The sequence below is a fragment of the Citrobacter sp. MGH100 genome (genome assembly GCF_001034465.1).
Taxonomy (GTDB): Bacteria; Pseudomonadota; Gammaproteobacteria; order Enterobacterales; family Enterobacteriaceae; genus Citrobacter; species Citrobacter youngae.
The window spans coordinates 57672-113784 of sequence record NZ_KQ089805.1 but is presented as its reverse complement, the minus strand read 5'-3'; the positions used below and the strand labels follow the sequence as shown (position 1 = coordinate 113784).

Genomic DNA, 56113 nt, shown 5'->3' with positions numbered 1-56113 from the left:
AAAAGCCACTTCTATACCGGTATCGGAAGGTAAGTGGCGAATATCAGGCGCACTCATCACAAAGTGCGTCTGTTGATAATTCAAGTTAGTCAAAGCAGTCCTCTCCATCAATCAGGGCTTTGCAGCGATTATACCTGAACCCCAGCAAAAGGCTGGTTTTTCGACGAGTGGGCTGTGTGAGTAAAAACCCCGCGCTTTGTGAGACATTGCCGACAGTTTCTATACGAGATGGCAGAGTAAAAAATGACAGAACTAAAATAAATCATAGAGTTACATTTGGGCGCTATTCTTAAAATCAGAAATTGTTACCCAGGTTACTTGTACGTTTAAACCAAAACGGTAAAGTAGCGTCCATAGCGAGGAAGCTGACAGGATAGACGACTCAGGATGAGGGTCAGGAGCGCCAGGAGGCGAAGACACAGGATTGTCAGGAAGACAAACGTCCGGAGACGTTAGTAAAAGGAAATGGAAACAACACGGAATGTTAGAGGCTAAGGGAAAAACAGGGTGTGTTGATAGCCAACAGGGATTGTAGAGCCCGTAAGGGTTGAGAGTCAGGAAAAAAGGCGACAGATTACTCTGTCGCCTTTTTTCTTTATTTCTGCTAGATTCCGGCGCAATTATATACTGAATAAAACAGCCAAAGACGAATCATGATGAAACCAACTTCTACACCACGCGGTAAAGGTCCTGCAAAAGCGCGTCGTAAAACACGCGAAGAAATTAACCAGGAAGCTCGCGACCGTAAGCGCCAGAAAAAACACCGTGGTCATGCGGCGGGTAGCCGTGCGTCCGGTAGCGAAGGCGGTTCTGGTGGCGGAAACCAAAACAAGCAAAAAGATCCTCGTATTGGCAGCAAAAACCCCATTCCATTGGGCGTGACCGAAAAAGTCACCAAACAGCACAAACCGAAGAGTGAGAAACCTATGCTTTCACCACAGGCTGAGTTGGATTTACTGGAAACGGATGAGCGCCTGGATGCGCTGCTGGAGCGTCTTGAAGCAGGAGAAACCCTGAGCGCGGAAGATCAGGCCTGGGTTGATGCCAAGCTGGACCGCATCGATGAGCTGATGCAAAAGCTGGGTCTTTCTTACGATGACGAGGAAGAAGAGGAAGAGGAAGAAAAGCAGGAAGACATGATGCGCCTGCTGAAAGGCGGCAACTAACGGTTTTACACCGTGGGTCTTCCCGTCCTGCTTATAACCCTTCCGGTTATATGTTATCTGGTGTGGTTATTCGTTAAACTACAGCGGTTGTCGCGGCGACAGAAGTGGCTGCGCAACCGGCTCATCACCCGCGCTGGGGTTAAGCCGGTACGCCGTACCCGCCAGAGACGCCATCGGAAGGAGTGAGCATGTCAGAGCAGCTAATAGACTGGGACCTGGCCCTGATCCAGAAATATAACTATTCCGGGCCACGATATACCTCGTACCCGACCGCGCTGGAGTTTTCTGAAGACTACGGCACAGAAGCATTTCTAAAGGCCGTGGCGCGTTATCCTGAGCGTCCGCTCTCGCTATACGTTCACATCCCGTTCTGCCACAAACTGTGCTACTTCTGTGGCTGCAACAAGATTGTGACTCGCCAGCAGCATAAAGCCGATCAATACCTCGATGCCCTGGAACAAGAAATCATTCACCGCGCTCCGCTGTTCGTCGGACGCCATGTCAGCCAACTGCATTGGGGCGGCGGTACGCCAACTTACTTAAATAAAGCGCAAATCAGCCGTTTGATGTCGCTGCTGCGTGGTAACTTCAACTTTAACGATGACGCCGAAATCTCGATCGAAGTGGATCCGCGTGAAATTGAGCTGGATGTGCTCGATCATTTACGCGCTGAAGGTTTTAACCGCCTGAGCATGGGGGTGCAGGACTTCAATAAAGAAGTTCAGCGCCTGGTGAACCGTGAGCAGGATGAGGAGTTTATCTTTGCGCTGCTGAATCATGCGCGTGAGATTGGCTTTACCTCAACGAATATCGATCTGATTTATGGTTTGCCAAAACAGACGCCGGAAAGTTTCGCCTTCACCCTGAAACGCGTTGCTGAGCTGAATCCAGACCGACTGAGCGTCTTCAACTACGCGCACCTGCCGACGCTGTTTGCCGCTCAGCGCAAGATTAAAGACGCTGACCTGCCCAGCGCGCAGCAGAAGCTGGATATCCTGCAGGAAACTATTTCTTCACTGACCGAAACCGGTTATCAGTTCATTGGTATGGATCACTTTGCTCGGCCGGATGATGAGCTGGCGATTGCTCAACGCAAGGGTGTGCTGCATCGTAATTTCCAGGGTTATACCACCCAGGGTGATACCGATCTGCTGGGAATGGGCGTGTCAGCCATTAGTATGATTGGTGACAACTACGCGCAGAACCAGAAAGAGCTGAAGCGCTATTATCAGCAGGTTGACGAGCAGGGGAACGCACTGTGGCGCGGAATTGCCCTGACCCGCGATGACTGCATTCGTCGTGATGTTATTAAGCTCCTGATCTGTAACTTCCGCCTCGACTATGCCGCCGTGGAACAGCAATGGGATCTGAACTTCGCTGACTATTTTGCCGAAGACCTGAAACTGCTGGCACCACTGGCGAAAGATGGGCTGGTGGATGTGGATGAGAAGGGGATTCAGGTTACGCCGAAGGGGCGCCTGTTGATCCGTAATATTTGTATGTGCTTTGATGCCTATCTGCGGCAGAAAGCACGCATGCAGCAGTTCTCACGGGTGATTTAACGTTTTGCCCGGTAGCGCCAGCGCCACCGGGCAAACTGCTTAGCTGAACAGCCCAACCAGCGCCGCACACAGCACTGCGGCAACCGCAGTTTGTGGCGTGTGGCTGTCGACTGAGCCGCTCGATAGCAGATTAATGATTGATTCCAGCATGATGACTTCCCCCCGTTTGCCGGGCACGATCATACTTAACTCATCGGAACAGTAAAGCGCAAAATAGCAGCAGTTTGCGTTCAATGATCAATCTTTACACAGTGACGAATCGTCACTCCATTCCGAGTTCTTTTAACTTACGCGTCAAGGTATTACGGCCCCAGCCAAGCAGGCGTGCGGCTTCCTGTTTGTGCCCTTGGGTATGACGTAGCGCGGTGGTCAACAGCGTGCGCTCCATCTCCGGTTGAGCCTCTGACAGCAAGTTTTGATGACCGGAACGCAAGGCCCGGTCTGCCCACTGTGCCAACAGGGTTGCCCAGCTGTCCGGCTGCATGTGTGAAGGCGCATTGGGCACGCTGGCTTCAAACAGTTCGGCCGGTAAGTCCTGAATCAGCACTTCCTGCCCGGCGGCCATGACGGTTAACCAGCGGCAGGTGTTCTCAAGCTGACGCACGTTACCCGGCCAGGCCAGACGGGTCAGCGCCGCCTCGGTTTCCGGGTGTAATTGTTTGGCTTCAACGCCCAGTTCGCGCGCGGCCTCCTGCAGGAAATGACGTGCCAGACGGGGGATATCTTCCCGACGTTCACGCAGCGGCGGCAGATGCACGCGGATGACGTTCAGACGATGGAATAAGTCTTCGCGGAATTTGCCTTCCTGTACGCGCAGTTCCAGATTCTGGTGCGTGGCGGCGATGATACGTACGTCCACCTTCACGGGCGCATAGCCGCCAACGCGATAAAATTGCCCGTCGGCTAATACGCGCAGTAAACGCGTTTGCACGTCCAGCGGCATATCACCTATTTCATCGAGAAATAGCGTACCGCCGTCAGCCTGTTCAAAGCGCCCCTGGCGAATCGTATTTGCCCCGGTAAACGCCCCTTTTTCATGGCCAAACAGCTCAGACTCGATCAAATCTTTCGGAATAGCCGCCATGTTCAGCGCGATAAAGGGCGCTTTGACGCGCGGGCTATGACGATGCAACGCATGGGCGACCAGCTCTTTACCGGTCCCGGACTCTCCGTTAATCAATACGCTGATTGACGACCGGGATAGTCGGCCAATTATGCGAAAGACATCCTGCATTGCCGGCGCTTCGCCGATGATGTCAGTTGTTGGGCCGTTGATCTGAATATTGCGCGGTTGCTGCTGTTCCTGATAATGGCTGATGGCACGTTCGACCAGCGCCACGGCTTCATCGATATCAAAAGGTTTGGGCAGATAATCAAACGCCCCTTGCTGGTAGGCGCTGACGGCAGCATCCAGATCGGAGTGTGCGGTCATTATGATGACCGGAAGCATCGGATGCCGCTGTTTAATCTGTTTTAACAGCGTCAGACCGTCCATGCCCGGCATGCGAATATCCGACAACAGTACGTCAGGCGTTTTGCTGGCCAGCGCGTCCAGCACCTCTTTACCACTTTCAAATGTGGTACAGCTTAGCCCTGCCCCTGCGAGCGCACGTTCAAGCACCCAACGGATGGAACTATCGTCATCAACGACCCAGACTATTCCTCGTTGCATAAACGTCACCTTATTTCCTGATAGGCAGGTAAACCGAGAACTCGGTATGACCCGGCCAACTGGTAAATTCAATTTTGCCGGAATGTTGATCAATTAAATTGCGGGCGATGGATAATCCAAGCCCGGTACCGCCTTCGCGACCGCTGACCATTGGGTAGAACAGCGTGTCCTGCAAATGCGAGGGAATACCCGGACCGTTGTCCTCAACATCAATCCGTGCCGCCAGGCGATAACGTACGCCGTGCAGCGTGAGCTGAAACGCGGTGCGGGTACGCAGAATGATCTCACCGCCTTCCGCTCCCAGCGCCTGCAAAGCATTGCGCACGATGTTTAACAGAACCTGCTCGATCTGGTCCGGGTCGTGCAGTAATTCGGGCAGACTCGGGTCGTAATCACGAATCAGCGTGACGTTTTCCGGGAGCTCCATTGAGACCAGCGCCACCACGCGCTCCGCCACCTTGTGAATACTTTCCGTGACATGCATGCCAGGCTGTTGTGGTCCCAGCAGACGGTCGACCAGATTACGCAGGCGGTCGGCCTGCTCAATAATGACTTTGGTATATTCGGTCAGCGCCGGGTCCGGAAGCGCTTTGCTGAGTAGCTGCGCTGCGCCGCGTAATCCACCTAAAGGGTTCTTGATTTCGTGCGCCAGACCGCGCACCAGATCGCGGGCGGCAATCTGCTGGGCGTGCTGGAGCTGCTCCTGACTCAGACGGCGCTGGTTATCCATTGGCGCCATCTCCAGCAGGATAAGGCCATCAGGCAGCCTCTGAGCGGTCACTGAGAGGATATGTGAGTGGCTGTCTATCACCAGCGTCACTTCGTTATCCGTAAAGCCCTGGCCTGCTTCCAGGCTCTCTCGCATCAGTCCGATGTTTAAGGAGAAATAACTCAACAGATCGGGAAGCGGTGTCCCAAACAGTTTGCGGGAGCTTTGGGCGAGCAGCTGCTGTGCCGCCGGGTTGGCGTAATGTACCGCCAGCTCATCGTCGACGAGCAAAATGCTGTTGATTAAAGAATTGAGGATCTGCCCAGCATCGGGCAGCGTGCCGGTTGCCATTCAGCAGTCTCCTGAAAAGTATTGCACCAATTTAGTGCATTATAGCTTTTTACATCAAAAAAGCGCGAAAAAGCAGGTTGTTAGTGGAGAAAAAAGCCCATCCTGGGATGGGCTAAAAGTTCCACGGCAACTAAAACCTTCGTCTTTCTCCCGACAGCTGTGTTGGCTGCTTTCGCTCACCCCAGTCACTTACTTATGTAAGCTCCCGGGGATTCACTCAATTGCTGCCTTGCTGTAGCAAGAAATCCATTGGTTATTACATTCTCTGCACGTTTTTATGTGAGAGTGTAAAAGTTAAATTAAACGCTGTAGTACAGCTCAAACTCTACCGGGTGCGGAGTCATACGCACACGGTCATCTTCTTCGCGACGCAGCGTAATGTACGCATCGATCGCTTCATTGGTGAACACGCCGCCTGCAGTCAGGAACTCACGGTCCAGATCCAGTTCTTTCAGTGCTTCTTCCAGAGAACCAGCAACCTGTGGGATCTCTTTCGCTTCTTCCGGCGGCAGGTCGTACAGGTTTTTGTCCATGGCTTCGCCCGGGTGGATCTTGTTCTTGATACCGTCAAGACCAGCCATCAGCAGTGCTGCGAAGCACAGATACGGGTTAGCAGCCGGGTCCGGGAAACGCACTTCAATACGACGCGCTTTCGGAGAAGCAACCACCGGAATACGGATGGAAGCAGAACGGTTACGCGCAGAGTAAGCCAGCATTACCGGCGCTTCGTAGCCTGGGACCAGACGCTTATAGGAGTTGGTGGTCGGGTTAGCCAGGGCGTTGATCGCTTTAGCGTGTTTGATTACGCCGCCGATGTAGAACAGCGCCTGCTCAGACAGACCCGCATATTTGTCGCCAGAGAACAGGTTTACGCCGTTCTTGGACAGGGACATGTGGCAGTGCATACCGGAACCGTTATCACCGAACATCGGTTTTGGCATAAAGGTCGCGGTTTTACCGAAACGGTGTGCAACGTTGTGCACAACGTATTTGTAGATCTGAATTTCGTCCGCTTTTTTGGTCATGGTGTTAAAGCGGGTCGCGATTTCGTTCTGGCCAGCGGTCGCCACTTCGTGGTGATGCGCTTCAACAACCAGACCCATTTCTTCCATGATCAGACACATGGTAGAACGGATGTCCTGAGAAGAATCTACCGGAGGAACCGGGAAGTAACCGCCTTTCACACCAGGACGGTGACCTTTGTTACCACCTTCGTATTTGGTGGAGGAGTTCCATGCGCCTTCGATGTCATCGATAGCCACGTGGGAACCGGAAATAGACGCGCCGAAACGGATGTCGTCAAACAGGAAGAATTCTGGCTCTGGCCCGAACAGAACGGTGTCTGCGATGCCGGTAGAACGCAGATACTCTTCAGCGCGTTTTGCGATGGAGCGCGGGTCGCGGTCATAGCCCTGTAGCGTACCGGGTTCCAGGATATCGCAACGGATGATCAGGGTAGACTCTTCATAGAACGGGTCGATGAGTGCAGTCGACGCATCTGGCATCAGAACCATGTCTGATTCGTTAATGCCTTTCCAGCCACCGATTGAGGAGCCGTCAAACATTTTGCCTTCTTCAAAGAATTCGGCATTTACCTGATGAGCAGGAATAGTGACGTGCTGTTCTTTACCTTTGGTATCAGTGAAGCGTAAATCAACAAACTTCACTTCGTGTTCGTTCAGCATCGTCAAAACGTGTTCAGCGGACATACTTACTCTCCCGGATTGGTCATGGTCGTCGTGGTAACGAAGTCTTCAATTCTGCAAAAATTGGCCGTGTCGCCGTAAAAAATATAAAGCGAAATCTGTGCCAACTTTTAAATTGCCCCTAAAAGGCGTTATCATGCGCACTATCGTGCAAAGGGGCTGCACCATGAAGGTTGTATTGCACCATTACAGTGCTTTAATGTGAACATTAAGCACCATATTGGTGCAAAGCATGTCAGATTACCCCTTTTAACGCTCCGTGAATGTGATCACAAAGAAACTCTGCAATACTTGTTTGCGGAGGATGTTTGTGATCCTGTTTTGTACTGCGATTAATCCGTGTACAATAACGCGCTATTTCTAAAATGCCTGAGGCAAAGTTGTGATCGAAAATTTGCGTAACATCGCCATCATCGCGCACGTAGACCATGGTAAAACGACCCTGGTAGACAAGCTGCTCCAACAATCCGGTACGTTCGATGCACGTGCTGAAACCCAAGAGCGCGTGATGGACTCCAACGATTTGGAGAAAGAGCGTGGGATTACCATCCTCGCTAAAAACACCGCTATCAAATGGAATGACTACCGTATCAACATCGTTGATACCCCGGGGCACGCCGACTTCGGTGGTGAAGTTGAACGTGTAATGTCCATGGTCGACTCCGTGCTGCTGGTGGTGGATGCAATGGATGGTCCGATGCCGCAGACGCGCTTCGTGACCAAAAAAGCCTTTGCCCATGGCCTGAAGCCAATTGTTGTTATCAACAAAGTTGACCGTCCTGGCGCGCGTCCTGACTGGGTTGTTGATCAGGTATTCGACCTGTTCGTTAACCTCGACGCTACCGACGAACAGCTGGACTTCCCGATCGTTTACGCTTCCGCGCTGAACGGTATCGCAGGTCTGGATCACGAAGATATGGCTGAAGACATGACTCCGCTGTATCAGACTATTGTTGATCGTGTACCGGCTCCGAACGTAGACCTTGATGGCCCGCTGCAGATGCAAATCTCTCAGCTGGACTACAACAACTACGTTGGCGTAATCGGCATCGGCCGCATTAAACGCGGTAAAGTTAAACCGAACCAGCAGATCACTATCATTGATAGCGAAGGCAAAACCCGTAACGGTAAAGTCGGTAAAGTTCTGACTCATCTGGGTCTGGAACGTATCGAGAGCGATATTGCTGAAGCCGGCGATATCATCGCGATCACCGGTCTGGGTGAACTGAACATCTCCGACACCATCTGCGATCCGCAGAACGTCGAAGCGCTGCCGGCTCTGTCCGTTGATGAACCGACCGTAACCATGTTCTTCTGCGTAAACACCTCTCCGTTCTGTGGTAAAGAAGGTAAATATGTTACCTCTCGTCAGATCCTTGACCGCCTGAACAAAGAGCTGGTGCACAACGTTGCGCTGCGCGTTGAAGAAACCGAAGATGCGGATGCGTTCCGTGTATCCGGTCGTGGTGAGCTGCACCTGTCTGTTCTGATTGAAAACATGCGTCGTGAAGGTTTCGAAATGGCGGTTTCCCGTCCGAAAGTTATCTTCCGCGAAATCGATGGCCGTAAACAAGAGCCGTTCGAAAACGTAACGCTGGACGTCGAAGAGCAGCATCAGGGTTCTGTCATGCAGGCTCTGGGTGAGCGTAAAGGCGACCTGAAAAACATGAATCCAGATGGCAAAGGCCGCGTACGTCTTGACTACGTGATCCCAAGCCGTGGTCTGATCGGCTTCCGTTCAGAATTCATGACCATGACTTCCGGTACCGGTCTGCTGTACTCCACCTTCAGCCACTACGACGATGTTCGTGCGGGTGATGTGGGTCAGCGTCAGAACGGCGTACTGATCTCCAACGGCCAGGGTAAAGCAGTTGCGTTCGCACTGTTCAGCCTGCAGGACCGCGGTAAGCTGTTCCTGGGTCACGGTGCTGAAGTTTACGAAGGCCAGATCATCGGTATTCACAGCCGCTCTAACGACCTGACTGTAAACTGCCTGACCGGTAAGAAACTGACCAACATGCGTGCGTCCGGTACTGACGAAGCGACGGTTCTGGTTCCGCCGGTTAAGATGACTCTGGAGCAGGCTCTGGAATTCATCGATGACGACGAACTGGTAGAAGTTACTCCAACCTCTATCCGTATTCGTAAGCGTCACCTGACTGAAAACGATCGTCGCCGTGCAATGCGTGGCGCGAAAGAAGAGTAATTAACGCTCTTTCTCAGGTAAGTATAAAAAAGCCGCTGATTATCAGCGGCTTTTTTTATCATCAGCAGCATCAGAAGAAATACTTTGCCCCAACACGAATCTGGTTTTGTTCGCGATGATAGGGTTCAACATTGCGATCTAACCAGCGTAATTCCAGGTAGGGCAACCAGTGTTCATTGATCCGATACTTAAAGGTATTGGTAATTTCCCAGTGATGATCTTTTCCGTTGCTGCTATTGAAGTCATTGACTCGCATAAAATAGTGCGGTTCAAAGGTATAGGAAAATTTATCGGTAATGGCAAAGTTCCAGTAGTTACCTATTTCATAGGTATCATTATTATCCAGGTCACCGTTCAGGTCGGTTGAACTGTAGTTATTATGGTTATATCGATTACGCACGGTAAGATTAAACCATGGTGTAAATTTATAGTTAACATCCAGATAAACAGCACCGCCAGAACCAATACTCTTATCGTTTATTAGCCCGCCAGGTTGGATTGTTAATTTATCTGTCGGTTTAAATAACGGATACCAGCCCTCTATTTCGTTATAGCCGTGTTTTAGCTCATCCTTGCGTTGCATCGTGTAGGTGTTGGTGAGCATGATACCTGCGCCCATATCAGAGTTATAGCCGACGCGCATCATGACCTCTATTTGATCGGACGCCAGGTTATATGCTTCGCGGTTTTCTACATAGGCTCCAGCGAAAGCAGAGGTTGATACCACAGAGGATAAGAGAATTATTGTCGTTAATTTTTTCATGATAAATCCATTTTTTAAGCGTAGGGAGGCCGCCATCCATTGGGATGGAATAGGCGGCTATTATTTTTATACGTTTACAGCAGAGGTATTCTTTTTATTGGTAATAGGGTCCGGTTGGATGTTGTTTTTCTTCCGTTGGCTGATTTCCTCAATAATAAAAGCAAAACGTGTTTCGTTGAGCTTATAAAAGAAGCCCATCGTGAGTGCGGCAATAATCGCCAACCCGCAAGGCCAGAGAAAAATAAGATGACGCAAACCAAGCAGGGTTGCATCACTCTGGGCGATATTGGGGATATAACCGATTTGCGTCAGCATAATACCCGGCAGGAATCCTGCGAGCGCCGCGGAAATTTTGCGAGAAAAGGTATAACCCGTATATACCGAGCCTTCCGCACGGATCCCCGTCTTCCATTCGCCATAATCGACCGTATCCGGAACCAGCGCCCAGTTCAGGCTGTTAACAAAAGCGGTTCCGAAGAAGGCCATGCAAGAAAACATCACGAATAAAAATGACGTGCTGCCCCAGAAAAAGTTCAGCACATCGCCGATTGCCCATAGCGCCAGACCGCCAAGGTAAACCTGCTTTTTACCAAAACGTTTTACGGCTGCGGGCACCAGCAGTACCCCAAGCAGAATGCACCCCATGCTGAAGAAACCCATCCACGACAGCAGATGTATATCGTTGAGCACGTACTGGGTGTAATACACCTGAATTGCCAGCTTAATGTTGAATGCCGCCAGCGTGCACAGGTTGGCGACACACAGCACAAGCAGCGGAGGGTTACGGAAAATGGCGCAAAACGACTTGAGAATACTGGGCTTATGATGGTCCGGCACGATTTCGATATAGCGTTCCTTCACACCGCTAAAGCACCACCACATACTGAACAATCCGCAGACGGAGAAGATCAGTGCGGCAATCAGATACCCCAGCGAAGGCGAACTGACAAATAGCGCCTGAATCGGCATAAAGCCAACGGTACACAGTAACAGGCCTACGGTAGCGCCGCCCTGACGCCAGGCGGCGAGCTGAGCGCGTTCATGTGGATTTTTAGTAATTGCAGGCACCATCGCGCCGTAGGAGCAATTCATCAGGCTATAGAACAGACCGAACAGCATAAACAACACTGTCGCCAGCCCGGTTTTCACCGTCAGCGTAAAGCCTGTCGCTAAAAACTGCGCGCTGGCGACGACGGCGACAGGAAATGACGCATACAAAATAAAGGGTCTGAATTTCCCCTTTGCGCCAATATTACGCCTTGAGTCCAGCAACACGCCGGTCAGAATATCGGTGAAGGCGGTGAAGAACTTCGCTACTAAAAAGATAATCCCACCGTACCAGGCCGGCATCCCTAGTTCATCGGTATAAAATTTAAGCAGATACAGCGTGCCGATACACAGCATCAAATTTGAGCCGAAGTCACCCACTCCGTAGGCGAATTTTTCACGCAGGCTCAGTTTTAGCGTTAGCGGATCATGAAAAGACATAATCGCTCCTCAATAGCGCCCCGTAGAGCGCTATTCATTATTATTATCAAACGGTTTGTTTACGCGCTTCTATCTCTTCAACGATACGGACATACATCTTCTCGTTAAGGTTGTAGAAACAGCCCATAGCTACAATGGTGATCACCGCCAACGCGCAGGGATAAATAAAGATCAGCTGACGCAATCCTTCGACCGTACTGGCAGATTGCACCACGTTGGGGACATAGCCGATTTGCGTTAGCATCCAGCCGGGGAAGAATCCCGCCAGCGCTTGTGACACTTTACGAAAGAAAGTGAAGCCGGTGTATACCGTTCCTTCCGAACGAACGCCGGTACGCCATTCGCCATATTCCACCGTGTCGGAGACCAGCGCCCAGTTCAGGCTGTTGACGAATGCTGAGCCGAAGAATGCCAGACAGGAGAAGGCGACAAAGCTGACTGAGCCGCCGCCAAAGAAGTAGTTAAGCAGATCACCCGCGACCCAGATCAGCAAACCGCCGATGTAGACCTTTTTCTTGCCGAAACGTCTGACCATTCCCGGCATCAAGAAGACACCGATGAAGATACAGCCCATGCTGAAAAAGCCCATCCACGAAAGGAGGATCGGGTCGTTCAGTACGTACTGGGTGTAATAGACCTGAATCGCCAGCTTGACGTTAAACGCGCCAAGTGTGCAAAGGTTGGCAACGCACAGAATAAACAGCGGGCGGTTACCTGCGATGGCGCGGAAGGATTGCAGCAATCCCGGTTTTTGCGCGGCATCAACGGGTTTCACTTCCACATAGCGTTCTTTTACCCCGGCATAGCACAGCCACATGAACAGCAGGCCGAACAGAGAGAACAAGGTGGCGGCGAAGATATAGCCCAACTGAGAGTTGCCTTCGATCAGGTTCATTACTGGAACAAAGCCGACGGTGCACAGCAGCAAGCCAAGAGTGGCTCCGCCCTGTCGCCAGGCTGCCAGCGAGGCGCGTTCGTCCGGGTTTTTGGTGATCGCGGGGACCATCGCACCGTAAGAGCAGTTCATCATACTGAAGAACAGTCCGTACAGCATAAACAGTACCGTTGCCATCACCGTTTTACCGGTGACTTCAAATGGTGTACCGACAAAGTTCGCAATCGCCAGCAGCGTCACTGGAAATGCGGCATACAGAACGAACGGGCGGAATTTGCCTTTCGGGCCGATTTTGCGGCGCGAGTCGAGCATAATCCCAGTCCCCATATCGGTAAACGCAGTAAAAAACTTGGCGATAAGGAAAATGATACCGCCATAAGTTCCAGGTAAACCAAGAACATCGGTATAAAACTTGAGTAAATAGAGCGTACCTATGTCCAGCAGGATATTAGAACCTAAATCACCCATCCCATAGGCGAGTTTTTCTTTGAACGGCAAGCGTAGGGTTGCCGGATTAGAAGAGGTCTGACTCATTATTATTCTCCATGTGCCCGTGAGTCTCCCCACGGGCGAGCCGTATTAGATGTTGCGTAAAGTGGCAAACAGTGACGCCCATTCACCCTTCGCGCGATAAAACACCGGAGGCTTGCCAATAGGCGCATCCACGGTAATTTCACCGCCCTGGTAAGTTTCCCCGGTCCAGACATTTATCCAGCTATCTTCCGGCAGATACAGGGTCCAGTCGGACTTGCCTTGTTCGTGAACCGGCGCAACCAGCAGATCTTGTCCCAGCAGATACTGATATTTCAGGGTATAGGTCCGCGCATCGTCTTCGTAATGCAGGAACAGCGGGCGCATCACCGGCAGACCGGTAGCGCTGTTTTGCGCGACGGCCTGTTTGAGATACGGTTTCAGGGTGGTAAACACGGTGGTCATTCGTGCAAAGTGGGCGATGGTTTCAGCATCACCATCAAACTGCCAGTTATCGCCTGGGCGGTTACCTTCGTGGGTGCGCATCATCGGCGTGAAGGCGCTGAAGTCACACCAGCGCAGCAGCAGTTCTTTGCTGCGTTTCATGTCAAACAGGGTGGTGTAGCCGCCGATATCGCTGTGGTGCAGACCGTGACCGGTCATCGCCAGCGACAGCGCCGCAGGAACGACGGAAGCCAGACCGTCGTCAAGGCTCCAGTCCACGTTCTGATCGCCCGCCCACATCATGGTGGAGTATTTCTGGCTACCGGTGTAACCCGCACGCATAAAGAACAGGATCTCGCCGAGTTTGCCGGTCTCCTGTAGCGCTTCGTAGTTACATTTCGCCCACAGTGCGGGCCAGGCGTTGTGCATGATCTCGGCGCTGACGCCGTTGTGCAGATACGTATCTGTCGGCAGGTATTCGCCAAAATCTGCCATCCAGCCGCCGCAGCCCAGTTCGATCATGTTTTTCTTGATGACCTCTTTGAACCAGTCGTAGGCTTCCGGGTTGGTCAGATCGACCACGCCGCCGTAAAACTCGCCAAACTCTACGAGGTAATCGCCGCCGGATGCATCTTTCGCCAGATAACCGTGTTTGGCCGCTTCGGCACAGAGATCTTTATCGCTGGCAACATACGGGTTGATGTAGGAGAGGAACTGCACGCCTTCTTCTTTCCACTGCTTAATACGGCTATCCAACTGCGGATAATTGTCGCTGTTCCATTTCCAGTTCCACATCACGCGCTTGCCAAAGGAGGTCATGCGGATCCCGGACCAGTCCTGCGCCCAGATGCCGTTTACTTTCACGCCTGCGTTACGCATGGTGTCCAGTTTGCTCTGGCAAACCTCAGTACCGCCCTGAATACCGAGCGTGACGCCATCGTAGATCCAGTCCGGCAGCTCCGGCTGGCGTCCTAACAGTGCAGTCAATTTTTCCAGCAGAGAGATGTAGGTATCAGCGCACTCAAAGCGCAGGGTGGTTTTGTCCTCCCACAGCGCCAGTTCGTGATACTCCGGCGCGCTGAAGTCGAAATTCATATAGCAACTGTTATCAACGTGGCAGTAGTACTTCTGCGTGCTGACGAAGGTCGGTTGCGGGAAGAAGGTCCAGTAGTAGTCGCCGCCGGCGTTCTCTTTACAGTCGGCTTGCCAGGTGACATAGCTGTTTTTGTTTCGGCCCACGCCCTGTTCGCTGGTCCACAGCGGGAACGGCTTACCGCGTAAGTCGAAATAAGAAAACTGTTCGCCGCAGCCGTAAATATGATCGTCCGCCCTGGCGGCCAGGCGCAGCCAGATGCGGTTATGGTTGAGATCGCCGTTGTGCAGATCCAGCTTCAGGCGACCCTGTTCATCGGTGGAAATATGCAGCGTGGCGTTGATGGTATCACCGCGGCTGAAATGCACCCGCCAGCCGTCAGGCGACTCGCTTACCGTGGCGTCGGTCAGGGCAATTTTCTCATTGAGCTTGTCTTTAATGCTGAAGTTGCCGCGAAACATGTCAATGTCGGCAACGCCAGCGCCGATCCACAGGCAGGGCGTTTCTGTGCTGTGGCGTAAAATCAGGCGCTGGTGGTACGTTAAAGCAAATCCATCAGGTAATGATGTGAGTTCTAAGGCGGTTGACCGTCGTTGTAGCGAATTCATTATTGTCTCCGTAAAAATAGGGTAATTCGGTAATTTGTCGGAAATCTGTTATTCACTGCCGATTAAAAAATGCATCTGATGTTGTTCTCCGGGCGCGAGATGAATCAGGCTAATTCCGGAGTTAAAGGCGTCGGGCGGGCAGGTCATCGGTTCTACCGCCAGGCCGCACCTTGCTAATTTTTCGCCGGTATACACTTGCAGCCAGGGCTGGTGGCTGCGTAAAAAAGTGGACATGTTTTGCGCTGGGCTGGTCATCCTGACTTCCCACTCATCGTCAGGTGGCAGAGTCCTGAACGTATGATCGATAGCGGTCTGCGCAATGCGTTGCGGCGTGGTGAAATATCGTTCATCACATGTTTCTTCACTCACCGGGAGTGTTAATTCACAGTCATCAATGGGTTGCAGATTACAGGTCAAATAGGGATGTGCGCCCGCGCCATACGGCGCGATTTCGTCACCCACATTCTGTGTGCGGATAAAAACGTGCAGTCCACGGGTTGCCTCCAGTCGGTAAATCACCTCTGAAACCAGCGCGAAGGGATAACCATAAGAAGGCGGCAGAAAAATCGTCAGCGACACTTCCGATGCCGACTGCTGGGTAATCTGCCAGTCCCGCCAGGCCAGTAACCCATGAATGGCGGTATGTGAAACTGAGTCGTTAACGGCAAGCTGGTAATCCTTGCCGTTATAGTGATAGCTGCCGTCTACAACGCGGTTTGGCCACGGGATTAACACTTTCCCCAAGTGTGCCAGCGGCATTTCTTCCGGTTTGTGGGGAATAACGATATGACGCCCACGGTGCGTCAATTCTGCTAGCCCAGCGCCAACCGTGACGATTTTCGCCTGGTAGTGTCCGGCCTGAAGATGAATGGTTTTTCCACCGCTATGCATGGCAGCCCACCTTGTTACTTATTTAGCGTTGATATCCAGCAGACCGGCGGCAACAGCCGGAGCAAGGCCCGGAGCCAGCGGCAGACGTGGGATCACCAGGCAGTGCAGCAGGTGATAAATGTCCTGCTTGCCGTCCCAGACTTTGGTGGTCACCTTGTTATTGGTGTCCAGCTCCTGCCACCATGAACCGGTCTCGTAATCCATCAGGTAGGTGATGCAGTAATCCCACCATTTCTGGTACCAGGCTTCGTACTGGCTGTCGCCTGTGAGGGTGTACAGGGCGTAGGCGGTGCCCATCGCTTCGACTATCGGCCAGCGCACTCTTTCGCGAACGATCGGTGTGCCGTCCCAATCCACCGAATAGACAAAACCGTCTGCGCCGTCCGGTGCCCAGGCGTCGCGGATAGTGGCGTGGAAAAGTCCTTTTGCATCTTCCAGCAGCCAGGCAGGCGGCGTTTCGAAGCGAGCTTCCAGCGCGGCATGTAGATGCAGCATCAGGCGGCCCCACTCGATCCAGTGACCCGGCGTGCCACCGTAGGCGCGGAAACGGTGAGCTGGGTTGTCCTTGTTGTAATCGCGGATTGGATTCCACTGTGAATCGAAGTGTTCATTGACGCGGTACTCCCCGCTACGGGCCACGTCGTGAATAATCACTGAAGCGATACGCAGTGCGCGATCGAGCCATTTACGGTCATGAGTCACGTCATACACGATCAGGAAAGCTTCGACCGCGTGCATGTTAGCGTTGCCGCCGCGATAATCTTCTGTCTGGCTGAAGGCTTCGTCCCAGGACTCCAGGCACATTTGTTCGTCTTCGCTCCAGAAGTACTTCTCAATCACCTCGATGGCGTCATCCAGCAATTTTCTGGCCTGTGGATGACCGGTAGTGACCGCGCTTGCCGCGCCAAGTAAGACGAAGAAATGCTGATAACCCTGCTTGGAGGCATCCATCACTCCTTCGTCATTAACGCAGGCGTACCAACCGCCGTAGCGTGTGTCACGTAGCGCGCCGTTCAGCGCCTTAATGCCGTGGTCGACGAGTTGATATGCACCTGGGCGACCCATGGAGGCGGCAACGGAATAGACGTGCAGCATGCGGGCGGTGATCCACAGATGTGTTCCCATATCCGTTCTGACCTGACCACTGTTTCCCAGCCAGCCAAATCCAGTAGGGACAGCAGCATTTTTACCAAAGTTAAAGATGCGATCGGTTTCCTGTTCCAGCCAGCGGTTGTGGCTTAAGGTGTTAAACCATTTCATGCTTTGATCCTCTATTAGCGGCGGGCCATCATTTCGTCGACGATATCGCCCAGACGCTGCAACTTCGGTGCGGAAACATCACGCAGCATCAGTTCGGTATCCGGCAGGCCCACAACGGATGACCAGACCGCACGCCCGGCCAGGAAGCCGGATGCGCCTGCGGTCATTGCTACGCTGACCGCGCGTGGGAACAGTTTTTCATCCACACCAGAGGAGAGAATGACCCACGGCATGTTGATGTTTTCATTCAGGCGCTGAGAGGCGCTAAGCAATTCCTGTTGGGTTCCTTTGCCGTACAGCGGCATTTCGACCTTGTAGAGATCGGCACCGCTGTCGCCCAGCTCTTTTGCGGCATCGATGATGGCCTGTTCGCGATCGAACTTATCGCCACGACGCGGTGGGCGAACAACCGGCTCGATGATGCTCAGCAGCCCATTGGAATGGCATAGCGCATTAAATTCTTTGACCATATCAAGACGCTGTTGGGCATCTTCATCGCTACGCCACAGCACCAGCAGTTTGAGAGCCTTAGCACCATCTTGCTTCACAGCCTGCGGGTTGATTTTTTTATCAATCACTACGCTATCGACCGGAATTCCGTTACCCGGAATAAACTCATCAGCGGCCACAATCATGGCGCAGCTTTTGGCTACCGCGTTTTGCTCTACTACCTGGCGGTAGCAGAACTGCTGATCGACCAGAATGGCGGAGGCATAGGGGGACAGGATTTTTGCCGCATTGACTTTGAAATCGGTCAGCACGCTGTCATTGACCGGGGATTTTGCACCCGCAGCGGCAAACATTAAGCGCATGGCTTCGCGCTGATCGACCGCCAGCATGGCAAAACCGCCGGAAGCGCGGGTAATATCTTTCAGGGTGTACTTCGTCATTGTTCAGTCCTTACTTATCTGTGTGTTTATTTAGCCCGGCGGATGCGCGAACCTGTTCAAGAATGGCGGTCCAGTCTTCCCGGCCACGACCTGCGGCGCGCGCCTGGTTATAGACTTCGCGGGAGGCGGCGCCGAGTGGCATCGGTACGTGTAATTGGTTGGCAACGTCCAGAGCGATGCCAAGATCCTTATGAGCTAAATCGATCATGAAGGCCGGGGAAAGATCGCCTTTCAGCACTTTGTTCGGCCAGGAGGTAGTGAAGTGGCCTTTCCCGGCGGGAGTGCCGCTCATGACTTGCAAGGCCACATCGAAGGAGAGGCCGAGCGCTTCGCACAACACGGCGGCTTCGGCAGACAGGGCGTTTAACGCGATGCTCATGTAGTTATTGATGAGCTTGACGCGAATGCCCATACCGGGACCGCCTGCGTTGATCAATTCATTGCCCATCGCCATCAGAACGGGTGTGGCGCGTTCTACCTGCTCCGCCGTGCCACCCGCCAGCAATAACAGCGTTCCCGCGATAGCGTGATCGGAGGTACGTCCAACCGGGCAATCCATCATGTCGAAGCCTTTGGCACGCATATCGGCGATCAGTTTGTCGGTTTGCAGTGGGTGAATAGTCGACATATCAATCACTAATGCCTGTGGGGAAAGGCTTTCACAGATACCCTGCTCGCCGAACAGTACGCTGCGCACCAGATCGCCGTTTGGCAGCATGGTGATAACAAATTCTGCCCCTTTTGCTGCCTGAGCCGGGCTGTTGGCAGGTTGGGCTCCTTTTTCCACCAGGCGCTGAACGGCATCCGGGTTAACGTCAAAGACGCTGAGTTGATGACCCTGCTTCAGCAAGTTGCTCGCCATGGGTGAACCCATCTGACCTAATCCGATAAATGCTATAACTGCCATAACGTTCTCCTGAGACGTGGATGTCATTTTTTGTCATTTAAGGTCGTTTGTTTTTGTCTGTTTTTGATCGTATTTGTAATTTATGGTCAAAAAATTGACAGTCGTCACTTTTTAAACATTTTGTGAAATTAAAATGATCCCATCTTGAAACGCCTAAGGAATGACCATGATTCGTGTTGCTTGTGTGGGTATTACCGTGATGGATCGCATCTATTACGTAGAAGGTTTACCGACTGAAGGAGGTAAATATGTGGCGAAGCGCTATACCGAAGTGGGCGGCGGGCCTGCTGCAACGGCCGCAGTGGCTGCAGCGAAGCTGGGCGCGCAGGTGGACTTTATTGGCCGTGTGGGCGATGACGACACCGGAAACAGCCTGCTGGCGGAGCTGGAATCCCTGGGGGTAAACACCCGCTACACCCGGCGCTATGCGGGGGCAAAGTCTTCACAATCGGCGATTATGGTGGATGCGCAAGGGGAGCGTATTATCGTTAACTACCCCAGCCCGGATTTACTGCATGACGCTGACTGGCTCAATGAAATCGATTTTTCCCAATGGGATGTGGTTCTGGCGGATGTTCGCTGGCACGAAGGCGCCAGGCAGGCGTTCACGCTGGCGCGTCGGGCGGGAGTGATGACGGTACTGGATGGTGATGTCACGCCACAAGATATCAGTGAGCTGGTGGCGTTGAGCGATCATGCGGCGTTCTCTGAACCGGGTCTGGCGCGTTTAACCGGGATAACCGATCCTGTCGTTGGACTAAAAAAATCGCAAACGCTCACAAATGGTCATGTTTATGTGACACGAGGGAGCGAAGGCTGTGACTGGATAAAAAATAATACGTTGCAGCATCAATCTGGATTTAAAGTCGACGTAGTGGATACTACGGGGGCCGGAGACGTTTTCCACGGTGCGCTTGCATTCAGCCTGGCGGGTGGTGATGCCCCGGAAGACGCGGTCAGGTTCGCCAGTGGGGTTGCTGCGCTAAAATGCACGCGTCCGGGAGGAAGGGCTGGAATCCCTGACTGTGATCAAACCCGATCTTTTCTGTCACTTTTTGTATAAAATGCCAGGGCAATGGTTTTTCGAGGAAATTTCATGAGTCTTACCGAACTGACCGGTAACCCGCGGCACGATCAGCTGTTGATGCTGATTAGCGAGCGCGGTTATATGAATATCGACGAGCTGGCCAGCCTGCTGGACGTGTCCACGCAGACCGTGCGTCGTGATATTCGTAAACTCAGCGAGCAGGGATTAATTACGCGTCATCATGGTGGCGCGGGCAGAGCCTCCAGCGTGGTGAATACGGCTTTTGAGCAGCGTGAAGTCTCGTGGACGGAAGAGAAGAAAGCCATTGCGGAGGCGGTGGCTGACTATATTCCTGACGGTTCGACGGTGTTTATTACCATAGGCACCACCGTGGAGCAGGTGGCCCGCGCGCTGTTAAACCATAACCATTTGCGCATCATCACCAACAGCCTGCGCGTGGCGCATATTCTGTATAACAATCCGCGTTTTGAAGTTATGGTACCAGGTGGAACGTTACGCCCGCACAACAGCGGCATTATTGGTCCTTCTGCCTCGGCATTTGTCGCTGATTTTCGGGCCGACTACCTGGTTACCAGCGTTGGCGCGATTGAAAGTGACGGCGCGCTGCTGGAGTTTGATGTTAACGAGGCCAGCGTAGTGAAAACGATGATGTCCCATTCAAGACACATTCTGCTGGCAGCGGATCATACGAAATATACGGCTTCTGCCGCGGTAGAAATTGGTAACGTGTCTCAGGTGACTGCGCTGTTTACTGATGAATACCCAGGTCCGGCATTGCACAATTTACTCCAGTCACAGCAGGTTGAAATTGTGCAGGTGAGTCCTTCACAGGATGATGCTCTGGCTGTGTAATTCTTCCCAATGATGGCCCGATAACTTCGCAGCCATCACTCTCGCATAGTCAAACTTCTCCTTTCCCGCTACAGTTATTCATCCACGGCGAATAAGGAGAAGGGCATGCTCTATATCTTTGATTTGGGTAATGTGATTGTCGATATCGACTTCAACCGCGTGTTGGGCACATGGAGCGATCTAAGTCGTGTACCGTTGGCTTCGCTAAAGCAAAGTTTCACCATGGGGGAGGCTTTTCACCAGCACGAGCGAGGCGAAATAACGGATGAAGCCTTTGCCGAGGCACTATGTCACGAGATGGCGCTGCCGCTAAGTTACGAGCAGTTCTCTCACGGCTGGCAGGCCGTGTTTGTCGCCTTGCGCCCTGAGGTTATCGACATCATGCATAAGCTGCGTGAGCAGGGGCATCGTGTCGTTGTGTTATCAAATACTAACCGCCTGCACACCACGTTTTGGCCGGATGAATATCCCGAGATCCGTCAGGCTGCTGACCATATTTATCTTTCCCAGGACCTGGGCATGCGTAAACCGGAAGCGCGAATTTACCAGCACGTCCTGCAGTCTGAAGGTTTTTCTGCGCAGGATGCGGTCTTTTTTGACGATAACGCCGATAATATTGAAGGGGCTAACCGATTAGGGATCACCAGTATCCAGGTCGTCGATAAAAAGACGATTCCTGACTATTTCGCGACGTTGTTATGCTAAAAAATGTTCGGCAACAGGCCAGGCATCATACGCGTCCTGTACGAGACTGGTTGAAGCTACTATGGCAGCGGATTGATGAGGACAACATGACGACGCTGGCAGGGAATCTTGCCTACGTTTCATTGCTCTCATTAGTGCCGCTTATTGCCGTCGTATTTGCGCTTTTCGCCGCATTTCCGATGTTTTCCGACGTCAGTGTCCAGCTACGTCATTTTATTTTCGCAAACTTTATCCCGGCGACGGGAGACGTCATTCAACGTTATATCGAACAGTTTGTCGCCAATTCGAACAAAATGACGGCAGTCGGGGCATGCGGGCTGATTGTCACAGCATTATTGCTGATGTATGCCATTGATAACGCGCTGAATACTATCTGGCGCAGCAGGCGCACGCGTCCCAAAGTTTACTCTTTCGCCGTCTACTGGATGATTTTAACGCTGGGGCCGCTGCTGGCGGGAGCCAGTCTGGCGATCAGCTCTTATCTGTTGTCATTGCGCTGGGCCAGCGATCTTAACACGGTGATTGATAACGTCCTGCGTATTTTCCCGCTGGTGCTTTCCTGGCTCTCATTCTGGCTCCTCTACAGCATTGTACCGACTACGCGCGTCCCTAATCGTGATGCGGTGATTGGCGCTTTTGTGGCCGCCGTGTTGTTCGAAGCCGGGAAGAAAGGATTTGCGCTCTACATCACGATGTTCCCGTCTTATCAGCTCATTTACGGCGTCCTGGCGGTGATCCCCATTTTATTCGTCTGGGTTTACTGGACGTGGTGTATCGTCTTGCTAGGCGCGGAAATAACTGTCACTCTCGGGGAATACCGCAAACTTAAACAAGCCGCAGAACAAGAAGAAGCAGAGCAACCATGATTGCATTAATTCAGCGCGTAACCCGTGCCAGCGTCACCGTGGAGGGCGAGGTGACGGGTGAAATTGGCCCAGGACTTTTGGTCCTGTTAGGTGTCGAAAGGGATGATGACGAACAGAAAGCGAACCGCCTGTGCGAGCGCGTACTCGGCTATCGAATCTTTAGCGATGCCGAAGGCAAAATGAACCTCAACGTGCAGCAGTCAGGCGGCAGCGTGCTGGTGGTTTCACAGTTTACGCTGGCGGCAGATACCGAACGCGGCATGCGCCCGGGGTTTTCGAAAGGCGCAGCACCCGAGCGGGCAGAAGCGCTGTATGAGTACTTTGTTGAGCGTTGCCGCCAACAGGAAATGAATACGCAAACCGGGCGATTCGCTGCTGATATGCAGGTTTCGCTGGTTAATGATGGCCCCGTGACGTTCTGGTTACAAGTATGAACCAGCTTCCGGCGTGGTCGCGGGTAACAAGAGAGAATACAACTATGTATCACCTTCGAGTACCGCAAACAGAAGAAGAATTGGAGCGCTACTACCAGTTTCGCTGGGAGATGCTGCGTAAACCATTGCACCAGCCAAAAGGCTCCGAACGGGATGCCTGGGACGCGATGGCGCATCACCAGATGGTGGTGGACGAAGAGGGGAATCTGGTTGCGGTAGGGCGTTTGTATATCAATGCGGATAACGAAGCCTCCATACGTTTTATGGCCGTAGATCCCTCCGTGCAAGAGAAAGGGTTGGGCACGCTGATGGCGATGACTCTGGAGTCTGTGGCACGTCAGGAAGGGGTAAAGCGCGTCACCTGTAGCGCCCGTGAAGATGCGGTCGAATTTTTCGCCAAGCTCGGTTTTGTGAGCCAGGGGGAAATCACCACACCGCAAACCACGCCGGTGCGCCACTTTTTGATGATTAAGCCCATTGCGACGCTGGACGATATTCTCCATCGCGGTGACTGGTGCGGACAGCTACAGCAAGCCTGGTACGAACATATTCCATTGAGTGAGAAAATGGGCGTGCGTATTCAGCAGTACACCGGGCAGAAATTTATTACCACGATGCCCGAGACAGGCAATCAGAATCCGCACCACACGCTGTTTGCCGGAAGCCTGTTTTCACTGGCGACGCTAACGGGCTGGGGACTTATCTGGCTGATGCTGCGTGAGCGTCATCTGGGTGGGACAATAATCCTGGCCGACGCGCATATCCGATACAGCAGGCCAATCACCGGGAAACCAACTGCTATTGCCGATCTGGGCTCGCTGAGCGGTGATCTTGATCGTCTGGCAAGAGGCCGCAAGGCGCGCGTGCAGATGCAGGTCGGGGTATTTGGCGATGACACGGCGGGCGTCGTGTTTGAAGGTACTTACATTGTGCTACCCGCAAAACCGTTTGGCGCATATGAAGAGGGCGGTAACGAGGAAGAGTAGGGGGATACCCTCTACTCGATAAATGCATCTGCCGGAAGTTTAAAGCGTTCTGCAAGCGCTTTAATATGGCTTACAGTCAGTGCTCTACGGCCATTTAGGATGTTGCTGACGTTCGATTTAGAACCAAGTTCGTTGGCGAGGTCGGTGGCTTTTAATCCGTACTGATCCATGAGCGTACGCAATACGGAAACGCCAGGGGGAATTTGTTTCAGGTGTTGATTGAGCGCTCTGAATTCTGGTGCATGTTTTTCGTATTCACTGATTCGGGCACTAAGTAATTCAAATAGTGGGTTTTCAAGATCGTCGTGGTCAACCAGAAACTCTACTAGCGCTAGTGCCCTTCGATACTCCGTTTCATTGCGTTCTTCCCCCAAAAGAGGGATCGTTTTTACAGCACAACTGAAGGTATCAACGATCTTTTTTGCGCTGGCTGCGTCCATATGACGATGAGATCTCATTCTTTATGGCCCCGATAATATTCTGTCAGTTTGTCATATTCGGCGTGGAGAACGATATGCTTCACAAATACCTTATGTAACCTGAAATCTATGTAGGCAATGAGTCTTAGGTTGTTACCAGAAACATCAATTACCCACCATTTATTCCTGTACTTAAAATTATCAAGAGAAGGAATATACTGTTTCATCTCTTCAGGGTGATTGAATGTTTTTTTCTCCAAAACATTCAGCAACTCAGAGAGAGCAAGCCCATGGTTTGGATACATGAGCATACCCTCATTGAATGGTTTTCGGCTGATAACATGCACGATGTAGTTCCATTACATAGTTTTCAACCTGAAAACAATCTAACGCAATGCCATCATGTTTTCAAGTTGAAAACAACATTGAATATTAAGAAATTATCTCCGCTGATGGGCTTCTAACACGCCAGGCCACCTCGCGCATTGCGTTTCGCGCTGTCTGGCTTACGCCTCCTAACTGAAAAAATCCGTGGATAACGCCGGGATAGCGCTGACAGGTGCAGTCCACACCTTGCTTCTGGAGCTGGTGAAACAGGGCCTCTCCTTCATCGCACAGTGGGTCGAATTCGGCAGTAATGATGTGCGTGGGCGGTAAACCGTTGAAGTCTTCACGCCAGAGTGGGCTGACTTCGGGATGCAATGGATCGGTTTTCGGCATATACATTTCGTAGCCCGAAAGCAGCGTGTCGCGGGTGATAATGTAATCCTGTCCATTATGGTCATAGCTCGCAAACCTGGTGGTTGCGTCCAGCATCGGGTAGATCAGCATAAGCTGTGCAGGTTGCCATTGCCTGGCCGCTTTCAGGCGTAGTGCTGTGACCAGCGCCAGGTGCCCGCCCGCGCTGTCGCCAGCAAGGGTTATGCGCTCGCGATCGACTCCCAGTTTCTGGGCATATTTCCAGATGATATTGGCCCCGGTTTCAGCGTCGTTATGTGCTGCCGGGAAAGTATGCTCTGGCGCAAGGCGGTACTGTACTGCAATGACCCTACAGCCGCTGAACCAGGCGAGCTGCCTTAGTTGGTTATCATGCGTAGCAAACCCACCGCTGACAAAACATCCGCCATGATAGTAAATGACGCAGGGCAGCGTTTCCGCAGAGTTAAGAGGCGAAATAACGCGAAATGCCATGGCATCAAGTTCAATATCTTCAATCTGTACGCGGGTTTCAGTTTCTCCGGCCAGCGCTGTACTGGCAATATAGGCCGCTCTCCGGTCATCAATATTCTGTTCGCGGGAAGAAGGGCGTCCCGCCGCGATAAATGCCTCAACTAACTGCGCAATCCCGCTTTCCAGTGCCATTTTTAAATACTCTTATCTGTATGGATATACAGGTTTATAACCTGGATACTCACAAATGAAAATGGGAAAAAAAGGGGCGTTATGATTCTGGAAAGCGGCTCGCAAAAGTAAAAATCGTTCACGTAAAAGCTATTTTCCCGCTTTTTCCAGGTGTATGTTGTATGGAAATTAATCGCTGATGATATACTGGAGGTATATGTGAGTATGATGGCTGGGATGGATATGGGCAGAATTTTACTCGATTTATCAGACGAAGTGATTAAACGTCTTGATGACCTCAAGGTGCAGCGTAACCTGCCGCGAGCTGAACTCTTGCGGGAGGCCGTTGAGCAGTATCTGGAAAGGCAGGAACAGGCTGAAACGACTATTTCCAGCGCTCTCGGACTCTGGAAAGGTTGTGAAGAAGATGGCGTTGAGTACCAACGCAAACTTCGTGAGGAATGGTAATGGTCAAAGGATCCGCGCTTTTTGATACCAACATCCTCATCGACCTGTTTAGTGGACGGAGTGAAGCAAAGCAAGCGATAGAAACATGGCCGCCGCAGAATGCGATCAGCCTTATCACCTGGATGGAAGTGATGGTTGGGGCAAAGAAATACCATCAGGAATCCTGCACACGCGTTGCGTTGAGCGCTTTTAACGTGATCGGTGTTTCACAGGATATTGCTGAACGAAGCGTGAGTATCAGGCAGGAATATGGGATGAAATTGCCGGATGCCATTATTCTGGCAACAGCACAGATTCATCGTCTTACGCTGGTTACGCGAAATACTAAGGATTTTGCAGGCCTATCCGGTGTGGTCACACCGTATACATTATAACCCGGGCGACTTACGCCGCCCGGTAGTGCGAAGAACTTACTCCCCTTCACCCGGGAACAGGAACGGGTTGATGGAGCTGCGGGCAAAGCCCTCCTGCTCCATGTGCGCGTCCAGCATCAGTGAGGCGAGATCGTCGGCCACGGCTTCGACTTTCGGGTCTTTTTCCTGATAGAGAATCTTCAGGTAAGTCCCGCAGTCGCCGCAGCTTTCAGCTTTGATTGCCGCCTGTTCGTTATCCAGTGACCAGTAGTTCAAATCACGGCTCTGCTCGCAGTTGCTGCACTTCACGCGCACCACGTGCCACTCGGTTTCGCACAGGTTGCAGTGCAGATAACGCAGACCCTGGGTGGTACCGATTTGCACCATGCTGGAGACCGGCATTGAACCACACACCGGGCAGTACTGACGCTGTTCACCGTATTCCGCACGGGCTTTTCCGGGGATCAGGCTTGCCATCTGCGCCCAGTAGAGCGACAGGGCAGCCCAAATGAACGGTGCTTTGTCGCTGCTGACGGAGGCAAAATCAGAGGCAAACAGCGCACTGGCCATCAGCTCCAGCTCCTGCTCTGAGGCTTTTTCCAGATTCTCGATCACGGCGAGCGCCGGACCGCTCATCTCTGGCTTCAGCTCAGCAATCAACGACTGCAGCAGCTTTTGCCAGTGCTTGTCGCGTGGCAGGACGTGGATATCCAGCGGCGGTTTGCCCTGATCGTTCGCTTCTTTGATGCGCGCGGTCAGATCCATCTGCAGCGGATGGTCGTACAGCACCACTTCCTGCGCGTGGGCGATCAGCGCGGCAAAGCGCAGGTAATCGCCCAGCGGGTTGTTCTCGGCCAGCTCGCGCAGGCGCTCAGCGCGGCGGTTATACAAATTTTTGAGTCTGGGGAATAATAACGGCGGAATCATATCCGCCGTGCGTTTCTCGCTCTTCTCCAGCTCATCTTGCGGGATTATGCGAATACTCATTCAGATGACTTTTCCTGTTTCTGGCGGACTTCACGGTACCAGCGCGGGTGATGTTTCTTCGCCCATGAACTGGTAACCCATCCTTCCACCATCGCGGTAATGGTGCCTTTCACCCAAAGGGCGGCGTAAATGTGCACCATGATAACCACAATTAACGCTACTGCGGCAAATGAATGCAGCATTAACGCGAATCGGATCACCGGGATTGAGAAAGCAGGCGCAAAATACGGACGCCAGATGACCACTCCGCTCACCAGCAACAGGACCAGGAAGATAATCGCCGCCCAGAATACGCATTTCTGGCCGAAGTTATAACGTCCCGTGTCACCTACTTCCTCGTTGACGACAATCTTACGAATATTCTTCGCCCAAAAGATATCATCCCGATTGATTAGATTGTGGTGCCAGTAACGGAAAAACATGATGATAAACGAGGCAAACATGACAACGCCGACAAACGGGTGCACAATTCGCGCCAGTTGCGGAGTGCCCATGATGTGCATCAGCCAGTTAAAAGACGGGAAGAGAAAGCCCATCCCGCTCACTGCCGCCAGAATGAAGCAGAAGGCGGTTACCCAGTGGTTGATGCGTTCCGGCGCCGTGTAGCGCACGATGGTGTCACGTCGTTTCATTTGCGCACCTCGTCTTTTTCTTCATGCAGGTTGTCTTCTTCCTCTTCCGCGCGGTTCGGGCCTACGCCGACGTAGTGGAAGATGCTGGCCGCAAATGTCGCTGCAAAGCCGACGGCTGCGAGGGGTTTCCAGATGCCTTTCCAGAATTTCACGGTGGCGCTGATTTCCGGGTTCTCCGGCAGGCCGTGATACAGATTCGGCTTGTCAGCATGGTGCAATACGTACATGACGTGAGTACCGCCAACGCCTGCTGGATCGTACAGACCCGCGTTTTCGTAACCACGCGTTTTCAGCTCCGCCACACGCTCGCCTGCCAGCGTTTTCATCGACTCTTTGGTGCCGAAATGAATGGCGCCGGTTGGGCAGGTTTTCACGCAGGCCGGTTCTTGCCCGACCACGACACGGTCAACGCACAGCGTACATTTGTAGACGCGGTTGTCTTCCGGATTGAGGCGCGGTACGTCGAACGGGCAGCCCGCGATGCAGTAGCCACAGCCGATGCACTGCTCGGACTGGAAGTCGACGATACCGTTGGCATACTGAATGATTGCGCCTTCAGCCGGACACGCCTTCAGGCAGCCCGGATCGGCGCAGTGCATACAGCCATCCTTGCGGATAAGCCACTCCAGTTTGTCGTTTTGTTCCACTTCCGAGAAGCGCATTACCGTCCAGGATTTGGCGGTCAAATCAGCCGGGTTGTCGTACACCCCAACGTTGTTGCCCACTTCATCACGGATGTCGTTCCATTCAGAACACGCCACCTGACACGCTTTACAGCCGATACAGGTGGTGACGTCGATAAGCTTCGCCACCTCTTCCTGATGGTCCCGCGCCTGAGGCGCGGGGGTGAAACCGTTAGTGGCGGAACGACGAATGATGTCTTGCGATTGATAAGCCATAGGTCGTCTCCGTTACACCTTTTCCACGTTCACGAGGAAGGACTTAAATTCCGGCGTCTGCGTGTTCGCATCACCGACGAATGGCGTTAACGTGTTAGCGATAAAGCCTTTTTTCGCCACACCTTCGTAGCCCCAGTGAATCGGAATACCGATGGTGTCGATATCCTGACCGTTGGCCTTCAGCGTGCGAATACGTTTGGTCACCACTGCTTTGGCTTTAATGTAGCCGCGGTTAGAGGAGACTTTGACGGTATCGCCGTGGGAGATACCGAGCTTATTCGCCAGCTTCTCGCCAATTTCCACGAACTGTTCCGGCTGAGCGATGGCATTGAGCAGCGCATGCTTGGTCCAGTAGTGGAAGTGCTCGGTCAGACGGTAGGTCGTACCGACGTACGGGAACTTATCTGCTTTACCCAGTGCTTCCGCGTCACCTTTAAAGATGCGCGCGGCAGGGTTAGAGATAACGTTCGGGTGCAGCGGGTTAGTCCCCAGCGGCGTTTCAAACGGCTCGTAGTGTTCCGGGAACGGACCTTCCGCCATCTTATCGATAGCAAACAGGCGTCCCATCCCTTCAGGCTGCATGATGAACGGCCCAACGTTGCTGCCAGGTGCGGCGGCGCTGTAGTCCGGAATATCCATCCCGCTCCATTTCGCCCCATCCCATTTCAGGATCTGACGTTTTGGATCCCACGGATTCCCCTGCGGATCAGCGGAGGCGCGGTTATACAGAATGCGTCGGTTGAGCGGCCACGCCCATGCCCAGCCCAGCGTGTTGCCAAGGCCTGATGGGTCGGCGTTATCGCGACGTGCCATCTGGTTGCCTTCCGGCGTCCAGCTCCCGGCAAAAATCCAGCAGCCGCTGGACGTGGTGCCGTCGTCACGCAGTTGGGCGAACGAGCTAAGCTGTTGGCCTTTCTTGACGATAACCGCGCCGGTTGCCGGGTCGGTAATATCGGCCAGCGCTTTACCGTTGCTCTCCATCGCCACTTCTTCCGAAGCCGGTTCGTGTGGTGTGGAGTAGTTCCAGGTCATGCTCAGCACCTGTTCCGGGTTCGCGCCACCCTGCTCGGCATACATCTTGCGCATGCGCAGGAAGATACCGGCGAGGATTTCACCATCGGTAACGGCAATCCCCGGGGCGTCTGCGCCTTTCCAGTGCCACTGCAACCAACGACCGGAGTTAACGATAGAACCGTTCTCTTCGGCGAAGCAGGTGGACGGCAGACGGAATACTTCGGTCTGGATTTTCGACGGGTCCACATCGTTCGACTCACCATGGTTCTGCCAGAAGGTAGACGTTTCGGTGTTGAGCGGGTCGATGGTGACCAGGAATTTCAGTTTGGACAGTGAAGCCACAACCTTGTTTTTATTCGGGAATGACGCGACCGGGTTAAAGCCCTGGCAGATATAGCCATTCACTTTGCCCTGGTTCATCATCTCGAAGTACTGCAGAACGTCGTACCCTTTATCCCACTTCGGCAGCAAGTCGAAGCCCCAGCTGTTTTCCGCTGTCGCTTTATCGCCAAAGAAGGCTTTCATCATCGAAACGAAGAATTTCGGGTAGTTGCCCCAGTAGTTCACCTGACCTTCCAGCAACGGTTTTGGCGTGTTGGCGGCAAGGTAGGTTTGCAGGTCAGTTTGTTTCTCGCTGGGCAGCGTCATATAGCCCGGCAGGCTTTGTGACAGCAGGCCTAAGTCGGTCAGACCCTGAATGTTGGAGTGACCGCGCAGGGCGTTAACACCGCCGCCGGCCATCCCCATGTTGCCAAGCAGCAACTGGATCATCGCCATGGTACGGATGTTTTGCGCACCAACTGAGTGCTGCGTCCAGCCGAGTGCATACAGGAACGACGCGGTTTTGTCTTTGACGCTGGTTTCTGCGATGTACTCGCACACTTTCAGGAAATCAGCTTTCGGCGTACCGCAGATGTTTTCTACGACATCCGGCGTGTAGCGGGAAACGTGCTGTTTCAGCAGGTTCCATACGCAGCGCGGGTGTTGCAGGGTGACATCGCGTTTGGCGAAGCCTTTTTCATCCAGCTCGTAGTTCCAGCTGGTTTTGTCATACTTGCGTTTGTCCGCGTCGTAGCCAGTGAACAGGCCATCTTCGAAACCGTAATCCTCACGCACGATCAGGCTGGCGTTGGTATAGGCCTCAGTGTATTCGCGGTTGAATTTTTCGTTGTTCAGCAGGTACAACAAGACGCCTGACAAGAAGGCAATGTCAGTACCGGAACGAATCGGCGCATAGAAATCAGCTACCGCTGCGGTTCGCGTAAAGCGAGGATCGATAACAATCAGCTTCGCGCCGTTGTGTATTTTGGCTTCCATCGCCCAGCGGAACCCGACCGGGTGAGCTTCAGCGGCGTTACCGCCCATCACCACAACGAGGTTGGCGTTTTTAATGTCGACCCAGTGGTTGGTCATCGCACCGCGACCAAATGTTGGAGCAAGACTTGCTACCGTTGGTCCGTGTCAGACGCGTGCCTGGTTGTCGACCGCGAGCATACCGAGCGCGCGGGAGAATTTTTGCGTTAAATAGCCGGTTTCGTTACTGGAAGCGGAAGCACACAGCATCCCGGTGGAAAGCCAGCGGTTAACGGTTACGCCTTCGGCGTTTTGTGCAACGTAGTTTGCGTCGCGGTCTTCTTTCATCAGCTTAGCGATGCGGTCAAATGCCTCATCCCAGCTAATCTGTTGCCACTTATCAGAGCCTGGTGCGCGGTATTCCGGGAATTTCAGGCGGCTTTCGGAGTGGATGAAGTCCACAAGTCCTGCCCCTTTCGGGCACAGCGCGCCACGGTTCACCGGGTGATCCGGGTCCCCTTCGATATGGAAGATGGATGCTTTGGCGTTTTTTGCTCCGTCACCGAGACTGTACATTAACAGTCCACAGCCAACGGAACAGTAAGTGCAGGTGTTACGGGTTTCGCGGGTGCGCAGCAGTTTATATTGCCGTGTTTCCGCGAGCGCTACGCCGGGTGCAAAACCCAGTGCCGCTGCCGTGGTGCCTGCCATACCGCCAGCGCAGATCTTAAAGAACTGCCTTCTGCTGACCTGCATGGTTCGCTCCTTGTTTCGACATTGTCACGTTCCCTTCACTTTTCCGTTACTCGAGCGCGAGGGAAGTGGTTGTTATTTTTCTTTGCGGACGGGACCGCAAAGGTCCAGAATTGGGTGAATTTCCCTCCGTCCAGGAGGGGTTTGTAAAGAATACCACAATGTTGGTATGTGTGTTCCAATATGGTTAAAAGAAAGTGAATAAAATCCATCAAGAAGAAGTCAAAAATGTGATGAATTGTGCAGGATCGCGTCAGTTGACTCTCTGGAAACGCGAGGATTTGCAACATCCTCAGCCAGATGAGGTCGCTGAAGAAGTGCCGGTTGCGCTGGTTTACAACGGGATTTCGCACGTGGTGATGATGGCGTCACCGAAAGATCTTGAGCACTTTGCGCTGGGCTTTTCACTTTCTGAAGGCATTATTGAGCGCCCGCAGGATATCTACGCCATGGAAGTGGTTCCTTCCTGTAACGGATTAGAAGTGCAGGTTGAGCTGTCCAGTCGTCGATTTATGGGGCTGAAGGAGCGACGTCGTGCACTGGCCGGTCGTACCGGTTGTGGCGTTTGCGGCGTTGAACAACTCAATGACATTGGCAAGCCGGTCCAGCCTCTGCCGTTTACCCAGACATTCGATCTGGCACATCTCGATAACGCCTTAAGGCATCTCCCTGATTTCCAGCCCGTGGGGCAACTGACAGGCTGCACGCACGCGGCTGCCTGGGTACAGCCGTCAGGCCATCTGGCGGGTGGACATGAAGATGTCGGGCGTCATGTGGCGCTGGATAAACTGCTGGGACGACGTGCTATCGAAGGAGAAGCCTGGCGGGCGGGCGCAGTATTAGTCTCCAGCCGCGCCAGCTACGAGATGGTGCAAAAGTCGGCGATGTGTGGCGTGGAGATCCTGTTTGCTGTCTCAGCCGCGACAACGCTTGCCGTAGAAGTTGCCGAACGTTGTAACCTGACGCTGGTGGGTTTTTGCAAACCGGGCAGGGCGACGATCTACACCCATCCGCAGCGGTTGATCGCTGAGTAATAAGTGTTCAGTTAATTTGAATAAGATAGGCAAATCCTTCCGCTTTTAGTTGCGTGATATGAAGGCTACTATTTATCACATCAAGGCACGGTGCCTTACTCAAACAACTAAGTGAAAGGGTTTATATCATGAAAAGCATCAAAACTTTTGTCGCAATTATCGCTCTGGCTACGTCTTTCGGTTCTTTCGCTGCTCAGACAGTTACCGCAACCGGTTCTACGCTGGAAAGCGCTGAAGCAAAAATCGCCGCTCAGGCTGAACGTGCAGGTGCCAGCGATTACAAAATCACTCAGGCTTACACCGGCAACCGCGTGCACATGACCGCTGAACTGCTGAAATAAGATACCTCAGTACTGTCGAAAGAGCGCCCTTGAGGCGCTTTTTTAGTTTATGCCCGCTATTCGCAGCAATGCGGTCACCACCGCGGCGGCAACGATCACCACGATTAGCGGCAGCTTGCGCCAGGCGAGAAATACCGCGAAGCCAACCCCAAGAACCCGCGCCATACCGGCAAAGTGTTCGCCTTCGTAAAAGGTGGTCGCCAGCGCAACGGAAAACAGTAACACCGTTGCAGCATCAGAAAGCAACGCCTGTGAACGTTCAGAAAAGGCTAAACGGCCTCCCAGTTTTGCTCCCCCTAAACGCATTAAATAGGTTCCCAGAGATAACACGGCGATACCGACGATAAACAGCGTCATGTTGCCCATTATTTTTTCCTCGTCAGTAAGCCAAACAGTGAAAGCAGTACCGGCAAGCCTACCGGTGCGAAAGGTACGGAAGCGAGTGACAATGCGGCCCCGCTACAGGCACGGATGAGCGTGGTGCGGTTTTTAAAAGCCGGAACCACTAAGGCCAACAAAATGGCAGGGAAAACGGCATCCAGCCCAATGGTTTCAGGTGCCGGGAGCAGCTTGCCGACACCGGCGCCGATCAGTGTGCCAATCGGCCAGAAAATGGCGACGCCCAGACCGCATAACCAGTAGGCGGCTTTACGTTGTTCCGGTGTTTTCTGCGACAGGCCGAACACCACGCTTTCATCGTTCATGATATGACAGCCTAGAAAGCTGGCGGCGCGAGTGCCGACCAGATCGCGTACCGTCACGCCAAACGGTACATGTCGGGCATTCACCAGTAACCCGGCCGCCGCTGCCGCCAACGGATTTCCGCCGCTGGCGATAATACCGATAAACATAAATTCAGAAGCCCCGGCCAGTACTGTAATCGAGAGTACAAAGGGCACCCAAATCGGGAAGCCGTAAGCCATTGCCAGCGAACCGTAGGACATGCCTACCACGCCGACGGCCAGGCACACTAAAAATATCGCTTTAATCGTGTCGCCTTTGAGGCTGGAAAAATAATGTTTCATACCGTTTTAGCCATATCGAACGAGTTTCCATTATAATGAACACAATCAGTTTGATTTACAAGTCGAACGATTCGTTCGATATAAAGAACATGGAGTCGAGAATGACCCAACCCATCAGTATGATCGCGAAAAGTCTGGTGCGTGAACGTCAGCGCACCGGTTTATCGCTGGCAGAAATTGCCCGTCGCGCGGGAATTGCAAAATCGACACTCTCGCAGCTGGAAGCGGGAAATGGTAATCCTAGCCTGGAAACGCTGTGGTCGCTGTGTGCGGCGCTGGATATCCCCTTTGCCCGATTACTGGAACCGCAGGAGCAAAAAACGCAGGTGATTCGCCGTGGCGAAGGGACAAAAGTCGTGGCTGAGCAGGCCCACTATCAGGCTATTTTACTGGCAGCCTGCCCACCGGGCGCGCGGCGGGATATCTATCTGCTGCTGACGCAACCGGGCGCAGATCGTATTTCACAACCGCATCCACCGGGATCGGTTGAACATATTATCGTGACGCAGGGTAAGGCGATAGTGGGGTTGACGGAAGCGCCGGAGGAGTTAGGCGAGGGCGACTATATTTGCTACCCCGCTGACCAGGCGCATATCTTTAAAGCACTGGAGCCTGACACCCAGGCGATTCTGGTTTCTGAGCAGAATTGAAATTGCCGGAGGGCGCTATCGCTTATCCGACCTGGAAAAAATAAAACCGTGTGCCCGGTAAGCTTGCACCACCGGGCACACGACTTACTGCAGATAAAACACCTCTTTTAGCTCTGCGCTGAGCGGGCTGTTGTCCGGGTTGGCTGGCATTACGTCACGCATATGTTTCCACCAACGCTGGCAAACGTCGGTGCTGGCAACGGCATTCCAGCGCTCCTCGGACTCAATCTCAACGGTGGCGAACAGCAGATTGCGCTCCTCGTCGAGATAAATCGCGTAGTGATGGGCGCCGTGCGCTTTCAGCACCGCTTCCAGTTCTGGCCAGATGGGATTGTGCCGACGTTGATATTCAACATGTGCGTCGGCATTCACCTGCATCACAAAGGCCTTGCGGATCATAACGCCTCCAGATACAGCTCGCGGACCTCGTCGCGGCTGGCGGTGCGCGGGTTGCACGGCGCACACGGATCGGCCAACGCTTTATCCAGCCAGCCTTCAATATCTTCTTTCGTCACGCCAAGCGAACTAAAGCCCGCAGGAATACCGACACGTTTGCTCAGGGCACGAATCGCGTTGATGGCCTCCATGCTTGCCGCTTCATCGCTCATGTCACGGGTATCGACGCCCATCGCCTGTGCCACGCGGGCAAAGCGCGCCACGGCGTTCGGGCGGTTAAAGTTTTCGATTACCGGCAGCAGGATGGCGTTGCAGACGCCGTGCGGCAGGTTGTGCGTTGCGCCCGGCTGGTGTGCCAGCGCATGCACCAGACCCAGGCCAGCGCTATTGAATGCCATACCCGCCAGATACTGACCAAACGCCATTTGCTCACGAGCTTCGAGGTTATGACCCTCATCGACCGCTTTCGGTAGCCACAGGTTGATCAGACGAATTGCTTCCAGCGCGTTAGCGTCGGTGAGCGGATGCGCGCCAACGGAAACATAGGCTTCTACCGCATGGGTCAGGGCGTCCATGCCGGTTGCGGCGGTGACGGATGCCGGAATTTCCAGCATGACGCTGGCATCATCCACGGCGATATCCGGGATGATATTCGGGTCGATGATCACCTCTTTAACCTTGCGAGCTGAGTCGATAATGACCGCATTACTGGTCATCTCTGCTGCCGTTCCGGCGGTGGTATTGATGGCGACCAGCGGTACGCCAGCATTTTTTACCTTGCCTACGCCGGAATAGGCGGTAGAAGGGCCGGGGTTGGCGGTCAGGATCTTCACCGCTTTAGCGGTATCGATCGGGCTACCGCCACCGAAGGCAATAATGTAGTGACATTCTGCGTCCTGATACGCCGCGAAACCTTTCTGCACCAGCTCTTCCGTCGGGTTTGGAAACACCTCATCAAACAGGTGGTAAGACATCTGATGTTCATCCAGCGCCGCAAACAGGCTATCCAACAAGCCCAGTTTTACCAGTTGACCATCGGTGACGATCAGCGCTTTGCCCCATTGCTTATTCGCCACGAGGTTCACCATATCGGCAATCGCGCCGGCGCCATGCAGGCTAATTTTTGGCAGTGCCAACATAAAGCTCATCATTATTCTCCTTACAATGCCAGTGCGCTGGCCAGCGGCGTCACGCCGAAGCGTTTGCCAAGTGCGATCAGCTCTTCACGCGTAATGGTCTGCTTCATACCGCCCATCGAGTAAATCTTGACCAGAACCTCAGCGGACTTCTCTGCGGTATCGATCAAACCGAACGCTTCGTCGAGGGTAGGTCCGCTGCCGAACACGCCGTGGAACGGCCACAGTACCAGCGAGTGTTTCTGCATTTCTTCGGCGGTGGCCTGACCGATTTCATCGGTACCTGGCACCATCCACGGCAGAATACCGACGCCATCCGGGAACACCACCAGACACTCGGTGCTGCCTTCCCACAGTTTGCGGGTCATCAGCGCGGTATTGTTTTCCAGTACGTAGGTCAGGGCGATCAGGTTGGTGGCATGGCAGTGCATGATCACGCGGTCTTTGCCATTGGTGGCTTTAATGCGCTCGCAGTGGGATAGGAAGTGGGCGGGCAGTTCGGAAGTCGGTACGGCTTCGTGGGTCAGACCCCACAGAATGTGATAACCCGCGCCATCGCTATCGATTTTCACCACGCCCAGATTTGCGGCCGGTTCGAGCTGGACGTTGCGGAAAAATTTTCCCGAACCGGTGACGATAAACGGCGTATTCGCCAGCAGCGGCATCGGCTGGCTCAGCGCGATATAGCGTGGTTTTTCGTGGAAATCGGCGCTAAATGGCGCAATATCTGCCTCATCCAGGCGCAGTGTCAGGTTGCCGCCGTTGCGTTCGTCCCAACCTTTCAGCCAGGCATCGGAAGTGGCTTTAATCATCCCCTGGACGAACCAGGAAGTGGTAATGTTTTGCATGTTCGGTGTTCCCATTTATTGCCCGAACGTTATCGGGTCTTACGTAGGCCGGATAAGCGAAGCGCCATCCGGCAATCGTGTTTCATTTATTGCCGGATGGCGACGCGGGGCGTCTTATCCGGCCTACAAGCCTGGCGTCACAGTTAGCCACGTTTGCTCAAAATCTCTTTTTCATAAGCACGCACGCTGTCCAGCCACTGACTGCCCGCTGGCGTGTCGTGACGCTGGCAATACATCTCCCAGACGGCCTGCCACGGCAGCGATTTTTGCTCTTCCAGCAGAGCCAGGCGTGCGGTGTAGTCGCCGCTGGCTTCAAGCTGACGCAATTGCCCGGTCGGTTCTAACAACGCGCGCAGCAGCGCTTTTTTCATATTGCGGGTGCCGATCACCCACGCGGCGATGCGGTTGATGGAGGCGTCGAAGAAGTCGAGGCCGATGTGTACGCGGTCAAACAGGTTGTGGCGCACGATCTCGCTGGCAATCGCCTGCGTTTCATCATCCAGCAGCACCACGTGATCGCTGTCCCAACGCACCGGACGGCTGACATGCAGCAGCAGGCGTGGCACGTACAGCATGGCGGCGGAGATCTTGTCGGAAATGACTTCCGTCGGATGGAAGTGACCTGCATCCAGGCACAATGCGGTCTGGCGGCTGGTGGCATAACCCATATAGAACTCGTTAGAGCCGACGGTGTAGCTTTCTGCGCCAATACCAAACAGTTTGCTCTCGACGGCATCGATATGGTGCGCCGGGTCGAGTTTCTCGCTGATCACTTCGTCCAGCGCGTCCAGCAGACGCTGGCGCGGCGCTAAACGATCAACGGTGATGTCTTTCATGCCATCCGGGATCCAGATGTTCATCACTGATGGCGTACCCAACTGCTCGCCAAAATACGCCGAGACGCGACGGCTGGCTTTGCAGTGGTCAATCCAGAACTGGCGAATGGTGTCATCGGCGTGGGCCAGCGTGAAGCCGTCGGCACTCAGCGGATGTGAGAAGCAGGACGGGTTGAAATCCAGCCCTAGCTGGTTCGCTTTCGCCCACTCAACCCAGTTTTTGAAGTGTTCAGGTTTGATTTGGTCGCGGGCAACTGGCGTATCAGACTCCAGATAGATCGCATGCAAATTCAGACGTTTTGGACCCGGGATCAGGCTCAGCGCCTGCTCCAGATCGGCCCGCAGTTCGGTGGCGTTACGCGCTTTACCCGGATAGTTACCGGTAGCCTGAATACCGCCAGTGAGCGAGCCTTCCGGGTTTTCGAAACCGGCGACATCATCGCCCTGCCAGCAGTGCATGGAGACCGGCAGACGATCGAGCTGGCGTAAGGCCGCCTCGACATCAATGCCAACCGCGGCGAAACGCAGTTTTGCCAGTTCCCAGGCTTGTTCAAGTTGAGTGGTCATGCGCAAAGCTCCTTTGTCTGTCGTAGTGATTGAAACTGCGCCTGGTAGCGGGCAATTTCACTTTCAGGATTGGGAATGAAGGTGGTCAGGTCGTAGTTGGCACGCACCACCTGACGGAAATCATCGACGTTGTTAAGCTCGTCCAGCGTCATCAGCTGGATGCCAATATTGCCGAGCGTGGAGGCCTCAATTGGCCCGGACATCACGCGAATACCGCAGGCATCCGCACACAGCTGGTTCAGTAAGGTGTTCTGGCAGCCGCCACCGACAATGTGCAGTTGGCTAAATGCTGCACCACGCAGTTGTGCCAGCTCTTGCAGGATGTCGGCGTACAGCAACGCCAGGCTGTCGAAGATACAGCGCGCCAGTTCGGCGTTTTGCAGAGGTACGGGTTGGCCTGATTCACGGCATGCTGCCTGAATTTCTGCACTCATATCGTCGGGGTTGATAAAGCGATCGTCGTTCGGGTTTATCAGGAACTGGCAGGCCGGCAGCGCTTGCGTTTGGCTGATAAGCGTTGGCAGGTCGGCAATCTGGCGCTCTTTTAATACGCGCTGGAGAAGCCACAGCCCCATAATATTTTTCAGGACACGGTAGCGCCCTTCCGCGCCCCCTTCGTTGGTGATGTTCGCCGCCAGTGCCGCATCGTTGGTATACGGTGTTCTGCTCTCGAAGCCCATCAGCGACCAGGTACCGGAAGAGAGATAGGCACTATTTTTATCGGCCAGCGGTGATGCGATCACCGCGCTGGCGGTGTCGTGGCTGGCGACGGCAACCACCGGGATTTGATTTTTCTGTGGACAAATCCAGTAACCAATTACGTTCCCCGGATGCGTGGGGCGGCCAAACCACGTTGTGTCGGCACCGCTCCAGGCCAGCAGGGTTTCGTCCCAGTCGTCGGTGTTGATATTGACTAACTGGGTGGTGGTGGCGTTGGTGTATTCCCAGTTCAGTTCGCCGGTCAGGCGATAGCTGAAGTAATCGGGGATCAGCAGGGCATGCGCCACCTGGGGGATTAGTTCCGGTTGCTGCTCGACCAGCGCGCGGAGCTGATACAGGGTATTAAAGGGCAGAAACTGAATGCCGCTACGGTGATAGATGTCACTTTTACCTGGCTGCGTCATGGCCCGCGACATAATGCCGTTCGTGCGGCTATCGCGATAAGAGACTGGCAACCCAACGCGCTGACCGTTTTTATCGATCAGGACATAATCCACGCCCCAGGTATCAATGCCGATGCTGTCGATCCGAATGCCTTGATCGCAGACTTTCTTCAACCCCAGACGAATGTCGTTTTCCAGGCTATCGATGTCCCAGGTGTCAAAACCGTCTGTTTTTTGCAGACAGTTAACAAAGCGGTGGATTTCACGCAGTGTCAGGGTACGGTGTTTACTGTCGTAACGCGCCAGCATTACGCGTCCACTGGATGCACCGAGATCAACAGCGACACAATGGCGAAAAGTCATAGCGAGGTCCTTCTGAGTTTTATTGCACTCAGTCTAAGAACCCCAGATAACGCGTACCTTCTTGACAGTGACAGCCACAATTAGCGGCTGGCAACATGGCAAAGGTGAACGTGATGCTGTTCACAATTTCTATTAATAGGGTCGGTTTTAGCGGATGTGACGTCTTCCGCAATTCCCGATCTTTCCCGCCATTTCTTGAAGAATTGACCGTGTTTACGCACTTTGGCGTCAAAAATTTAAGGTGAGGGTGATAACCCTTAATTACTATTCAGCCATGTTCATTTGATCGGGGGGGATGTCATCATGACCGTATTGCATTGCGTGGATTTTTTTCCGACAGGTAAAGCGCCCGTGGCGATTGAGCCCCGGCTTCCTCAGCCTGCTTTTCCAGAACATCATCATGATTTTCATGAAATTGTAGTGGTTGAACATGGTACGGGAATTCATGTGTTCAATGGACAGCCTTATACCATTAGCGGGGGAACGGTGTGTTTTGTCCGCGATCATGACAGACACTTATATGAACATACTGACAACCTGTGTCTGACCAATATTCTGTATCGTTCCCCGGATGCGTTTCAGTTTTTGGCCGGGCTGAATCAGTTGTTACCCCAGGAGCTGAATGGGCAATATCCGTCACACTGGCGGGTGAATCAGAGCGTGTTGCAGCAGGTTCGGCATCTGGTGGGGCAAATGGAAAATCTTGGAGAGGCAATGGATACGCCAACGGCGGCAAATCGTGAGATCTTGTTCATGCAGCTGTTGGTGCTGTTGCGTAAAAGCAGCCTGATGGAAGCGGCAACAGATAATGATGCGCGACTGAACCAACTACTGGCATGGCTGGAGGATAACTTTGCCGACGAAGTGTGCTGGGAAGCGGTAGCCGAGCAGTTTTCGCTCTCTTTACGGACTTTGCACCGCCAGCTTAAACAACAGACCGGGCTGACGCCACAGCGCTATCTCAACCGCCTACGGCTTATCAAAGCCCGCCATTTGCTACGTCACAGTGATGACAGCGTGACGGACATCGCTTATCGTTGTGGGTTCGGTGACAGTAACCATTTTTCGACGCTGTTTCGCCGGGAGTTTAACTGGTCGCCGCGCGATATCCGACAGGGACGCGATGTCATTACTGGAAGCAGCCTCCAGTAACGCGAAAGCTATCAACGTTTTTTGCCGTCCGTTTGCTGATAATCATACCCTTTTATGCCGGATGGCGGCTGTGCCTTATCCGGCCTACGTGGATGCCTTGTAGACCGGATAAACGTAGCGCATCCGGCAAGCGTTCAGGTTGAGGTGATGTGATGGTGAATCATCTGGTCCTTCTGAAATCAGACTTTTTTGCGAATGACCACCAGGCCGTCGCGGTGGCCGATCGTTACCCACAGGATGTGTTTGCCGAACATACTCATGAGTTTTGCGAGCTGGTGATGGTATGGCGCGGCAATGGCCTGCATGTTCTCAACGATCGCCCGTACCGGATAACCCGCGGCGATCTGTTTTATATCCGTGCCGAAGACAAACACTCCTACACCTCAGTTAACGATCTCGTCCTGCAAAATATCATTTACTGCCCGGAACGGCTGACGCTGAATGTCGGCTGGGAAAGCGCGATCCCAGGATTTAACGGCTCGCCGCGACAGCCCCACTGGCGGCTTGGCAGCGCGGGTATGTCCCAGGCCCGGCAGATAATTAGTCAGCTTGAACATGAGAGTAATCAGCGTGACCCGCTGGCTTTTGAAATGGCCGAGTTGCTGTTTGGGCAACTGGTGACTCATTTCAAGCGGCACCGCTACGCCACGGATACGCTGCCAGCGACATCAAGTGAAACGTTGTTGGATAAGCTGATTACCGCGTTGGCCGGGAGTCATGAACATGCCTTTGCGCTGGATAAATTCTGTGAGCAGGAACAGTGCAGTGAGCGAGTTTTGCGTCAGCAGTTTCGCAGCCAGACAGGGATGACCATCAATCAGTATCTCCGCCAGGTACGGGTTTGCCATGCTCAGTATCTGCTTAAGCACAGTAGACTGATGATCAGTGAAATTTCTATGCGCTGCGGCTTTGAGGACAGTAACTACTTTTCGGTGGTATTTACGCGGGAAACCGGGATGACGCCGAGCCAGTGGCGTCATCTCAGCAGCCCGAATGATTAACTGGCCATCCCCAGACCGACAATATTTGCCGCGAGAATAATGACCACGCAGCCGAGGCTCAGTACGCTGACCGGACGGCGGCCCGCGTTTTTCCACTCTTTCATCACCAGACCAACAATACCGCCACACAGGACATAGAAGCTCATGTGCAGCATCCAACTGACATAATCATACTGCGCCGGAATGCGAGCGTGGCCCCAGGCGTAGAAGAAGAATTGCAGATACCACATCAGGCCACCGAGCGCGGACAGTAGCACGTTGGTGATGATCAGCGGTTTGGCTAACGAGAAGTCGGCTTTTATCGAAAGATCTTTCACTTTTGCCAAACGAATAAAACAGAAGCCCAGGTTGACTAAAGCACCGCCGCCCATGATGACGACATAGCTTGGTAGCGCGACATACAGCGGATCAACGCCCAGCGCGGCAGCTGCATCGTGCATGGGTTTCGCCGCGTTCATCGCAAAGGACATCCCGGCAGAGAAAATGCCGCACATTACCGCCAGCACCAGCCCCTTCTTCAGGTTGAACTCTTCTGCTTTGATGCCCATTTTACGTTCTTTCAACTGTCCTGCGCGGGTCACAATGCCCACGCCAATCAGCGCGACCAATACGCCCAGTAGCGTCATGCGCCCGCCATCGGTGCTGATCAGCACATCAAAGTTACCGTTGATGATAGGGGTCATCAGCGTGCCGACAATCAGGGTAATACCAATCGCAATACCAATCCCCATCGACATGCCGAGATAGCGCATGGTCAGGCCATAGTTGATATTACCGATCCCCCACATCGCGCCAAACAGAAATACCGGTGCCAGCGTGGAGAGGCTAAAAGAACTGAAGTAGGCCCAGAAGTTGGGAAGCAACATGGCGCTAATGGTCCATGGCAGGATAAGCCAGGAGACGACCCCGCCAACCGACCACATTGTTTCCCATGACCAATGTTTAACTTGTTTGAACGGGGCATAGAAACAGGCTGCGCTGGCTGCACCTATCAAATGCCAAAGAATACCCATCGTAATCGCGTTACTCATGACTGAATCCTCGTTATTTTTTATCGTCGGTCATAACCCCTCCGACACAACGAGTTTAAAAATTACGCAGATGATTAACCTTTTGACGATTGCCGCCTTTGTCCTCTTGTTGGCAATCATCACGTTAACTGGGTGATTTGGCTCACATCTTCAGTAATGGTGATGAATAATTAAGACCCTGTAAAAAGTACGGCATTGATAATCATTTTCAATATCATTTAATTAACTATAATGACCCAACTGCTTACGCGGCGTTAACACTGGCCGCCCGACAATACTGGAGATGATTATGAGTTATACACTGCCATCCCTGCCGTACGCTTATGATGCCCTTGAACCGCACTTCGATAAGCAGACGATGGAAATCCACCATACCAAACACCACCAGGCTTACGTAAACAACGCTAATGCTGCGCTGGAAAGCCTGCCTGAATTCGCGAGCCTGTCTGCTGAAGAGTTGATCACCAAACTGGATCAGCTGCCTGCGGATAAGAAAACCGTTCTGCGTAACAACGCTGGCGGTCACGCTAACCACAGCCTGTTCTGGAAAGGCCTGAAAACCGGTACCACGCTGCAGGGCGACCTGAAAGCGGCTATCGAACGTGACTTCGGTTCCGTTGACAACTTCAAAGCTGAATTTGAAAAAGCAGCAGCCACTCGTTTCGGTTCCGGCTGGGCGTGGCTGGTTCTGAAAGGTGACAAACTGGCTGTTGTTTCCACCGCTAACCAGGATTCCCCGCTGATGGGTGAAGCTATCTCTGGCGCTTCCGGCTTCCCGATCGTGGGCCTGGACGTTTGGGAACACGCTTACTACCTGAAATTCCAGAACCGTCGCCCGGACTACATCAAAGCGTTCTGGGACGTGGTGAACTGGGACGAAGCTGCTGCACGTTTCGCCGCGAAAAAATAAGTTCGACGCGTTAACTAAGCCCCTGCAAGCGATGCCTGCGGGGGCTTTTTTGTGATCAAAATCAATATAAAAACAATGATCCATTTAAATTGAAACAAGGTTTTATTATGCGAGTGGGATCACTTTTATAGTTTCTGCGAATGTCTATCTTCTTTTCATCAAGACGGGCGCATCTCAAAAGCAAGATGCAGTCGCCCATAAAAATTGCCCCATTTTTATGTCTACAGGTGATGGAAATGCAGATCAAACGTACGATAGAGAAAATCCCAGGCGGTATGATGTTGGTGCCGCTGTTTCTGGGCGCGTTGTGTCACACCTTTTCCCCCGGCGCCGGGAAATACTTCGGCTCATTTACCAACGGTATGATCACCGGTACGGTGCCGATTCTGGCAGTCTGGTTCTTTTGCATGGGGGCATCGATTAAGCTGAGCGCAACCGGAACCGTACTGCGTAAATCCGGCACGTTAGTGATAACCAAGATCCTGGTCGCATGGGTGGTAGCGGCGATTGCATCGCGCATTCTTCCTGAACATGGCGTGGAAGTGGGGTTCTTTGCCGGATTGTCCACGCTGGCGCTGGTGGCCGCAATGGATATGACTAACGGCGGGCTGTATGCCTCGATTATGCAGCAGTACGGCACCAAAGAAGAGGCTGGGGCGTTTGTCCTGATGTCGCTGGAGTCTGGCCCGTTGATGACCATGGTGATTCTGGGAACCGCCGGGATTGCTTCGTTTGAACCGCATGTATTTGTAGGGGCGGTATTGCCGTTCCTGATTGGTTTTGCGCTGGGTAATCTGGATCCTGAGCTGCGGGAATTCTTCAGTAAGGCCGTGCAGACGCTGATCCCTTTCTTCGCCTTCGCATTAGGTAACACCATTGATTTGAGCGTGATTGCACAGACCGGCGTACTGGGTATTCTGCTGGGCGTGGCGGTGATTATAATCACCGGTATCCCGCTGATTATTGCCGATAAACTGATTGGCGGCGGCGATGGTACGGCGGGAATTGCGGCGTCCAGTTCTGCTGGCGCGGCCGTTGCCACGCCGGTGCTGATTGCGGAAATGGTTCCGGCGTTCAAACCCATGGCGCCGGCGGCAACCTCTCTGGTGGCGACGTCAGTGATTGTAACCTCCATCCTCGTGCCGATTATCACCTCCATCTGGTCGAAAAGAGCCAAAGCCAGAGCGGCGGCAATCGATATACGCAACGCGGTGAAGTAACGTGATTAAGCCGGATGGTTTGCACCATCCGGCTTAACCGTTTTAACCCTTGATTACAAACACCTCATCAATTGTTCGACACTCACTTTCATTCAGCTCCCCGCCTGCATTACGTGAAACCCCGGTGCAATAGCCAAACTTACGCGATACCACGGTTTTGATGGTGGTGACGAAATCCTCACCGATGGCGTAGATGGACATGTAGGTGCCAATCTGGTCCTGAATATCGCGAAGTGCAGCCAGATCCCCCTGCTTGAAGGCTTCTCGTGCGCTGACAAACAACTCCGGCATGACGTTGTTTAATCCTGAAATAATCCCTGCGCCGCCTGCCAGCAGGTTAGGAATATAGTATTCGTCATAGCCGGATAGCACGGCAAAATCTTCGCGTACGGCGCGGGTGGTCTGGATCATGCTGCGGGTGTGGGACTGGCAGTCGACGGTATCTTTGATGCCTGCGAAGTTGGGGAACTCAGAGGCAAGGGTGGCAACCAGTTCAGGCGTTAAGTCGCAACCGGTTCGCGCCGGGAAGTTATAGGCAAACCATTTGCCGCTGAGTTTCTGCCCCAATTGACGGAAGTAGCTCAGGAGCTGTTTCGCCGTTTGCCCGTAATAGTAAGGTGGTAGGATCATCACGGCATCGTAACCGGCGCGATACGCTTCCTGTGCCATCAACAGCACATCGTTCTGGCAAGTGGATGAGACGTTGGCGACCATCTTCAGCGAGCTCATGGCACGGGCTTCACGGATCAGCAACAGCCTTTCCTCGAGCGTAAAGGAGGCAAATTCCCCGATGCTGCCCATCAACAAAATCACGTCGATGTTGGCCTCGGTAAGGCGTTTAAGATGCTGGCTCAGACCGTTAAGATCGATCTTGCCGTCATTGTCCATTGGCGTAATGGAAGGACACCAGACGCCAGCAAATTGCGATTGACCAGTCACGTTGTCGACTCCTTATTTGAAATGATGTTTCAAAACCAGCTTACATTGATAGCATGTGTCCCTAACTTTCATGTGAACCGTGCTCTCATTTTGAGCGACTGGGGTAAAATAAATGTGGTGTAATGGGAGAAATTTATCGGGAGAGGGAACAGATGCGATATCCGGTCGATGTTTTTACAGGCAAGATTCGGGACTACACGGGAAGCCGTCCCAGCGCGATTGCTAAAGTTCAGGTTGATGGCGAGTTGATGCTGACCGATCTGGGGCTCACGGGCGATGAACAGGCGGAGACTAAAATTCACGGCGGGCCGGATCGCGCGTTGTGCCACTATCCGCGTGAACACTATCAGCACTGGATACAAGAATTCCCTGAACAGGCGGAGTTATTTGTCGCCCCCGCCTTTGGGGAGAACCTCTCAACGCTTGGGCTGACAGAAGAGAATGTCTATATCGGCGATATTTTCCAGTGGGGCGAGGCGTTGATTCAGGTCACGCAGCCACGTTCACCGTGTTTTAAGCTGAATTTCCATTTTGGCATTAGCGATATGGCAAGTCAGATGCAGGCCTCGGGGAAGATAGGCTGGCTGTACAGTGTTATCGCGCCGGGCATGGTGTCGGCGGATGCGCCGCTGGTACTGGCATCGCGCGTGAGCGATGTCAGTCTGCGGGAGGCGATTGCTATTGCCTGGCATATGCCGTTTGATGATTCGCAATATCACCGTTTACTGTCGGCTGCAGGGCTATCGAAAAGCTGGACCAGAACGATGCAAAAACGCCGTTTAAGCGGCAAGATCGAGGACAATTCCCGCCGTTTGTGGGGGAAATAATTCCCCCTGTCCGTGGAGGCCGGATGAGGCATTACGCCGCCATCCGGCAACACAGAGAGACTCAGGAACGCTTATACAACGGTAACCAAATTACCAGCCGTAAACCACCCAGCGGGCTGTCTTCGGCCTTCACCCAGCCACGATGCTGCTGGATTGCGGTTTCAACAATCGCCAGACCCAGACCTGTTCCGCCAGACTCGCGATCGCGCGCCTCATCGGTACGATAGAACGGACGGAAAATCTGTTCTCTGTCTTCAGGGCTTACGCCTGGGCCATCGTCGTCCACGGTGATGGTAATCCCGTCGATATCCACCGCGAAGCCAACTTCAATCTTCGTATGTGAATAGCGCAGGGCATTGCGCACAATGTTTTCCAGCGCGCTTTCCAGTGCATTTGGGTTACCGTACAGCGGCCACGGACCCGGCGGGAAATTCACCGTGAGTGATTTACCCATCTGCTCAGCTTCAAAGGCGGCGTTATCCAGCACTTCGCCCCACAGCTGATTAGCTTTCACCGTTTCACTGACCAGTGCGTTTTTCTGCTGATTACGTGACATCACCAGCAGGTCGTTGATCATGCTGTCCAGTCGGTGTGCTTCTGTTTCAATGCGCTCCAGCTCTTTGCTCTCACCGCTACGACGGCGCAGCAGCGCAGTCCCCAATTGCAAACGTGTTAGTGGCGTTCTCAACTCGTGAGAGATGTCCGACAGCAGGCGTTGCTGCGTGGTCATCATGCGTTCCAGCGCGGTCACCATCTGGTTAAAACTGGCACCTGCCGCCAGAAATTCCTGCGGGCCGGCTTCCAGTTCCGGATGCTGACGCAGGTTACCCTGTGCCACCTCATCCGCCGCGTTTTTCAACTTACGCGCCGGTTTCGCCAGGCTCCATGCCAGCCAAAGCAGCAGCGGTGAGCTGACGAGCATGGTGACGATCAGCAGCAACAGTGGCCGGTCAAACAACAGGTTGATGAAATCAGACTGTGAACTGCTGGCTGGTCGAATGAGATACAGCTGGTAGTTATCTTCCCCGTCTCTGACGGAGAAAGGCCCGACCATCTCAACGCGACCGTATTTTTTCTTCTGCGGATGGTCAGCGTTATCAGCCTGACCAATAAAGTTACGAATGATCTGCATTTCGTTGCGTTCTGCGCCGATCACACGTCCTTCTGTAGTGACAAGCAATAACCGCTGTCCTGGCGGCGCCCACTTGTCGATAGCACGGAACAGGCGACGCCACCACATCAGATCGTTGGGTGGGTCGTTCGCCAGCTCAGCTTCAACGTGTTGCTCGATCATCAACCCCTGGCGCTGCTCGCTGTCCAGTAGCTCGGTCATCTGGCGTGAGTCGAGCTTGGGCAGCATCAGTACCAACATCAACACCAGCGCCAGCGTTAACCAGAAGATGGCAAAGATGCGTGCGGTTAAGCTTCCTATCATGAAGCGGAGACCATCAGGTAGCCGCGACCACGCAGGGTTTTAAACCAGGGGTGCCCGTCTTTCCGCTCTGGCAGCTTACGGCGCAGGTTCGAGATGTGCATGTCGATCGCGCGGTCAAACGGCGTCAGGCGTTTGCCCAGCACTTCCTGACTCAGGTGTTCACGAGAAACTACCTGGCCGAGATGCTGTGCCAGTAAATAAAGCAGGGTGAATTCGGTGCCGGTTAACTCCAGGGTTTGCCCATCAAAACTGGCTTCCTGGCGACCCGGATTCAGACTTAACGCATCCACTTCCAGCGTCGGCGAGCCATTATCGCTGGTCTGCTGTTGTTCGCTCCAGTGAGAGCGGCGCAGAATAGCGCGGATACGCGCGACCAGTTCGCGGTCATTAAACGGTTTGGGTAAATAGTCGTCCGCGCCCAGCTCAAGGCCGAGTACGCGATCCAATTCGCTGCCGCGAGCGGTCAGCATGATTACGGGCGTCTGGTGTGTCTGGCGAAGCGCTTTCAGTGTATCGATGCCGTTTTTCTTCGGCATCATGACGTCGAGCAAAAGTAAATCGATGCTGTCATCCAGAAGCTCAAGTGCCTGCTCCCCATCATGGGCAACCAGCACATCGAAACCTTCCATTTCGAGCAACTCCTTTAACAGGGAAGTCAGCTCTCGGTCATCATCAACTAACAGGATTTTATTCATTGTTTACGTACCTCCGAGGCAGAAATTACGTCATCAGGCGTCGCTAATCTATGACTTTACGTTGTTTTACACCCCCTGACGCATGTTTGCAGCCCGAATCGTAAACTGTCTCTCGTTGAATCGCGACAGAAAAGATTTTGGGAGCAAGTGATGGGCAAAGTTACCGCTGCCGTCATGGCCTCAACGCTGGCACTCAGTACTTTGAGCCATGCAGCTGAAGTCGTCACAGGCGATCACTGGCACCTGGGTGAAGGCTCCTCGCAGCGCAGCGTACAGAGCCACATGTTTGACGGTATCAGTTTAACCGAACATCAACGTCAACAGATGCGAGATTTAATGCAGCAGGCAAGACACGAACAGCCTCCTGTTAATGTTAGCGAAATGGAGACAATGCATCGTCTTGTCACCGCAGAGAAATTTGATGAAAGCGCTGTGCGCGCTCAGGCAGAAAAAATGGCACAAGAACAGGTTGCCCGCCAGGTTGAAATAGCCAGGGTCCGCAACCAGATGTATCGCCTGTTAACGCCCGAGCAGCAAGCGGTTTTAAATGAGAAACATGAACAACGAATGGAGCAACTGCGCGACGTAGCGCACTGGAAACAAAGCTCATCGTTAAATTTATTGAGTAGTAGCAACTCACGTTCCCAGTAGTAACCCTGTTTTCCTTGCCATAGACACCATCCCTGTCTTCCCCCACATGATGTGGGGGTTTTTTTTGCCCAAAATTACAGCGAATTACCAAAGATAAGCAGCCACTTACAGAAGATATTTGGAGCTTATAAACGTTTTTGTTATGTGTGACTGACTGCATTTATGTAGAGCCGTGTAATCTGATAATAATGCTCAGCTTTTTCCTAAATCCAACACAGTACCATCATTGGTAATGATAAAGGTGTAGTAGTGATTTTTTCCATTTAAGGTGTAGCTTGCACCATACACTAACCCTTTTTCTAAATTTACCGTAAAGCAGGTTCTTGGGTAGGTGAGATGCTTAAAATCGCCGACTAATAATTTTTTATTTTCTCTACCATTAGTTGACAGAATATAGCGGTTTAACACATCGTTTTTATCAGTGGTAAAGCAAACACGATTCCCGTCTACGTAGATCGCCCGTCTTTCGCCGGACTCTGCACCCTCTCTATCTTTCCCAGGGCACCCGGCAAGAAATAAAAGCAAAGGGAGAAAAATGATCGATTTCTTCATATCGGAAAGTCCCCTAGTACCTTTTCATATTTCTGAATTAACTCCAGCACCGGTTCCTCTGGGTCATAATCACGGTAAACATACAGATCGCTATGCCCATCAAACCCATAATGCTTTAACAACCAGTAATCGCTGACTAAGGATGCTTGCTGCTCCAGTCCGTAATCAAGTAAGTTTTTCTCATTTAGGCTGTATGTATAATCAGCTGCCCATGAGAACGCTCCGCGTGTTCGCACCCACATTCCATATTGGTGCTGCCAAACATGCATCATTTCATGTAAAAAAAGATGCTGGGCATTTGGAGTTGGCTGTTTTGTTGGCATTGAGAAATCATCTTCATATTTTATTTTTCTAAACCACATTTCGCCGTTAGGCGTCATCGCCTGGCCGGGGTTTTGACTATCAAAAGGAAGATAACTTTCCAGATGAACCCAAACTTGATGGTAAAGAACGCTGAAGCCAAAGAGCGAGTTTGCAAGATTTATCTCGCCAAGCCTTAGCCTACGCAGACCTCCTTCCTGGATCGGTTTCCAGTCAATAGAATTAGGGTAATACGCCATCTTAATCCCTCAAGATATGTTGATTGAGTGTTTATCGTACACCTAAAGTAAATCAGCATTGGAAGAGTTATAGAGAGGTCTTAAAAATTCAGAATAAAACGTATTCAGGTGACGTATGGGTCATGCTGATCCGGCTGTAAGATAGGCCGTAATGTAGATTTTTTATTAGAATAAATTTTTAATTTAAGTGTGTTATGTATTGCTACAACATTCCATCCCTGTCTTCCTTCACATGATGTGTGGGGGCCCCAAATTTGTCACTCGGTTATTGCCTGACTGTTTTACTTCATCCGTTATACTAGCGGCATATCCTGGCAGGAGTGTTTATGAATCAAACCTATGGGCGGCTGGTTAGCCGGGCGGCAATCGCGGCTACCGTGATGGCATCGCTGTTACTTTTGATCAAAATTTTTGCGTGGTGGTACACCGGTTCGGTCAGTATTCTGGCTGCACTGGTGGATTCTCTGGTGGACATCGCGGCGTCGTTAACTAACCTGTTGGTGGTGCGCTATTCGTTGCAACCGGCCGATGATGAACATACGTTCGGACACGGAAAAGCGGAATCGCTGGCGGCGCTGGCGCAAAGCATGTTTATTTCCGGTTCGGCGCTGTTTTTATTCCTGACCGGGATTCAGCATCTCATCCAACCGACGCCGATGAAAGATCCTGGCGTTGGGGTGGTGGTCACCATCATTGCGTTAGTGTGTACAATCATTCTGGTCACGTTTCAGCGCTGGGTGGTGAAACGTACGCAAAGTCAGGCTGTACGGGCAGATATGCTTCATTATCAGTCTGATGTTATGATGAACGGTGCGATTCTCGTGGCGCTTGGACTGGCCTGGTACGGTTGGCATCGTGCGGATGCCTTGTTTGCGCTCGGGATTGGCATCTATATTTTATATAGTGCATTACGCATGGGGTATGAGGCAGTGCAATCCTTGTTGGATCGCGCCTTACCCGATGAGGAACGTCAGGAAATTATTGATATAGTGACGTCATGGCCCGGTGTCAGCGGCGCTCACGATCTTCGCACGCGGCAGTCAGGGCCGACCCGCTTTATTCAGATTCATTTGGAAATGGAAGATAATCTGCCGCTCGTTCAGGCGCATTTAGTGGCTGAGCAGGTGGAGCAGGCAATTTTACGGCGTTTCCCGGGATCGGATGTGATTATTCACCAGGATCCCTGTTCAGTCGTACCCAAGGAAGGCAAGATGTTTGAGCTTTCATAATTCGTTGTAAAAAAGTGAGCCGGGCCAGCATTTTGTGTATAAATTACCACCATTTGGCCTGACCTGAATCAATTCAGCAGGAAGTGATTGTTATACTATCTGCATATTCGTTGGATCGTTTCGATATGCGGAATCGACTTCCGGCAGCAGATTTCATTTTGCATTCCAAAGTTCAGAGGTAGTCATGATTAAGAAAATCGGTGTGTTGACAAGCGGCGGTGATGCGCCGGGCATGAACGCAGCAATCCGTGGTGTTGTACGTGCAGCGTTAACGGAAGGACTGGAAGTCATGGGGATCCATGATGGCTACCTGGGTTTGTATGAAGACCGTATGGTCCAGCTTGACCGCTACAGCGTGTCCGACATGATCAACCGTGGTGGTACTTTCCTCGGTTCTGCTCGCTTCCCGGAATTCCGCGACGAAAATGTGCGTGCAGTGGCTATCGAAAATCTGAAGAAACGTGGCATCGATGCATTAGTTGTTATTGGTGGTGACGGTTCTTACATGGGTGCAAAACGCCTGACTGAAATGGGCTTCCCGTGCATCGGCTTGCCGGGCACTATCGACAACGATATTAAAGGTACTGATTACACCATCGGTTACTTCACCGCATTGGGTACCGTCGTCGAAGCGATTGACCGTCTGCGTGATACTTCTTCTTCTCACCAGCGTATCTCCATCGTTGAAGTGATGGGGCGTTACTGCGGCGACCTGACCCTGGCTGCAGCAATTGCCGGTGGCTGTGAATTTGTCGTGGTTCCGGAAGTTGAATTTAGCCGTGATGATCTGGTTGCTGAAATCAAAGCCGGTATCGCAAAAGGTAAAAAACACGCCATCGTAGCGATCACTGAGCACATGTGTGATGTTGATGAACTGGCACATTACATTGAGAAAGAAACGGGCCGTGAAACGCGTTCTACCGTACTGGGTCATATCCAGCGTGGTGGTTCTCCGGTTCCTTACGATCGTATTCTGGCGTCCCGTATGGGCGCATATGCTATTGAACTGCTGCTGGCAGGTCATGGCGGTCGCTGTGTCGGTATTCAGAACGAGCAGCTGGTTCACCACGACATCATCGACGCTATCGAAAACATGAAGCGTCCGTTCAAAGGTGACTGGCTGGACTGCGCGAAAAAACTGTACTGATTGTTTTTGGTTGCCCGGTGGCGCTTCGCTTACCGGGCCTACAGCGTGTACTCTTGTAGGCCGGATAAGGCGTAAGCCGTCATCCGGTACAACCTTCCTCATTTATTCCCCAGGGTTATAGCAAATCTTTTTTTATTCTTTAATGTTTGGATGCCTTTCTGGCACGCTTTGCTCATCACAACATCACATAAGAGAGCTGGGCGATGAACAAATGGGGCGTAGGGTTAACATTATTGCTGGCATCGACCAGCGTACTGGCAAAGGATATTCAGTTACTTAACGTATCGTATGATCCAACGCGTGAACTGTACGAGCAGTACAATAAAGCCTTCAGCGCGCACTGGAAGCAGGAAACGGGCGACAACGTCGTGATCCGCCAGTCGCATGGTGGTTCGGGTAAACAGGCGACTTCCGTCATCAACGGCATTGAAGCCGATGTCGTGACGCTGGCACTGGCATACGACGTGGATGCCATTGCTGAACGTGGCCGTATCGATAAAAACTGGATTACGCGCCTGCCGGACAACTCCGCGCCTTACACCTCCACCATCGTGTTCCTGGTCCGCAAAGGCAACCCCAAACAAATTCATGACTGGAACGATTTGATCAAACCGGGCGTGTCAGTGATTACACCAAACCCGAAAAGCTCAGGCGGCGCACGCTGGAACTATCTGGCGGCATGGGGCTATGCCCTGCACCACAACAACAACGATCAGGCCAAAGCGCAGGACTTCGTCAAAGCACTGTTTAAAAACGTTGAAGTGCTGGATTCCGGTGCGCGTGGTTCAACCAATACCTTCGTAGAACGCGGTATCGGTGATGTGCTGATCGCCTGGGAAAACGAAGCGCTGCTGGCAACGAACGAACTGGGTAAAGATAAATTCGAGATAGTGACGCCGAGTGAATCTATTCTCGCGGAGCCGACCGTTTCCGTCGTCGATAAAGTGGTGGAAAAGAAAGACACCAAAGCGGTGGCAGAGGCTTATCTGAAGTATCTCTACTCTCCGGAAGGTCAGGAAATTGCAGCGAAAAACTACTATCGTCCACGTGATGCAGACGTCGCGAAGAAATACGAAAATGCATTTCCGAAGCTGAAGCTGTTCACCATCGACGAAGAGTTTGGCGGCTGGACGAAAGCGCAGAAAGAGCACTTTTCTAACGGCGGTACGTTCGACCAGATCAGCAAACGCTAAATAAGTCTGTGATTTACCGACCCGGTGGCTTAGCGCGACCGGGTTTTTTATTTGTCATCGTTTTGCGTTACTCTTGCGCCTCAATGGGATACAGGGAACGCGTAATGAAAAAAGCAGGTTATCTTTTACTGGCGGTTATGGTGGTTGCCGCCGCTGCGGGCGTTGGGTACTGGAAATTTAGCGGTAACCCGGACGCGTTACGCCAGATAGTCCTTGAACAATGCCTGCCACATCAATTGCAGCAGCACGATCCCGCGCCGTGTACTGAAGTTAAACCCGATGCCGGATATGTGGTATTCAAAGACCGAAACGGTCCGCTGCAATATCTGTTGATGCCCACTTACCGTATCAATGGTACGGAAAGCCCACTGCTGTTGAAATCAGGCACGCCGAACTTTTTCTGGTTGGCCTGGCAGGCGCGCAGCTTTATGAGCCAAAAATACGGGCACGAAATCCCTGACAAAGCGGTCTCGCTGACCATTAACTCGCGTAGCGGACGTACGCAAAATCATTTGCATATTCATATCTCCTGTCTGCGAACCGACGTCAGAACGCAACTGGATGATAATATAGCGGAAATCAGCACTCGCTGGTTGCCATTGCCCGGCGGATTGCGCGGGCATGAATATCTGGCGCGCCGCGTCACGGAAAATGAACTGGCGCAACGCAGCCCGTTTATGATGCTGGCAGAGGAGGTGCCGGATGCGCGCGAGCATATGGGCCGCTACGCCCTTGCAATGGTGCGTCAAAGCGACGAATCCTTTGTTCTGCTGGCGACCCAGCGCAATCTGCTGGCGCTCAATCTCGCCTCCGCTGAGGAAATTCAGGATCATCAATGTGATATTCTGCGTTAACCCCACCTAATCTGGCGTTTACTCCGCATGCCTGTCCCCGTATTCTTGTTGAAAAAAACAACAGGAGACAGGCATGTCGCTCTGGCTTACACACCCTCTGTTTATTCCCTCTCTGGTGGTCGGCGTCACCATTTTGCTTTGGGCAACGTCGCTGTTGCCGGAATTTATCACGGCGCTGCTTTTCTTTTCCGTGGCGATGGTGGCCAAAATCGCGCCACCGGATGTCATCTTTGGTGGCTTTGCCTCATCGGCGTTCTGGCTGGTTTTCAGTGGTTTTGTGCTGGGT

At 52.8% G+C, this 56113-nt stretch carries 58 protein-coding genes and 1 pseudogene (2 of these 59 only partly in view); 26 read left to right on the top strand and 33 right to left on the bottom strand.

Annotated features, from left to right (window positions below; genetic code table 11):
* Nucleotides 1-93: the beginning of a ribosome biogenesis GTP-binding protein YihA/YsxC gene (gene yihA / locus SK32_RS23325; protein WP_003840416.1), read on the bottom strand. The gene continues 540 nt to the left of window position 1, outside the view; the window shows 93 of its 633 coding nt (coding positions 1-93); it begins with the start codon at nt 91-93; its stop codon lies beyond the left edge, outside the window.
* Between the two features lie 209 nt (nt 94-302).
* On the opposite strand from yihA, the pseudogene SK32_RS26555 reads away from it, so the two are divergent.
* From SK32_RS26555 to hemN, 3 genes and pseudogenes are all read left to right on the top strand, one after another.
* Nucleotides 303-488 (top strand): annotated as a pseudogene (locus SK32_RS26555) (hypothetical protein).
* A 168-nt stretch (nt 489-656) separates the two neighbouring features.
* A complete protein-coding gene (gene yihI, locus SK32_RS23320) occupies nt 657-1166 on the top strand; it encodes a Der GTPase-activating protein YihI (RefSeq protein WP_239505706.1) in 510 nt (169 codons plus the stop codon).
* Nucleotides 1167-1354: 188 nt separating this feature from the next.
* Nucleotides 1355-2728, top strand: a complete 1374-nt coding sequence (gene hemN / locus SK32_RS23315; RefSeq protein ID WP_048214043.1) for an oxygen-independent coproporphyrinogen III oxidase — start codon at nt 1355-1357, stop codon at nt 2726-2728.
* Between the two features lie 39 nt (nt 2729-2767).
* Here the strand turns inward: hemN and SK32_RS26160 are convergent, their stop codons facing one another.
* The 4 genes from SK32_RS26160 to glnA all read right to left on the bottom strand — a co-directional run bounded on the left by SK32_RS26160 (nt 2768) and on the right by glnA (nt 7169).
* On the bottom strand, nt 2768-2878 hold the full coding sequence (locus SK32_RS26160) for a YshB family small membrane protein (protein WP_086523820.1): 111 nt from the start codon (nt 2876-2878) through the stop codon (nt 2768-2770).
* Between the two features lie 112 nt (nt 2879-2990).
* Nucleotides 2991-4400, bottom strand: a complete 1410-nt coding sequence (glnG, locus tag SK32_RS23305) for a nitrogen regulation protein NR(I) (RefSeq protein ID WP_048214050.1) — start codon at nt 4398-4400, stop codon at nt 2991-2993.
* 10 nt (nt 4401-4410) lie between these two features.
* The gene (gene glnL / locus SK32_RS23300) at nt 4411-5460 is read right to left on the bottom strand and encodes a nitrogen regulation protein NR(II) (protein WP_003028636.1); all 1050 of its coding nucleotides are present in this window, start codon (nt 5458-5460) and stop codon (nt 4411-4413) included.
* Between the two features lie 299 nt (nt 5461-5759).
* The gene (gene glnA, locus SK32_RS23295) at nt 5760-7169 is read right to left on the bottom strand and encodes a glutamate--ammonia ligase (RefSeq protein WP_003028638.1); all 1410 of its coding nucleotides are present in this window, start codon (nt 7167-7169) and stop codon (nt 5760-5762) included.
* 379 nt (nt 7170-7548) lie between these two features.
* Here glnA and typA point away from each other — a divergent pair, with 379 nt between their 5' ends.
* Nucleotides 7549-9372 carry a ribosome-dependent GTPase TypA gene (gene typA / locus SK32_RS23290; protein WP_003028641.1) on the top strand — a complete coding sequence of 608 codons (1824 nt, stop codon included), beginning with the start codon at nt 7549-7551 and terminating at the stop codon, nt 9370-9372.
* Nucleotides 9373-9442: 70 nt separating this feature from the next.
* Here the strand turns inward: typA and ompL are convergent, their stop codons facing one another.
* The 8 genes from ompL to yihU all read right to left on the bottom strand — a co-directional run bounded on the left by ompL (nt 9443) and on the right by yihU (nt 19082).
* Nucleotides 9443-10135: a porin OmpL gene (gene ompL / locus SK32_RS23285; protein WP_048214041.1), complete on the bottom strand. Its 693-nt coding sequence runs from the start codon at nt 10133-10135 to the stop codon at nt 9443-9445.
* Between the two features lie 66 nt (nt 10136-10201).
* Nucleotides 10202-11623 (bottom strand): MFS transporter, encoded by a 1422-nt coding sequence (locus tag SK32_RS23280; protein ID WP_048214040.1) that lies wholly within the window; start codon nt 11621-11623, stop codon nt 10202-10204.
* Between the two features lie 46 nt (nt 11624-11669).
* A complete protein-coding gene (locus SK32_RS23275; protein WP_003028647.1) occupies nt 11670-13052 on the bottom strand; it encodes an MFS transporter in 1383 nt (460 codons plus the stop codon).
* A 45-nt stretch (nt 13053-13097) separates the two neighbouring features.
* A complete protein-coding gene (locus SK32_RS23270) occupies nt 13098-15134 on the bottom strand; it encodes an alpha-glucosidase (protein WP_048214039.1) in 2037 nt (678 codons plus the stop codon).
* A 48-nt stretch (nt 15135-15182) separates the two neighbouring features.
* A complete protein-coding gene (locus SK32_RS23265) occupies nt 15183-16025 on the bottom strand; it encodes an aldose-1-epimerase (RefSeq protein WP_048214038.1) in 843 nt (280 codons plus the stop codon).
* Nucleotides 16026-16043: 18 nt separating this feature from the next.
* Complete coding sequence (yihS, locus tag SK32_RS23260; RefSeq protein WP_048214037.1) at nt 16044-17285, bottom strand: sulfoquinovose isomerase; 1242 nt, start codon at nt 17283-17285, stop codon at nt 16044-16046.
* Between the two features lie 14 nt (nt 17286-17299).
* On the bottom strand, nt 17300-18175 hold the full coding sequence (gene yihT / locus SK32_RS23255; protein ID WP_048214036.1) for a sulfofructosephosphate aldolase: 876 nt from the start codon (nt 18173-18175) through the stop codon (nt 17300-17302).
* 10 nt (nt 18176-18185) lie between these two features.
* On the bottom strand, nt 18186-19082 hold the full coding sequence (gene yihU / locus SK32_RS23250; RefSeq protein ID WP_048214035.1) for a sulfolactaldehyde 3-reductase: 897 nt from the start codon (nt 19080-19082) through the stop codon (nt 18186-18188).
* Between the two features lie 166 nt (nt 19083-19248).
* Here yihU and SK32_RS23245 point away from each other — a divergent pair, with 166 nt between their 5' ends.
* The 6 genes from SK32_RS23245 to fabY all read left to right on the top strand — a co-directional run bounded on the left by SK32_RS23245 (nt 19249) and on the right by fabY (nt 23973).
* A complete protein-coding gene (locus SK32_RS23245) occupies nt 19249-20145 on the top strand; it encodes a sugar kinase (RefSeq protein ID WP_048214034.1) in 897 nt (298 codons plus the stop codon).
* A 33-nt stretch (nt 20146-20178) separates the two neighbouring features.
* Nucleotides 20179-20982 carry a DeoR/GlpR family DNA-binding transcription regulator gene (locus SK32_RS23240; RefSeq protein ID WP_003847907.1) on the top strand — a complete coding sequence of 268 codons (804 nt, stop codon included), beginning with the start codon at nt 20179-20181 and terminating at the stop codon, nt 20980-20982.
* Between the two features lie 105 nt (nt 20983-21087).
* On the top strand, nt 21088-21687 hold the full coding sequence (gene yihX, locus SK32_RS23235) for a glucose-1-phosphatase (protein WP_048214033.1): 600 nt from the start codon (nt 21088-21090) through the stop codon (nt 21685-21687).
* Complete coding sequence (locus SK32_RS23230; RefSeq protein WP_048214032.1) at nt 21681-22553, top strand: virulence factor BrkB family protein; 873 nt, start codon at nt 21681-21683, stop codon at nt 22551-22553. The genes yihX and SK32_RS23230 overlap by 7 nt, the downstream gene beginning before the upstream one ends.
* The gene (dtd, locus tag SK32_RS23225) at nt 22550-22987 is read left to right on the top strand and encodes a D-aminoacyl-tRNA deacylase (protein ID WP_003028671.1); all 438 of its coding nucleotides are present in this window, start codon (nt 22550-22552) and stop codon (nt 22985-22987) included. Before SK32_RS23230 ends, dtd begins: the two co-directional genes overlap by 4 nt.
* 44 nt (nt 22988-23031) lie before the next feature.
* Nucleotides 23032-23973 (top strand): fatty acid biosynthesis protein FabY, encoded by a 942-nt coding sequence (fabY, locus tag SK32_RS23220; protein WP_048214031.1) that lies wholly within the window; start codon nt 23032-23034, stop codon nt 23971-23973.
* An 11-nt stretch (nt 23974-23984) separates the two neighbouring features.
* On the opposite strand, the gene SK32_RS23215 is transcribed toward fabY, so the two are convergent.
* The 3 genes from SK32_RS23215 to SK32_RS23205 all read right to left on the bottom strand — a co-directional run bounded on the left by SK32_RS23215 (nt 23985) and on the right by SK32_RS23205 (nt 25754).
* On the bottom strand, nt 23985-24431 hold the full coding sequence (locus tag SK32_RS23215; protein WP_048214030.1) for a helix-turn-helix domain-containing protein: 447 nt from the start codon (nt 24429-24431) through the stop codon (nt 23985-23987).
* Nucleotides 24428-24739, bottom strand: coding sequence for a type II toxin-antitoxin system HigB family toxin (locus SK32_RS23210; protein ID WP_048214029.1), 312 nt, complete (start codon nt 24737-24739; stop codon nt 24428-24430). The genes SK32_RS23215 and SK32_RS23210 overlap by 4 nt, the downstream gene beginning before the upstream one ends.
* A gap of 85 nt (nt 24740-24824) precedes the next feature.
* Complete coding sequence (locus SK32_RS23205; protein ID WP_048214028.1) at nt 24825-25754, bottom strand: alpha/beta hydrolase; 930 nt, start codon at nt 25752-25754, stop codon at nt 24825-24827.
* 204 nt (nt 25755-25958) lie between these two features.
* Here SK32_RS23205 and SK32_RS23200 point away from each other — a divergent pair, with 204 nt between their 5' ends.
* A complete protein-coding gene (locus SK32_RS23200; RefSeq protein ID WP_005121822.1) occupies nt 25959-26201 on the top strand; it encodes a ribbon-helix-helix domain-containing protein in 243 nt (80 codons plus the stop codon).
* A complete protein-coding gene (locus SK32_RS23195) occupies nt 26201-26575 on the top strand; it encodes a type II toxin-antitoxin system VapC family toxin (protein WP_005121821.1) in 375 nt (124 codons plus the stop codon). The genes SK32_RS23200 and SK32_RS23195 overlap by 1 nt, the downstream gene beginning before the upstream one ends.
* Before the next feature lie 36 nt (nt 26576-26611).
* Here SK32_RS23195 and fdhE read toward each other — a convergent pair whose 3' ends face one another.
* From fdhE to fdnG, 4 genes are read right to left on the bottom strand one after another with little or no spacing between them, the layout of a single operon-like run.
* Complete coding sequence (gene fdhE / locus SK32_RS23190) at nt 26612-27541, bottom strand: formate dehydrogenase accessory protein FdhE (protein WP_003028685.1); 930 nt, start codon at nt 27539-27541, stop codon at nt 26612-26614.
* Nucleotides 27538-28173, bottom strand: coding sequence for a formate dehydrogenase cytochrome b556 subunit (gene fdoI / locus SK32_RS23185; RefSeq protein ID WP_043018888.1), 636 nt, complete (start codon nt 28171-28173; stop codon nt 27538-27540). The genes fdhE and fdoI overlap by 4 nt, the downstream gene beginning before the upstream one ends.
* On the bottom strand, nt 28170-29072 hold the full coding sequence (gene fdoH / locus SK32_RS23180) for a formate dehydrogenase O subunit beta (protein WP_003028691.1): 903 nt from the start codon (nt 29070-29072) through the stop codon (nt 28170-28172). Before fdoH ends, fdoI begins: the two co-directional genes overlap by 4 nt.
* A gap of 12 nt (nt 29073-29084) precedes the next feature.
* Nucleotides 29085-32135 (bottom strand): formate dehydrogenase-N subunit alpha, encoded by a 3051-nt coding sequence (gene fdnG, locus SK32_RS23175; protein ID WP_086523526.1) that lies wholly within the window; start codon nt 32133-32135, stop codon nt 29085-29087.
* A gap of 230 nt (nt 32136-32365) precedes the next feature.
* On the opposite strand from fdnG, the gene fdhD reads away from it, so the two are divergent.
* Together fdhD and SK32_RS23160 are read left to right on the top strand one after the other, a co-directional pair.
* A complete protein-coding gene (gene fdhD, locus SK32_RS23165) occupies nt 32366-33166 on the top strand; it encodes a formate dehydrogenase accessory sulfurtransferase FdhD (RefSeq protein WP_217438277.1) in 801 nt (266 codons plus the stop codon).
* A 128-nt stretch (nt 33167-33294) separates the two neighbouring features.
* Nucleotides 33295-33507, top strand: a complete 213-nt coding sequence (locus tag SK32_RS23160; protein ID WP_048214025.1) for a YdgH/BhsA/McbA family protein — start codon at nt 33295-33297, stop codon at nt 33505-33507.
* 42 nt (nt 33508-33549) lie between these two features.
* Here SK32_RS23160 and SK32_RS23155 read toward each other — a convergent pair whose 3' ends face one another.
* Entirely contained in the window at nt 33550-33873 is a 324-nt protein-coding gene (locus SK32_RS23155) for an AzlD domain-containing protein (protein WP_048214024.1), read from the bottom strand.
* Nucleotides 33873-34532 carry an AzlC family ABC transporter permease gene (locus SK32_RS23150; RefSeq protein ID WP_048214023.1) on the bottom strand — a complete coding sequence of 220 codons (660 nt, stop codon included), beginning with the start codon at nt 34530-34532 and terminating at the stop codon, nt 33873-33875. The genes SK32_RS23155 and SK32_RS23150 overlap by 1 nt, the downstream gene beginning before the upstream one ends.
* Nucleotides 34533-34633: 101 nt before the next feature.
* Between SK32_RS23150 and SK32_RS23145 the strand changes: the two genes are divergently transcribed.
* A complete protein-coding gene (locus SK32_RS23145) occupies nt 34634-35182 on the top strand; it encodes a helix-turn-helix domain-containing protein (RefSeq protein WP_048214022.1) in 549 nt (182 codons plus the stop codon).
* Nucleotides 35183-35266: 84 nt separating this feature from the next.
* Here the strand turns inward: SK32_RS23145 and rhaM are convergent, their stop codons facing one another.
* From rhaM to rhaB, 5 genes are all read right to left on the bottom strand, one after another.
* A complete protein-coding gene (gene rhaM, locus SK32_RS23140; protein WP_048214021.1) occupies nt 35267-35581 on the bottom strand; it encodes an L-rhamnose mutarotase in 315 nt (104 codons plus the stop codon).
* Nucleotides 35578-36726 carry a lactaldehyde reductase gene (fucO, locus tag SK32_RS23135; protein WP_048214020.1) on the bottom strand — a complete coding sequence of 383 codons (1149 nt, stop codon included), beginning with the start codon at nt 36724-36726 and terminating at the stop codon, nt 35578-35580. The genes rhaM and fucO overlap by 4 nt, the downstream gene beginning before the upstream one ends.
* A gap of 11 nt (nt 36727-36737) precedes the next feature.
* Nucleotides 36738-37562, bottom strand: a complete 825-nt coding sequence (rhaD, locus tag SK32_RS23130) for a rhamnulose-1-phosphate aldolase (RefSeq protein ID WP_048214019.1) — start codon at nt 37560-37562, stop codon at nt 36738-36740.
* A 143-nt stretch (nt 37563-37705) separates the two neighbouring features.
* Nucleotides 37706-38965 carry an L-rhamnose isomerase gene (gene rhaA, locus SK32_RS23125; protein ID WP_048214018.1) on the bottom strand — a complete coding sequence of 420 codons (1260 nt, stop codon included), beginning with the start codon at nt 38963-38965 and terminating at the stop codon, nt 37706-37708.
* Complete coding sequence (gene rhaB, locus SK32_RS23120; RefSeq protein WP_048214017.1) at nt 38962-40431, bottom strand: rhamnulokinase; 1470 nt, start codon at nt 40429-40431, stop codon at nt 38962-38964. Before rhaB ends, rhaA begins: the two co-directional genes overlap by 4 nt.
* A 303-nt stretch (nt 40432-40734) precedes the next feature.
* Between rhaB and rhaS the strand changes: the two genes are divergently transcribed.
* Both rhaS and rhaR read left to right on the top strand, forming a co-directional pair.
* Complete coding sequence (gene rhaS, locus SK32_RS23115) at nt 40735-41583, top strand: HTH-type transcriptional activator RhaS (RefSeq protein WP_048214016.1); 849 nt, start codon at nt 40735-40737, stop codon at nt 41581-41583.
* A gap of 152 nt (nt 41584-41735) precedes the next feature.
* Entirely contained in the window at nt 41736-42584 is an 849-nt protein-coding gene (rhaR, locus tag SK32_RS23110) for an HTH-type transcriptional activator RhaR (protein ID WP_048214015.1), read from the top strand.
* On the opposite strand, the gene rhaT is transcribed toward rhaR, so the two are convergent.
* Nucleotides 42581-43615 carry an L-rhamnose/proton symporter RhaT gene (gene rhaT / locus SK32_RS23105; protein WP_048214014.1) on the bottom strand — a complete coding sequence of 345 codons (1035 nt, stop codon included), beginning with the start codon at nt 43613-43615 and terminating at the stop codon, nt 42581-42583. The two genes, rhaR and rhaT, sit on opposite strands and share 4 nt — an antisense overlap.
* 289 nt (nt 43616-43904) lie before the next feature.
* Here rhaT and sodA point away from each other — a divergent pair, with 289 nt between their 5' ends.
* Nucleotides 43905-44525 (top strand): superoxide dismutase [Mn], encoded by a 621-nt coding sequence (gene sodA, locus SK32_RS23100; RefSeq protein WP_005121766.1) that lies wholly within the window; start codon nt 43905-43907, stop codon nt 44523-44525.
* Between the two features lie 236 nt (nt 44526-44761).
* Complete coding sequence (gene kdgT / locus SK32_RS23095; RefSeq protein WP_048214013.1) at nt 44762-45745, top strand: 2-keto-3-deoxygluconate transporter; 984 nt, start codon at nt 44762-44764, stop codon at nt 45743-45745.
* Between the two features lie 42 nt (nt 45746-45787).
* Here kdgT and SK32_RS23090 read toward each other — a convergent pair whose 3' ends face one another.
* On the bottom strand, nt 45788-46684 hold the full coding sequence (locus SK32_RS23090) for a dihydrodipicolinate synthase family protein (protein WP_048214012.1): 897 nt from the start codon (nt 46682-46684) through the stop codon (nt 45788-45790).
* A 152-nt stretch (nt 46685-46836) separates the two neighbouring features.
* Here SK32_RS23090 and yiiM point away from each other — a divergent pair, with 152 nt between their 5' ends.
* Nucleotides 46837-47511, top strand: a complete 675-nt coding sequence (yiiM, locus tag SK32_RS23085; protein ID WP_048214011.1) for a 6-hydroxyaminopurine reductase — start codon at nt 46837-46839, stop codon at nt 47509-47511.
* Between the two features lie 61 nt (nt 47512-47572).
* Here the strand turns inward: yiiM and cpxA are convergent, their stop codons facing one another.
* Together cpxA and cpxR are read right to left on the bottom strand one after the other, a co-directional pair.
* Entirely contained in the window at nt 47573-48946 is a 1374-nt protein-coding gene (cpxA, locus tag SK32_RS23080; protein WP_003840485.1) for an envelope stress sensor histidine kinase CpxA, read from the bottom strand.
* On the bottom strand, nt 48943-49641 hold the full coding sequence (gene cpxR, locus SK32_RS23075) for an envelope stress response regulator transcription factor CpxR (protein ID WP_048214010.1): 699 nt from the start codon (nt 49639-49641) through the stop codon (nt 48943-48945). Before cpxR ends, cpxA begins: the two co-directional genes overlap by 4 nt.
* 150 nt (nt 49642-49791) lie before the next feature.
* On the opposite strand from cpxR, the gene cpxP reads away from it, so the two are divergent.
* The gene (gene cpxP, locus SK32_RS23070; RefSeq protein ID WP_005121753.1) at nt 49792-50292 is read left to right on the top strand and encodes a cell-envelope stress modulator CpxP; all 501 of its coding nucleotides are present in this window, start codon (nt 49792-49794) and stop codon (nt 50290-50292) included.
* 192 nt (nt 50293-50484) lie between these two features.
* Here the strand turns inward: cpxP and SK32_RS23065 are convergent, their stop codons facing one another.
* Nucleotides 50485-50844 carry a putative T6SS immunity periplasmic lipoprotein gene (locus SK32_RS23065; RefSeq protein WP_048214009.1) on the bottom strand — a complete coding sequence of 120 codons (360 nt, stop codon included), beginning with the start codon at nt 50842-50844 and terminating at the stop codon, nt 50485-50487.
* Nucleotides 50841-51404 (bottom strand): hypothetical protein, encoded by a 564-nt coding sequence (locus SK32_RS23060; protein WP_048214008.1) that lies wholly within the window; start codon nt 51402-51404, stop codon nt 50841-50843. Before SK32_RS23060 ends, SK32_RS23065 begins: the two co-directional genes overlap by 4 nt.
* A 326-nt stretch (nt 51405-51730) precedes the next feature.
* Between SK32_RS23060 and fieF the strand changes: the two genes are divergently transcribed.
* From fieF to SK32_RS23035, 5 genes are all read left to right on the top strand, one after another.
* Nucleotides 51731-52633: a CDF family cation-efflux transporter FieF gene (fieF, locus tag SK32_RS23055; protein WP_048214007.1), complete on the top strand. Its 903-nt coding sequence runs from the start codon at nt 51731-51733 to the stop codon at nt 52631-52633.
* Between the two features lie 184 nt (nt 52634-52817).
* Nucleotides 52818-53780: a 6-phosphofructokinase gene (gene pfkA / locus SK32_RS23050; protein ID WP_003028778.1), complete on the top strand. Its 963-nt coding sequence runs from the start codon at nt 52818-52820 to the stop codon at nt 53778-53780.
* Nucleotides 53781-53983: 203 nt separating this feature from the next.
* Nucleotides 53984-54973, top strand: coding sequence for a sulfate/thiosulfate ABC transporter substrate-binding protein Sbp (sbp, locus tag SK32_RS23045; RefSeq protein ID WP_048214006.1), 990 nt, complete (start codon nt 53984-53986; stop codon nt 54971-54973).
* A gap of 104 nt (nt 54974-55077) precedes the next feature.
* Nucleotides 55078-55827 (top strand): CDP-diacylglycerol diphosphatase, encoded by a 750-nt coding sequence (locus SK32_RS23040; RefSeq protein WP_048214005.1) that lies wholly within the window; start codon nt 55078-55080, stop codon nt 55825-55827.
* Between the two features lie 73 nt (nt 55828-55900).
* Nucleotides 55901-56113, top strand: partial view of an SLC13 family permease gene (locus tag SK32_RS23035; protein WP_048214004.1) — the start only. It continues 1092 nt past the right edge of the window; 213 of the gene's 1305 nt are visible here — the first part of the coding sequence; it begins with the start codon at nt 55901-55903; its stop codon lies beyond the right edge, outside the window.

Bases quoted from the DNA above. Each gene is read 5' to 3' on its own strand.
- yihI (WP_239505706.1), top strand. From the start codon at position 657: ATGAAACCAACTTCTACACCACGCGGTAAAGGTCCTGCAAAAGCGCGT.
- hemN (WP_048214043.1), top strand. From the start codon at position 1,355: ATGTCAGAGCAGCTAATAGACTGGGACCTGGCCCTGATCCAGAAATAT.
- SK32_RS26160 (WP_086523820.1), bottom strand. From the start codon at position 2,878: ATGCTGGAATCAATCATTAATCTGCTATCGAGCGGCTCAGTCGACAGC.
- glnG (WP_048214050.1), bottom strand. From the start codon at position 4,400: ATGCAACGAGGAATAGTCTGGGTCGTTGATGACGATAGTTCCATCCGT.
- glnL (WP_003028636.1), bottom strand. From the start codon at position 5,460: ATGGCAACCGGCACGCTGCCCGATGCTGGGCAGATCCTCAATTCTTTA.
- glnA (WP_003028638.1), bottom strand. From the start codon at position 7,169: ATGTCCGCTGAACACGTTTTGACGATGCTGAACGAACACGAAGTGAAG.
- ompL (WP_048214041.1), bottom strand. From the start codon at position 10,135: ATGAAAAAATTAACGACAATAATTCTCTTATCCTCTGTGGTATCAACC.
- SK32_RS23280 (WP_048214040.1), bottom strand. From the start codon at position 11,623: ATGTCTTTTCATGATCCGCTAACGCTAAAACTGAGCCTGCGTGAAAAA.
- SK32_RS23275 (WP_003028647.1), bottom strand. From the start codon at position 13,052: ATGAGTCAGACCTCTTCTAATCCGGCAACCCTACGCTTGCCGTTCAAA.
- SK32_RS23270 (WP_048214039.1), bottom strand. From the start codon at position 15,134: ATGAATTCGCTACAACGACGGTCAACCGCCTTAGAACTCACATCATTA.
- SK32_RS23265 (WP_048214038.1), bottom strand. From the start codon at position 16,025: ATGCATAGCGGTGGAAAAACCATTCATCTTCAGGCCGGACACTACCAG.
- yihS (WP_048214037.1), bottom strand. From the start codon at position 17,285: ATGAAATGGTTTAACACCTTAAGCCACAACCGCTGGCTGGAACAGGAA.
- yihT (WP_048214036.1), bottom strand. From the start codon at position 18,175: ATGACGAAGTACACCCTGAAAGATATTACCCGCGCTTCCGGCGGTTTT.
- yihU (WP_048214035.1), bottom strand. From the start codon at position 19,082: ATGGCAGTTATAGCATTTATCGGATTAGGTCAGATGGGTTCACCCATG.
- SK32_RS23245 (WP_048214034.1), top strand. From the start codon at position 19,249: ATGATTCGTGTTGCTTGTGTGGGTATTACCGTGATGGATCGCATCTAT.
- SK32_RS23240 (WP_003847907.1), top strand. From the start codon at position 20,179: ATGAGTCTTACCGAACTGACCGGTAACCCGCGGCACGATCAGCTGTTG.
- yihX (WP_048214033.1), top strand. From the start codon at position 21,088: ATGCTCTATATCTTTGATTTGGGTAATGTGATTGTCGATATCGACTTC.
- SK32_RS23230 (WP_048214032.1), top strand. From the start codon at position 21,681: ATGCTAAAAAATGTTCGGCAACAGGCCAGGCATCATACGCGTCCTGTA.
- dtd (WP_003028671.1), top strand. From the start codon at position 22,550: ATGATTGCATTAATTCAGCGCGTAACCCGTGCCAGCGTCACCGTGGAG.
- fabY (WP_048214031.1), top strand. From the start codon at position 23,032: ATGTATCACCTTCGAGTACCGCAAACAGAAGAAGAATTGGAGCGCTAC.
- SK32_RS23215 (WP_048214030.1), bottom strand. From the start codon at position 24,431: ATGAGATCTCATCGTCATATGGACGCAGCCAGCGCAAAAAAGATCGTT.
- SK32_RS23205 (WP_048214028.1), bottom strand. From the start codon at position 25,754: ATGGCACTGGAAAGCGGGATTGCGCAGTTAGTTGAGGCATTTATCGCG.
- SK32_RS23200 (WP_005121822.1), top strand. From the start codon at position 25,959: ATGATGGCTGGGATGGATATGGGCAGAATTTTACTCGATTTATCAGAC.
- SK32_RS23195 (WP_005121821.1), top strand. From the start codon at position 26,201: ATGGTCAAAGGATCCGCGCTTTTTGATACCAACATCCTCATCGACCTG.
- fdhE (WP_003028685.1), bottom strand. From the start codon at position 27,541: ATGAGTATTCGCATAATCCCGCAAGATGAGCTGGAGAAGAGCGAGAAA.
- fdoI (WP_043018888.1), bottom strand. From the start codon at position 28,173: ATGAAACGACGTGACACCATCGTGCGCTACACGGCGCCGGAACGCATC.
- fdoH (WP_003028691.1), bottom strand. From the start codon at position 29,072: ATGGCTTATCAATCGCAAGACATCATTCGTCGTTCCGCCACTAACGGT.
- fdhD (WP_217438277.1), top strand. From the start codon at position 32,366: ATGAATTGTGCAGGATCGCGTCAGTTGACTCTCTGGAAACGCGAGGAT.
- SK32_RS23160 (WP_048214025.1), top strand. From the start codon at position 33,295: ATGAAAAGCATCAAAACTTTTGTCGCAATTATCGCTCTGGCTACGTCT.
- SK32_RS23155 (WP_048214024.1), bottom strand. From the start codon at position 33,873: ATGGGCAACATGACGCTGTTTATCGTCGGTATCGCCGTGTTATCTCTG.
- SK32_RS23150 (WP_048214023.1), bottom strand. From the start codon at position 34,532: ATGAAACATTATTTTTCCAGCCTCAAAGGCGACACGATTAAAGCGATA.
- SK32_RS23145 (WP_048214022.1), top strand. From the start codon at position 34,634: ATGACCCAACCCATCAGTATGATCGCGAAAAGTCTGGTGCGTGAACGT.
- rhaM (WP_048214021.1), bottom strand. From the start codon at position 35,581: ATGATCCGCAAGGCCTTTGTGATGCAGGTGAATGCCGACGCACATGTT.
- fucO (WP_048214020.1), bottom strand. From the start codon at position 36,726: ATGAGCTTTATGTTGGCACTGCCAAAAATTAGCCTGCATGGCGCCGGC.
- rhaD (WP_048214019.1), bottom strand. From the start codon at position 37,562: ATGCAAAACATTACCACTTCCTGGTTCGTCCAGGGGATGATTAAAGCC.
- rhaA (WP_048214018.1), bottom strand. From the start codon at position 38,965: ATGACCACTCAACTTGAACAAGCCTGGGAACTGGCAAAACTGCGTTTC.
- rhaB (WP_048214017.1), bottom strand. From the start codon at position 40,431: ATGACTTTTCGCCATTGTGTCGCTGTTGATCTCGGTGCATCCAGTGGA.
- rhaS (WP_048214016.1), top strand. From the start codon at position 40,735: ATGACCGTATTGCATTGCGTGGATTTTTTTCCGACAGGTAAAGCGCCC.
- rhaR (WP_048214015.1), top strand. From the start codon at position 41,736: ATGGTGAATCATCTGGTCCTTCTGAAATCAGACTTTTTTGCGAATGAC.
- rhaT (WP_048214014.1), bottom strand. From the start codon at position 43,615: ATGAGTAACGCGATTACGATGGGTATTCTTTGGCATTTGATAGGTGCA.
- sodA (WP_005121766.1), top strand. From the start codon at position 43,905: ATGAGTTATACACTGCCATCCCTGCCGTACGCTTATGATGCCCTTGAA.
- kdgT (WP_048214013.1), top strand. From the start codon at position 44,762: ATGCAGATCAAACGTACGATAGAGAAAATCCCAGGCGGTATGATGTTG.
- yiiM (WP_048214011.1), top strand. From the start codon at position 46,837: ATGCGATATCCGGTCGATGTTTTTACAGGCAAGATTCGGGACTACACG.
- cpxA (WP_003840485.1), bottom strand. From the start codon at position 48,946: ATGATAGGAAGCTTAACCGCACGCATCTTTGCCATCTTCTGGTTAACG.
- cpxR (WP_048214010.1), bottom strand. From the start codon at position 49,641: ATGAATAAAATCCTGTTAGTTGATGATGACCGAGAGCTGACTTCCCTG.
- cpxP (WP_005121753.1), top strand. From the start codon at position 49,792: ATGGGCAAAGTTACCGCTGCCGTCATGGCCTCAACGCTGGCACTCAGT.
- SK32_RS23065 (WP_048214009.1), bottom strand. From the start codon at position 50,844: ATGAAGAAATCGATCATTTTTCTCCCTTTGCTTTTATTTCTTGCCGGG.
- SK32_RS23060 (WP_048214008.1), bottom strand. From the start codon at position 51,404: ATGGCGTATTACCCTAATTCTATTGACTGGAAACCGATCCAGGAAGGA.
- fieF (WP_048214007.1), top strand. From the start codon at position 51,731: ATGAATCAAACCTATGGGCGGCTGGTTAGCCGGGCGGCAATCGCGGCT.
- pfkA (WP_003028778.1), top strand. From the start codon at position 52,818: ATGATTAAGAAAATCGGTGTGTTGACAAGCGGCGGTGATGCGCCGGGC.
- sbp (WP_048214006.1), top strand. From the start codon at position 53,984: ATGAACAAATGGGGCGTAGGGTTAACATTATTGCTGGCATCGACCAGC.
- SK32_RS23040 (WP_048214005.1), top strand. From the start codon at position 55,078: ATGAAAAAAGCAGGTTATCTTTTACTGGCGGTTATGGTGGTTGCCGCC.